Origin of the sequence: Turicibacter sp. HGF1 (assembly GCF_000191865.1) — a bacterium.
GTDB classification, from domain to species: domain Bacteria; phylum Bacillota_I; class Bacilli_A; order MOL361; family Turicibacteraceae; genus Turicibacter; species Turicibacter sanguinis.
This window is the reverse complement of the sequence record NZ_AEXQ01000086.1, coordinates 1-51,972: the sequence shown is the minus strand read 5'-3', so window position 1 is coordinate 51,972 and position 51,972 is coordinate 1. Positions and strand designations below refer to the sequence as shown.

The 51,972-nt window shown below is 34.5% G+C and carries 47 protein-coding genes and 1 pseudogene; 42 read left to right on the top strand and 6 right to left on the bottom strand.

What is annotated here, in order from left to right; all coding sequences use genetic code 11:
* Nucleotides 1-42: 42 nt before the first annotated feature.
* Complete coding sequence (locus HMPREF9402_RS08590) at nt 43-276, bottom strand: ferredoxin (protein ID WP_006784018.1); 234 nt, start codon at nt 274-276, stop codon at nt 43-45.
* Nucleotides 277-503: 227 nt separating this feature from the next.
* On the opposite strand from HMPREF9402_RS08590, the gene HMPREF9402_RS08585 reads away from it, so the two are divergent.
* The 11 genes from HMPREF9402_RS08585 to addA all read left to right on the top strand — a co-directional run bounded on the left by HMPREF9402_RS08585 (nt 504) and on the right by addA (nt 16,375).
* The gene (locus HMPREF9402_RS08585; RefSeq protein WP_006784019.1) at nt 504-1,496 is read left to right on the top strand and encodes a hypothetical protein; all 993 of its coding nucleotides are present in this window, start codon (nt 504-506) and stop codon (nt 1,494-1,496) included.
* A gap of 151 nt (nt 1,497-1,647) precedes the next feature.
* Nucleotides 1,648-2,325, top strand: a complete 678-nt coding sequence (gene cmk, locus HMPREF9402_RS08580) for a (d)CMP kinase (protein ID WP_006784020.1) — start codon at nt 1,648-1,650, stop codon at nt 2,323-2,325.
* Nucleotides 2,312-3,991: a S1 RNA-binding domain-containing protein gene (locus tag HMPREF9402_RS08575; RefSeq protein ID WP_006784021.1), complete on the top strand. Its 1,680-nt coding sequence runs from the start codon at nt 2,312-2,314 to the stop codon at nt 3,989-3,991. The genes cmk and HMPREF9402_RS08575 overlap by 14 nt, the downstream gene beginning before the upstream one ends.
* A 130-nt stretch (nt 3,992-4,121) precedes the next feature.
* The gene (der, locus tag HMPREF9402_RS08570) at nt 4,122-5,432 is read left to right on the top strand and encodes a ribosome biogenesis GTPase Der (RefSeq protein WP_006784022.1); all 1,311 of its coding nucleotides are present in this window, start codon (nt 4,122-4,124) and stop codon (nt 5,430-5,432) included.
* 26 nt (nt 5,433-5,458) lie between these two features.
* Nucleotides 5,459-6,466, top strand: coding sequence for an NAD(P)H-dependent glycerol-3-phosphate dehydrogenase (locus HMPREF9402_RS08565; protein WP_006784023.1), 1,008 nt, complete (start codon nt 5,459-5,461; stop codon nt 6,464-6,466).
* Between the two features lie 93 nt (nt 6,467-6,559).
* Nucleotides 6,560-6,808 carry a stage VI sporulation protein F gene (locus HMPREF9402_RS08560; protein WP_006784024.1) on the top strand — a complete coding sequence of 83 codons (249 nt, stop codon included), beginning with the start codon at nt 6,560-6,562 and terminating at the stop codon, nt 6,806-6,808.
* 322 nt (nt 6,809-7,130) lie between these two features.
* On the top strand, nt 7,131-8,606 hold the full coding sequence (gene spoIVA, locus HMPREF9402_RS08555) for a stage IV sporulation protein A (RefSeq protein ID WP_006784025.1): 1,476 nt from the start codon (nt 7,131-7,133) through the stop codon (nt 8,604-8,606).
* 218 nt (nt 8,607-8,824) lie between these two features.
* Complete coding sequence (locus tag HMPREF9402_RS08550; protein WP_006784026.1) at nt 8,825-9,097, top strand: HU family DNA-binding protein; 273 nt, start codon at nt 8,825-8,827, stop codon at nt 9,095-9,097.
* A gap of 135 nt (nt 9,098-9,232) precedes the next feature.
* Complete coding sequence (locus HMPREF9402_RS08545) at nt 9,233-10,762, top strand: PD-(D/E)XK nuclease family protein (RefSeq protein WP_009607129.1); 1,530 nt, start codon at nt 9,233-9,235, stop codon at nt 10,760-10,762.
* Nucleotides 10,763-10,863: 101 nt separating this feature from the next.
* Nucleotides 10,864-12,798 carry a PD-(D/E)XK nuclease family protein gene (locus tag HMPREF9402_RS08540; protein WP_009607125.1) on the top strand — a complete coding sequence of 645 codons (1,935 nt, stop codon included), beginning with the start codon at nt 10,864-10,866 and terminating at the stop codon, nt 12,796-12,798.
* Nucleotides 12,779-16,375, top strand: a complete 3,597-nt coding sequence (addA, locus tag HMPREF9402_RS08535; RefSeq protein ID WP_009607128.1) for a helicase-exonuclease AddAB subunit AddA — start codon at nt 12,779-12,781, stop codon at nt 16,373-16,375. Before HMPREF9402_RS08540 ends, addA begins: the two co-directional genes overlap by 20 nt.
* Nucleotides 16,376-16,416: 41 nt before the next feature.
* Here addA and HMPREF9402_RS08530 read toward each other — a convergent pair whose 3' ends face one another.
* Complete coding sequence (locus HMPREF9402_RS08530; protein ID WP_006784029.1) at nt 16,417-17,685, bottom strand: FtsW/RodA/SpoVE family cell cycle protein; 1,269 nt, start codon at nt 17,683-17,685, stop codon at nt 16,417-16,419.
* 188 nt (nt 17,686-17,873) lie between these two features.
* Between HMPREF9402_RS08530 and HMPREF9402_RS08525 the strand changes: the two genes are divergently transcribed.
* Nucleotides 17,874-18,101, top strand: coding sequence for a hypothetical protein (locus HMPREF9402_RS08525; protein WP_009607121.1), 228 nt, complete (start codon nt 17,874-17,876; stop codon nt 18,099-18,101).
* On the top strand, nt 18,094-18,735 hold the full coding sequence (locus HMPREF9402_RS08520) for a hypothetical protein (RefSeq protein WP_009607119.1): 642 nt from the start codon (nt 18,094-18,096) through the stop codon (nt 18,733-18,735). The genes HMPREF9402_RS08525 and HMPREF9402_RS08520 overlap by 8 nt, the downstream gene beginning before the upstream one ends.
* 130 nt (nt 18,736-18,865) lie before the next feature.
* On the opposite strand, the gene HMPREF9402_RS08515 is transcribed toward HMPREF9402_RS08520, so the two are convergent.
* Entirely contained in the window at nt 18,866-19,387 is a 522-nt protein-coding gene (locus HMPREF9402_RS08515) for a CotY/CotZ family spore coat protein (protein WP_006784031.1), read from the bottom strand.
* A gap of 606 nt (nt 19,388-19,993) precedes the next feature.
* On the opposite strand from HMPREF9402_RS08515, the gene HMPREF9402_RS08510 reads away from it, so the two are divergent.
* From HMPREF9402_RS08510 to HMPREF9402_RS08490, 5 genes and pseudogenes are all read left to right on the top strand, one after another.
* Nucleotides 19,994-21,415 (top strand): M15 family metallopeptidase, encoded by a 1,422-nt coding sequence (locus HMPREF9402_RS08510; protein WP_009607117.1) that lies wholly within the window; start codon nt 19,994-19,996, stop codon nt 21,413-21,415.
* Between the two features lie 181 nt (nt 21,416-21,596).
* Nucleotides 21,597-22,052 (top strand): annotated as a pseudogene (gene tnpA / locus HMPREF9402_RS08505) (IS200/IS605 family transposase).
* Nucleotides 22,053-22,629: 577 nt separating this feature from the next.
* The gene (locus HMPREF9402_RS08500) at nt 22,630-22,884 is read left to right on the top strand and encodes a (2Fe-2S) ferredoxin domain-containing protein (protein WP_006784033.1); all 255 of its coding nucleotides are present in this window, start codon (nt 22,630-22,632) and stop codon (nt 22,882-22,884) included.
* Nucleotides 22,885-22,888: 4 nt separating this feature from the next.
* On the top strand, nt 22,889-24,595 hold the full coding sequence (locus HMPREF9402_RS08495; protein WP_009607130.1) for a [Fe-Fe] hydrogenase large subunit C-terminal domain-containing protein: 1,707 nt from the start codon (nt 22,889-22,891) through the stop codon (nt 24,593-24,595).
* Nucleotides 24,592-25,752: a SpoIIE family protein phosphatase gene (locus tag HMPREF9402_RS08490; protein ID WP_009607131.1), complete on the top strand. Its 1,161-nt coding sequence runs from the start codon at nt 24,592-24,594 to the stop codon at nt 25,750-25,752. Before HMPREF9402_RS08495 ends, HMPREF9402_RS08490 begins: the two co-directional genes overlap by 4 nt.
* Before the next feature lie 28 nt (nt 25,753-25,780).
* On the opposite strand, the gene HMPREF9402_RS08485 is transcribed toward HMPREF9402_RS08490, so the two are convergent.
* Nucleotides 25,781-26,701: an exonuclease domain-containing protein gene (locus HMPREF9402_RS08485; RefSeq protein WP_006784036.1), complete on the bottom strand. Its 921-nt coding sequence runs from the start codon at nt 26,699-26,701 to the stop codon at nt 25,781-25,783.
* Between the two features lie 220 nt (nt 26,702-26,921).
* Between HMPREF9402_RS08485 and HMPREF9402_RS08480 the strand changes: the two genes are divergently transcribed.
* Nucleotides 26,922-29,060, top strand: a complete 2,139-nt coding sequence (locus HMPREF9402_RS08480; RefSeq protein ID WP_009607118.1) for a hypothetical protein — start codon at nt 26,922-26,924, stop codon at nt 29,058-29,060.
* 29 nt (nt 29,061-29,089) lie between these two features.
* The gene (locus tag HMPREF9402_RS08475; protein WP_006784038.1) at nt 29,090-30,367 is read left to right on the top strand and encodes a VanW family protein; all 1,278 of its coding nucleotides are present in this window, start codon (nt 29,090-29,092) and stop codon (nt 30,365-30,367) included.
* 25 nt (nt 30,368-30,392) lie between these two features.
* Here HMPREF9402_RS08475 and HMPREF9402_RS08470 read toward each other — a convergent pair whose 3' ends face one another.
* The gene (locus tag HMPREF9402_RS08470; RefSeq protein WP_006784039.1) at nt 30,393-32,096 is read right to left on the bottom strand and encodes an Rqc2 family fibronectin-binding protein; all 1,704 of its coding nucleotides are present in this window, start codon (nt 32,094-32,096) and stop codon (nt 30,393-30,395) included.
* A 243-nt stretch (nt 32,097-32,339) separates the two neighbouring features.
* Between HMPREF9402_RS08470 and gmk the strand changes: the two genes are divergently transcribed.
* The 7 genes from gmk (at nt 32,340) to HMPREF9402_RS08435 (ending at nt 40,227) form a co-directional block, all read left to right on the top strand.
* Entirely contained in the window at nt 32,340-32,963 is a 624-nt protein-coding gene (gene gmk, locus HMPREF9402_RS08465) for a guanylate kinase (RefSeq protein ID WP_006784040.1), read from the top strand.
* Nucleotides 32,964-32,965: 2 nt separating this feature from the next.
* A complete protein-coding gene (rpoZ, locus tag HMPREF9402_RS08460; protein WP_006784041.1) occupies nt 32,966-33,193 on the top strand; it encodes a DNA-directed RNA polymerase subunit omega in 228 nt (75 codons plus the stop codon).
* Between the two features lie 360 nt (nt 33,194-33,553).
* Nucleotides 33,554-35,932, top strand: a complete 2,379-nt coding sequence (gene priA, locus HMPREF9402_RS08455) for a primosomal protein N' (RefSeq protein WP_039930913.1) — start codon at nt 33,554-33,556, stop codon at nt 35,930-35,932.
* A gap of 151 nt (nt 35,933-36,083) precedes the next feature.
* The gene (gene fmt / locus HMPREF9402_RS08450; RefSeq protein WP_006784043.1) at nt 36,084-37,016 is read left to right on the top strand and encodes a methionyl-tRNA formyltransferase; all 933 of its coding nucleotides are present in this window, start codon (nt 36,084-36,086) and stop codon (nt 37,014-37,016) included.
* A gap of 18 nt (nt 37,017-37,034) precedes the next feature.
* Nucleotides 37,035-37,592, top strand: coding sequence for a peptidylprolyl isomerase (locus tag HMPREF9402_RS08445; protein WP_009607134.1), 558 nt, complete (start codon nt 37,035-37,037; stop codon nt 37,590-37,592).
* A 447-nt stretch (nt 37,593-38,039) separates the two neighbouring features.
* Nucleotides 38,040-39,278 (top strand): FprA family A-type flavoprotein, encoded by a 1,239-nt coding sequence (locus tag HMPREF9402_RS08440; RefSeq protein WP_009607120.1) that lies wholly within the window; start codon nt 38,040-38,042, stop codon nt 39,276-39,278.
* Nucleotides 39,279-39,342: 64 nt separating this feature from the next.
* Nucleotides 39,343-40,227: a TraX family protein gene (locus tag HMPREF9402_RS08435; RefSeq protein WP_009607122.1), complete on the top strand. Its 885-nt coding sequence runs from the start codon at nt 39,343-39,345 to the stop codon at nt 40,225-40,227.
* Nucleotides 40,228-40,257: 30 nt separating this feature from the next.
* On the opposite strand, the gene HMPREF9402_RS14580 is transcribed toward HMPREF9402_RS08435, so the two are convergent.
* Nucleotides 40,258-40,428: a hypothetical protein gene (locus HMPREF9402_RS14580; RefSeq protein ID WP_006784047.1), complete on the bottom strand. Its 171-nt coding sequence runs from the start codon at nt 40,426-40,428 to the stop codon at nt 40,258-40,260.
* A gap of 236 nt (nt 40,429-40,664) precedes the next feature.
* On the opposite strand from HMPREF9402_RS14580, the gene HMPREF9402_RS08430 reads away from it, so the two are divergent.
* The 15 genes from HMPREF9402_RS08430 (at nt 40,665) to HMPREF9402_RS08365 (ending at nt 51,961) form a co-directional block, all read left to right on the top strand.
* Nucleotides 40,665-41,525, top strand: coding sequence for a CvfB family protein (locus HMPREF9402_RS08430; RefSeq protein ID WP_006784048.1), 861 nt, complete (start codon nt 40,665-40,667; stop codon nt 41,523-41,525).
* Between the two features lie 23 nt (nt 41,526-41,548).
* Nucleotides 41,549-42,418, top strand: a complete 870-nt coding sequence (locus tag HMPREF9402_RS08425; RefSeq protein ID WP_009607132.1) for a YitT family protein — start codon at nt 41,549-41,551, stop codon at nt 42,416-42,418.
* A gap of 225 nt (nt 42,419-42,643) precedes the next feature.
* Nucleotides 42,644-43,525, top strand: a complete 882-nt coding sequence (locus HMPREF9402_RS08420; protein ID WP_006784050.1) for a YitT family protein — start codon at nt 42,644-42,646, stop codon at nt 43,523-43,525.
* A gap of 170 nt (nt 43,526-43,695) precedes the next feature.
* Nucleotides 43,696-45,030, top strand: coding sequence for a 16S rRNA (cytosine(967)-C(5))-methyltransferase RsmB (gene rsmB, locus HMPREF9402_RS08415; protein WP_006784051.1), 1,335 nt, complete (start codon nt 43,696-43,698; stop codon nt 45,028-45,030).
* Nucleotides 45,031-45,119: 89 nt separating this feature from the next.
* The gene (gene rlmN, locus HMPREF9402_RS08410; protein WP_006784052.1) at nt 45,120-46,163 is read left to right on the top strand and encodes a 23S rRNA (adenine(2503)-C(2))-methyltransferase RlmN; all 1,044 of its coding nucleotides are present in this window, start codon (nt 45,120-45,122) and stop codon (nt 46,161-46,163) included.
* Entirely contained in the window at nt 46,163-46,915 is a 753-nt protein-coding gene (locus tag HMPREF9402_RS08405; protein WP_006784053.1) for a Stp1/IreP family PP2C-type Ser/Thr phosphatase, read from the top strand. Before rlmN ends, HMPREF9402_RS08405 begins: the two co-directional genes overlap by 1 nt.
* Complete coding sequence (locus HMPREF9402_RS08400; protein WP_006784054.1) at nt 46,912-47,877, top strand: protein kinase domain-containing protein; 966 nt, start codon at nt 46,912-46,914, stop codon at nt 47,875-47,877. Before HMPREF9402_RS08405 ends, HMPREF9402_RS08400 begins: the two co-directional genes overlap by 4 nt.
* Before the next feature lie 26 nt (nt 47,878-47,903).
* Complete coding sequence (locus tag HMPREF9402_RS08395) at nt 47,904-48,206, top strand: PASTA domain-containing protein (protein WP_155230774.1); 303 nt, start codon at nt 47,904-47,906, stop codon at nt 48,204-48,206.
* 45 nt (nt 48,207-48,251) lie between these two features.
* Nucleotides 48,252-49,139 (top strand): ribosome small subunit-dependent GTPase A, encoded by an 888-nt coding sequence (gene rsgA, locus HMPREF9402_RS08390; RefSeq protein ID WP_006784056.1) that lies wholly within the window; start codon nt 48,252-48,254, stop codon nt 49,137-49,139.
* A gap of 18 nt (nt 49,140-49,157) precedes the next feature.
* Nucleotides 49,158-49,802 (top strand): ribulose-phosphate 3-epimerase, encoded by a 645-nt coding sequence (rpe, locus tag HMPREF9402_RS08385; RefSeq protein ID WP_009607127.1) that lies wholly within the window; start codon nt 49,158-49,160, stop codon nt 49,800-49,802.
* A gap of 5 nt (nt 49,803-49,807) precedes the next feature.
* A complete protein-coding gene (locus HMPREF9402_RS08380) occupies nt 49,808-50,440 on the top strand; it encodes a thiamine diphosphokinase (RefSeq protein WP_006784058.1) in 633 nt (210 codons plus the stop codon).
* 86 nt (nt 50,441-50,526) lie between these two features.
* Nucleotides 50,527-50,625 (top strand): stage V sporulation protein SpoVM, encoded by a 99-nt coding sequence (gene spoVM, locus HMPREF9402_RS15040; protein WP_083809710.1) that lies wholly within the window; start codon nt 50,527-50,529, stop codon nt 50,623-50,625.
* Between the two features lie 172 nt (nt 50,626-50,797).
* Nucleotides 50,798-51,175, top strand: coding sequence for a hypothetical protein (locus HMPREF9402_RS08375; protein WP_006783247.1), 378 nt, complete (start codon nt 50,798-50,800; stop codon nt 51,173-51,175).
* Nucleotides 51,176-51,189: 14 nt separating this feature from the next.
* A complete protein-coding gene (locus tag HMPREF9402_RS08370; protein ID WP_009607123.1) occupies nt 51,190-51,552 on the top strand; it encodes a DUF2089 domain-containing protein in 363 nt (120 codons plus the stop codon).
* Nucleotides 51,553-51,577: 25 nt separating this feature from the next.
* Nucleotides 51,578-51,961: a hypothetical protein gene (locus HMPREF9402_RS08365; protein ID WP_009607124.1), complete on the top strand. Its 384-nt coding sequence runs from the start codon at nt 51,578-51,580 to the stop codon at nt 51,959-51,961.
* Nucleotides 51,962-51,972 lie beyond the last annotated feature (11 nt).

Here is a 51,972-nt window from a genome sequence, read left to right as displayed (position 1 = left end):
TTTTTCATAATTTTTGTATATTACATACAATTTTTGGGAAGATTAATTGAAAGGTGAGTCTTGAACTTTAATAGCTTCTGTAGGACATCCTTCAGCTGCATCGATTAAATCAGCTTCTAAGTTGTCAGCAATTTCTTTAGTTCCAGTATTTGCATCACCTTCAAAGATGTTTTCAGCATAACCTTCATCATCATACCCAAAAATATCTGGGGCTACTGCTCCACAGGCACCACAAGCGATGCATTCATCTTTTGATACAATAGAAAATTTAGACATAGTTATGTCCCCCTTCAAAGGATTTTATTATATTATTTATAATTCTTTAGAATTACAAGATTATTATAAGCTGAAAAGATAAAAAAATTCAAATTTAATACTCAAATTAAAACAAAATTATGATATAATTAGCTAGTCTTATTGATTTTTTTACAAATAGCCAAAAAAAACGATAACTTTCTTATCGAATCCATATAAAAATAATGTCAAGAAGGAGTGTGAGTGAGGTGGAAAATAAGGCGGATTATGCTGAATTACGAAGATTATATTTTGGACATCGTGAAAACGATAGAACGCCATCTCATTCTAAAGTTTCAAATTATGAAACCGGAATAGATCAAACGATCGATGGTTTTTCATCTGATTTACATAATTTTTTAACCATCCATGAACATTCATCTGATGAAGAGCCAACGACAATGAGTGATAACGATGAGATGGGACCAAAGTCAGGATTAACTCAACGTTCGTCAGAATTAATTAATAATCTTTGTGATCGATATGGAAATCGGACTTATAATAAAATTACATCCATGATTAATAATGAGGATTTTAGTGAATGGGAGCAACTTGAAAAGGAACTTTTTGCATCTGAATTAAAGTTAAATCTTAATGATTTAGAAGAAACTACTGAGTCATTAACTTATGATGAAATCGTCAATGAACTAAATGAAATGACAACGGGGGATTTAGATGATGATTTAGATTACCTAGATGCTTTAGTTCAACATGATTATTCTCGTTTACGTAAATTTCAAACTGATCAAGAATGTCTGAGTTCTATTTTTAGTGAGATTCTTGAAAATGAGCAAAATTCTAACAAAAATTATGAAGATGATGTGTTTAATAAAAATATAGAATTAATTTTTAATTCGGATATTGATTTAGACAATCATGATTGGTCTGAAATTTCAGATCAGGCTAACTTGGGGAATGGGAATTTAGAAGAAACGATTCAACAGCTTAAGGAACAATGTCAATCACAGGATACAAAGAAAGAAATTCCAACGGGCGAATTAAAACAAGCAGATTTGAATGCTTTTTATTCAGAAAACAAATTAGCGTTAGAATCTTTGAATATGCACTTAGAATCTGAAGAGCACAATCAATCTAAAGGGGAGAAATCTACATCAGATTTATTAAGTAAAGGGTTAAAAGTTTATATTGGAATTACATTTTTTATACTCTTTGTTATTCTGATGGTCATCCTATTTAAATAATGATTTTACAATAAACTAAATGGTGTCTGTAAATTTGAGAGACTGTTTAGTTTATTTTTGTAAATAAAATGAATTAAAGGCAAAGATGCCTATTTTGATGTTGTTTAAGTTTTCAACATTGTGATAAAATAATGGTAGTCGAGGTGATATTATGGTTCGTTCTAAAGTAATTGCAATTGATGGACCAGCAGCAGCAGGTAAAAGTACAATTGCACAAAAAGTCGCAGAAATGTTAGGGTATGTTTATATCGATACCGGGGCAATGTACCGTGCGGTAACATTAAAAGCCTTAAATCAGAACATTGACGTACAAGATGAAGAAAAAATTGAAAAAATGTTAGAAGATACAACGATTCGATTAACAAATGATAAAAAAGTATATTTAGATGACGTTGATGTGACAGAGGCTATTCGTCAACCGATTGTTTCTCAAAATGTATCAGCGGTTTCAGCCCATAAAGTCGTTCGTGATGAATTAAAACGTCGTCAAATTGAGTATGCTAAAACAGCAAATGTTGTAATGGATGGGCGTGATATCGGGACTAATGTTTTACCAGATGCAGATTATAAAATTTTTATGACAGCTTCTGTAGAAGTTCGTGCTGAACGTCGTTATAAAGAAAATATTAAACGAAATATTCCATGTGATTTAGAAAGTTTAAAACAAGAAATTCAAACACGTGATGAGTTAGACTCAACTCGCAAACATTCTCCTTTATTAAAGGCCGAAGATGCGATTGAGGTTGATACTTCATATATGACAATTGAAGAAGTTATTAATACAATTATTAACATTGCAAAGGGCGGGGAAAATAATGAAGCAGTTTAATCAAGTTGATCATGAAGAAATGACAATGAATGATGTTTTAGAATTTACGAATTTTTCATTACCTTCAGTAAATGATATTGTTGAGGGTGTTGTGGTTCGTGTCTCTAATCAAGAAGTAACAGTAGATATTGGTGGAGCAACAGAAGGAACTATTTATTTAAATGAATTAACGTTAGATAAAGTAGAATCTGCTAAAGATGTTGTTAAAGTTGGAGATACTATTAAAGCAATGGCTAAAAAAGTAGATGATGAGCAAATTTTATTATCTCGTCGTGCATTACTTGAATACCAACGCTTCCAAGATTTAAAAGTAGCTTATGAAAAAGGTGAAACATTAGAAGGGAGAGTTATCCGCACGGTAAAAGGTGGTTTAATTGTTAATATCGGAATGGATGCTTTTTTACCAACTAACATGGTAGATGTCGATTTTGTAACAGATTTAGAACAATACGTTGGGCAAAAAATGCTAGTTCGTATTGTTGAATTCAATCCACGTAATAAACGCATTAAAGTCTCTCGTAAAATTGTCGTGGCAGAGCAATTAAAAGTGGCACGTGAAGATCAGTACTCTACTTTAGCTGTAGGAGATATCGTGACTGGAAAAGTCGTGCGTCTTGAAAAATTTGGAGCATTTGTTCGTTTTGGTGCCTTAGAAGGATTGGTTCATATTTCAGAAATTTCTCATCTACCAGTTGAAAAGGTAGAAGACGCCTTAACTGTTAATCAAGAGGTAAGTGCGAAAGTGATTAAAGTAGAAGGAACAAAAATTCAACTTTCAATTAAAGCTGTTTTACCGACACCATTTGAACAATTCGTACAAGTTCATCATGAAAATGAAGTGTTAGAAGGAACAGTGGTTCGTTTAACGGAATTTGGAGCATTTGTTGAGTTAGCTAAAGGGGTAGAAGGACTTGTTCATCTTTCAGAACTTTCTTGGGATCATAAAGCAAAACTTGAAGAAGTGGTGTCTGAAGGGCAAAAAGTTCAAGTGCGAATCATTTTATTAGATAAAAAACATAATCGTATTGGATTATCATTAAAAAAAGTAGAGCAAGATCCATGGCAAACATTTAGTCATAAAGTCGGAGATGTCATTTGTGGAACAGTGACGAATATGACTGATTTAGGGGCATTCATTAAGGTAGCACCATATATTGAGGGATTATGTCATTTTACTGAAGCTTCTTGGAATCCAAATAAAAAATTGGCCTCTTTAGTATCAGTTAATGAAGAAGTAGAAGTTAAAATTATTTCATTAGATGTGAAAAAACATCGTTTGGGATTATCATTACGTGCTGTGAAAGAAAATCCATGGAATACGGTAACTTTAAAAGTGGGAGACGTTATTACAGGAAAAGTGGAATCAATGAATGATCGTGGTGCATTTGTTGCGATTGAAGAAGATGTTATTGGTTTCTTACCGGCAAATCAAATTACTGAAAAACGAATTAATCGTGTAGAAGATGTGTTATCAGTTGGTGAAGTTGTTGAAGTTAAAGTGATGCGTTTTGAACCAAAACAAGCAAAACTTGAATTAAGCATTCGTCGTATTAAAGAAGATGCAGAACGTGAAGAGTTTAATAAGTACATGAAAGAACAGGAACAAGCGGAAACTGAAACACTTGGAGACTTATTCGGAGATGCCTTAAAGAACTTATTAAAATAATAAAAAAGGGGAAAATCCCCCCCTTTTTTTATTTCAAAACCAAATATGAAGTAAAATTTGACTAAGTCATTATAAAACTAATATAATATTAACGACTTAGTTATGTGTAAAGATGAAAGAAGGTGGCAACATGGTATTACCTGTAGTAGCAATCGTTGGTCGTCCTAATGTTGGAAAATCGACTATTTTTAATCGTATCGTAGGTTCACGTGTTTCAATTGTAGAAGATGAACCTGGAATCACAAGAGATCGTATTTATAGTAGCGGGGAATGGTTAACTCGCAAATTTAATGTCATTGATACAGGTGGAATTGAAATTGGTGATGAACCATTCATGCGCCAAATTAAGTATCAGGCTGAAATTGCAATGGATGAAGCAGATGTTATTGTATTTGTTACAAATGCTCGTGATGGAATTACTCAAGCCGATCAAGAAGTAGCAAATATGTTATATAAAACAAAAAAACCAGTCGTGTTGATTGTTAATAAAGTTGATGATATCAACTTTAAAGAACAAATTTATGAATTTTATTCACTAGGTCTTGGAGATCCAATTGCAACGTCAGCAATTCATGGGATTGGATTTGGTGATATGTTAGACCAAATCGTTTTAAATATGCCAGAGAAAAAAGGTATGGATTATGAAGAAGATGTCATTAAATTTAGTTTAATTGGACGTCCAAACGTGGGAAAATCTTCATTAACAAATGCTTTGTTAGGCGAAGAACGTGTGATTGTTAGTGATATCGCTGGAACGACTCGTGATGCAATTGATACTGAATTTACAAAAGATGGACAAAAATATGTTGTAATCGATACGGCCGGAATGCGTAAGCGTGGTAAGGTGTACGAAACAACTGAAAAATATAGTGTTTTACGTGCCTTAAGTGCTATTGAACGTAGTGATGTTTGTTTAATTGTTATTGATGCTTCTAAAGGATTAATTGAACAAGATAAACGTGTCGCTGGATATGCACACGAAGCTGGAAAAGCGGTTGTGATTGTTGTAAATAAATGGGATGCTATTGAAAAAGACGATAAAACAATGCGTGATTGGGAAGAATTAATCCGTACTGAAATGTCATTCTTAGATTATGCTCCAATTGTGTTCTTATCTGCTTTAACGAAAAAACGTCTACATACGTTATTTGAACCGTTAAATTTAGCGGCTGAAAATCATAAAAAACGTGTTGTGACTCATGTTTTAAATGATGTGATTATGGATGCAGTAGCCATGAATCCAACACCAACTCATAATGGTCAACGTTTACGTATCTACTATGCAACACAAGTATCAATTCAACCACCGACGTTTGTTATTTTCGTTAATGATCCAGAATTATTACACTTCTCATACAAACGTTATCTAGAAAATCGTTTACGTCAAGCTTTTGGATTTGAAGGAACACCGATTCATATTATTGCCAGAACACGCGATTAATGAATAATCGTTAGGAGGGTATAAAGATGACAAAATCAATCACAGTTGTAGGAGCTGGAAGTTGGGGAACAGCTTTAGCACAAGTCCTATGTGATAATGGACATGATGTTAAATTGTACGATTTAAATCAGGAAATTATTGATGATATCAATCGAAATCATCACAATTCTCGATTTTTTAAGGAGCTTATGTTACCTGACAATTTAAAGGGAACAACAAATTTAAGTGAAGCTTTAAAAGAGGCTGAGATGATTTTATTATCAGTCCCTACTAAAGTAATCCGTGCAGTTTTAAAAGAGATAAACGAAGTATTAGATCATCCAGTTGTTATTATTAATGCAAGTAAAGGAATTGAACCAGGAACCCATAAACGTGTTTCTGAGATTGTTCAAGAGGAAATTAATGCTAATCATTTAGTAGCATTTGTTGCTTTATCAGGGCCTTCACATGCTGAAGAAGTAATTGAACGTGCTGTAACGACTGTGACATGTGCTTCCACGGTTGTTGAATTAGCAAATGAAATCCAACTAATGTTCAATAATCATTATTTCCGTGTTTATCGTGTAGATGATTTAATTGGAGTTGAGGTTGGAGGTTCAATTAAGAATGTTATTGCATTAGCAGCTGGAATTATTGCTGGACTTGGTTATGGTGATAATGCTAAAGCGGCCTTAATTACACGTGGATTAGTTGAAATTAAACGATTAGGTGTTGCTGTTGGAGCAAATGAAGAAACATTTGGTGGTCTAAGTGGTTTAGGAGACTTAATTGTAACGTGTACTTCAGTTCATAGTCGTAACTGGCAGGCAGGTTATAAAATAGGAAGTGGATCAAATTTACAAGAAGCAATTGATAGTATGACCATGGTTGTTGAAGGAGTTCGTACTTGTCAAGCAACTTATGAATTAGCTCATGAACTTCAAATTGAAATGCCAATCGTTGAGACGGTTTATCAAGTTATTTTTAATAAACTAGAGCCAACACTTGCGATTTCACAATTAATGATGCGTGATATGAAGCCAGAATTTTATTAATAGGCAAAAATCATCACAATTTTAAATTAAATAGTGACAAATTCCCTCCTTGAGTCATATGCTATATTGAAAATGACTTGAGGAGGTTTTAATATGTTTGATAATATTTTTGGGAAATTTGGGAAAGATGTAAATGTAAAGCAAGATGATCTTTTTAATATTGCATCTGAGGCTTCACAAATGGATTTGAAAAATGAACAACAAGTTCGAGCATTGATTGGAAGTGTAGCAGCAATGGTTGGACGAAAAGTTGATCCTGCTATTGAAGATCAATTAACTAAAATGATTATTAACGGGGAAGTTCCAACAGATATGAATGAGTTATTAAAAATGATGATGTAATCATCATTGAGAAATCTAAATGTATTAAAGGGTTGATTTTAAGGTTTGAGTAAATGTCCTAGCGAAAGCTAGGATATTTTTTTATTTCAAATTAAAAGAAGTTATCATATATTGAGATAGCTCTTGCATATAATTCGAAGAAAACACAGACAAGCTACGCTTTCATTTACTGTTGTTAGTGTAGTTTTATGGCAATAATTCCATGGATTAATAAGGCCTACAGTAAAAAAATTAAAGTTTTATCAAAATTCTCTCATAAAGTAGGGGATAAGCATCATAGATTGATATTGACAAAATACAAGTGAAAATGGAGGTTTACTATATGGAAACAAATGAACTGATGAGAGACGTCTTTGCTCGTACGAATGGCGAATTCTATCTCGGCGTAGTAGGGGCGGTTCGTACAGGAAAATCAACATTCATCAAGAAATTTATGGAATCTTTAGTTATTCCACTAGTTGAAGATGAAAATGAAAAGAAACGCATGATAGATGAATTACCACAAAGTGCGAATGGTAAAACTATTATGACAACAGAACCAAAATTTGTTCCAGCACAGGCTGTTAATGTAACAGTTGAAGGAGAGGTAAGTGCGAATATTCGCTTAATTGATTGTGTTGGATATGTCATTCCAAGTGCGATTGGATATGAAACGGATGAAGGACCACGTATGGTGAATACACCATGGTATGATGAACCAATTCCATTTGTAGAGGCAGCAGCAATCGGAACACAAAAAGTTATTGAAGATCACTCGCATATTGGAATCGTTATGACAACGGATGGTTCGATTGGAAACTTTAATCGCGATGATTACTTAGAGGCTGAACAGTTAGTCATTGAACAATTAAAGGCAATTAATAAACCGTTTATTGTGATTTTAAATACGACTCATCCAAAAACTGATGATGTACAAGAATTGAGAAATCAATTACAAGATGAGTATGGTGTTCCAGTATTACCTCTAAGTGTTGAAAATATGACGAAAAAAGATATTTATAGTGTCTTAACAGAGGCTTTATATGAATTCCCAGTTTCAGAACTTGATATTAAATTACCAAGCTGGGTTGATGCATTAAGTGATGATAATTGGTTAAAAGCACGCTTCTTAAAATTAATTAATCAAAGTACAAATGAATTCTACAAGCTTCGTGATATTAATTACTTAGCTGATGAATTAAAAGCAGAAGATATTGTTGAGGATTGTTTTATCAGTGCTTTAGATGCTGGTGTAGGGTTAGCAGAGCTTGAAATTAAGGTTCCAGATCAATTATATGATCAAATTTTAACAGAATTAGTTGGACCAATTAAAGATAAAGCAGATTTAATGTTCTTATTACAAGATTATGCAAATATTAAAAAGGAATATGAACCTATTGCATCTGCACTTAAGATGGTTAAACAAGTTGGATATGGAATTGCAACTCCATCAATCGAAGATATGACACTTAGTGAGCCAACCGTTGTAAAACAAGGAGCACGCTATGGAGTTCGTTTAAAAGCTATTGCACCATCTATTCATATGATTCGTGTCGATGTTGAGTCAGTATTTGAACCAATCATCGGAACAGAACAACAAAGTAAAGATTTAATTGACTTTATTATGAAAGATTCTGCTGATAATCCATTAGCAATCTGGTCTACTGAAATCTTTGGTCGTTGTTTAAGTGATATTGTACGCGATGGTATTTCAGCAAAATTATATTCAATGCCAGAAAATGCACGCTTTAAATTACAAGATACATTAATTAAAATTGTAAACCAAGGTAATGGTGGATTAATTGCCATTATGCTTTAAAATAAGCCGAAAAAGTCTCTTATTGATTTACTTCAAAAGAGGCTTTTCTCATTTTTGAAGCGATTTTTTATAAAATATTAATTTAGATGAAAAAAAGCGAAGTAAATTGCCTAAAATAGTGTTGTCTCAACAAAATATTCAAATAAATGTTTGCAACCATAAAACGGGTGTGGTAAACTTTTACTTGCAAAGAAATGTCTTAGGAGGTATTGATTTTTATGAACCGTTCTCAATTAGTAGATAAAATCGCTGAAAAAGCTGAGTTAACTAAAAAAGATGCAGATAAATTCTTAAGTGCTTATATTGAAGCAGTAACTGAAGCGTTACAAGCAGATGACAAAGTAGCATTAGTAGGATTCGGAACGTTTGAAGTACGTGAGCGTGCTGCACGTCAAGGACGTAACTTACATACTGGAGAAACAATCGAAATCGAAGCTAGCAAATATCCTGCTTTCAAAGCTGGTAAAGCTTTAAAAGACGCTTTAAAATAAGCCTTTTAGATATAAATCAAGACAACTCGCATTTTTACGAGTTGTCTTTTTATTTTAAATAATGACTTTCATTAAATAAGATGCCATAATAAAGAGGATATCGATTGATTAGTTTAATTAAAGAAGGTGAAAGAGATGAGTATTCGTTTTATTTTAGGGCGATCAGGTGTTGGAAAAACAAGACTTGTTTTAAATGAAATTAAGGCAGCTTGTGATGAGCTTCCACAAGGAGATCCTATTTTTGTTATTGCACCTGATCAGATGACGTTTCATTTAGAATATCAACTTTTAAAACAAAGTCAGTATCCCAGTTTAATGAGGGTACAGGGATTAAGTTTTAATCGTTTTGCATATCGTATTTTACAGGAAACGGGTGGTTTGAGTCGCTATCATTTGAACCAAGTTGGATTGGCGCTGTTGTTGCAAAAAGTCATGAATGAAAAAAAAGATCAGCTATCATTATTTCCGTTTTATGCAAACAAACCTGGTTTCATTTCAAAAGTAAGTGAGATGATTGCGGAGTTTAAAAATTATTGTGTGACACCGAATCAATTATTTCAAACCATTCAAACACAACAAGAGATTTCGAATTGGTCGGTTCAATCCGTAAAAAAAATTAATGATATTGCTATTTTATATGATGAGTTTGAAAAATTATCATTAGGTCGATATTTGATGACAGAAGATTATTATACGTTGTTGAGTGAGCAAATCGCTTATTCCTCAACCATTGCTAATAGTGATTTTTATATTGATGGCTATCATTTATTTAATAAACAAGAAGAATTAATTTTATTGCAATTGATGAAGTACGCGAAATCTGTCACTATTGTGTTAACACATGATTTAAATTCAACTAGCCCTGTTTTTTCTTTGCCATCTCGTACCTATTCTAAATTAGCTTCGCAACTAGAAGAAATGGGATTAAATTATGAAATTCAAGAACTAACAGAGGGGAATCATCGTTTTAAATCAGACACTGCCTTAGCTCATCTAGAAAAACAATTTATGCAGTTTCCGACGGTTAAAAGTGAAGCAAAAGGCGTCCATTTTTTCCAAGCAGCGAATAGCCGACTCGAAGTTGAAGAAGTAGCAAAACGAATTCATCACTTGATTCATAAAGAGGGTTATGCATTTAATGATATTGCCATTTATACGGCACAATCAGAGGAGTATCAAGAACTGATTGCCTCTATTTTCCCTAAATTTGAGATTCCAGTCTTTTTAGATTATAAAGAATCTATGTTGATTCACCCTCTAATGGTGTTACTTTATCATGTCTTTGATGTCATGATGAATGGATGGCGTCATGAATCGATGTTTATGATCATTAAAACGGGACTTTTTATGGATGTAAGTCAGATAAAAAAACAACAATCCTTTTACGAAGCGTTTCAGGCTTATCAACGTCAAGTTGATGTGCTAGAAAACTATTGTTTAGCTCGTCAGATTAAAAAACAAGACTGGCAACAAAAAGATGATTGGGTGTATGAGAAGTATCAAGGACTTGGCAGAGGGTATGTGAAAACGGATGATGACTTAGCAGTTGAAGACTTATTAAATACTTTAAAAAAGCAGATTTCTAGTTTGTTAACATCATTTGAGAAAAAATTAAAAAAGCTAAAACCTATAAGGAGTTTGCCGTTGCGACCTTTACCTTCTTAGAAGAAGCCCAAATTCCACAAAAGCTAGCACTACTTGAGTCAAGTGCTGAAGAGACGCAGCATTTAAAGTTACTTAAACAGCATCAACAAGTTTGGAATAAAGTGCTTGAGCTATTTGAGCAACTCGTTGAAATTGGACAAGAAGAAGCGGTTAGTCTAGAAAATTTTGCAACGGTCTTTAAAGCAGGACTTGAAGAAATGTCTTATGCGACTGTTCCACCACGACTTGATCAAGTTTCAGTTGGCGAATTAAGACGTGCCCGTTATCAATTAGTTACGGATTTAGGTGAAGCAGGACAGTATGGAATTAAGCATGCGTTTGTTCTTGGCGTGAATGAGGGGCAAATTCCGAGTGTTATGGGAGAGAGTAGTCTCTTAAGTGAAGTAGAACGTGAACAATTAAAAGAGTTAGGCATTGAACTAGCACCTAGTCTTGAGCAAAGTCAACAAGATGAACAGTTTATCCTATATACCGTGTTTACCTCACCTAAACAAACGTTAACACTTTCTTATGTGAGCAGTAATGATGAAGGGAAAGAGTTTTTACCTTCATACGTTTATAATCAATTAAAAGAAATGTTCCCGCTTTCACAAGAGGCGCACATTGGTCGTGAATTTGATGACGATTTATATGAACAACTAACGACATTGAATCAATCAGTTGCTCATTTATTAGCGCATCTCAAACAAAATCCAGCGTATCGTTCTTACTATGAACCATTATTAGCGTATTACAAGGAACATAATCCATTGATTTATCAAATGGTTATGAGAATTTTAGGATATGAAAATGAGGTAACTAATTTAGATGAAGTGTTGACGAAAAAACTTTATAGTGAAGAAATTGTGGCGAGTGTTTCAAGACTGGAGTTGTTTAACCAGTGTGAATTCGCTCATTATTTACGCTATGGATTACAATTAAAAGATCGAGAACGTTATCAACTTGATTTACCGCATATTGGTGAGCTTTATCATGAGGCATTAAAACGCATTGCCACAATGATTCAAAAGGAGAATCGAACATTTGCTGATTTAACGCAAGATGAGTGTCAGACACTTGCTAAAATGGTGTCAGATGAGTTGAGTGAACAGTTGTTATATAAGATTTTAAAACAAAATAAACGTATGATGAAGTTAACGGAGCGATTGACTCATGTTGTTTATAAGACGTTAATTGGACTCAAGTATCAAAGTAGCCAAAGTGAGTTTAAGCCGATGTTTTTTGAGTTGCCATTCCAAACTGGAAAATCAAATGGAATTCACATCGATTCACGCCCGATTGGAAAAGGATTTAAATTATCATTAAAAGGAATTATTGACCGTGTTGATGTTGCTAAATCAAAAGATGAATCGCAAGCTTATTTAAGAATTGTCGATTATAAATCGAGTCAACAAGATTTAGAGCTTGATAAGGTCTATTATGGTTTGAGTTTACAGCTATTAACGTATTTAGATGTCGTGGTCACGAATGCCCTGCAATTAATTGACATGCCAGCAGAAGTCGGAGGACTCTTGTACTTCCATGTTCATCGCCCCATTATTTCAAAAGACGATCAAGATTTATTAAGAGATGTGGCGTTAGAAGAGCAAATATTAAGGCTACATCAAGAGGATTTTAAAATGAAAGGTTATTTACCGGATGATTATGACGTGGTGACACTCAGTGATCATCGAATAACGGATCGCTTAAAAAGTGATGTCGTCCCTATTACGCTAAAAAAAGATGGAAGTTTTTCAAGTCGTGGGACATCGACGTTATCTCCGGCTGAACTTTCGATGTTACGAAATTATACGAATCAAACGATTGAACGTGCCGCGACGAAAATTACGCAAGGTTCTCTTCAGATTAATCCAAGTCATCATGGCGATCGTAAAGCATGTGATTTTTGTTCTTATCGAGGGGTGTGCCAATTTGATATTGATTTTCTCGGAAATCAACCACGTATCTTAGCTAAAATGAAAAAAGAAAATGCATTAGAGGTGATTAAATGTCAACTAGAGGAAGGAGGAGATCAAGATGAATCAAGTACCCATTAAACCGCTGGAGGCGACTTGGAATGATGAACAATGGGAAGCTATTTATCGAAAAGGCGAAGATTTATTAATTTCAGCTGGGGCAGGTTCAGGAAAAACGGCTGTACTCGTGGAACGAATGATTCAAAAAATTATTCAAGAGAAACTAAATATTGATGAATTACTTGTCATGACCTTTACAGAGGCAGCAGCTGCTGAAATGAAACAACGTATGCGTTCACGCATTCAAGATGAGTTAGAAAAGCAACCATATAATGAACATTTAAAGGTCCAATTAAATAAAATTTCTCAGTCTCATATTTCAACGTTTCATGCCTTTTGTAATAAGTTAATTAAACGTTACTATTATTTATTAGAACTCGATCCTGTGTTTAAGATTGCCGATGATATTGAAGTCGGGATTATTCAAGATGAGGTGGTTGAATCGTTATTTGATGACTTATCAGATGATGAGGATGAGTCTTATTTGCTGTTGAGTCGTCAGTTTAATAATGATCGCAATGATGAGAATTTAAAAGTCATGTTACTTAAAATTTACGAATTGGCACGTTCTAATCCTGAAATGATTCAGTGGTTAGAGAATTTACCTCACCTATATCAGTGGGATGAGCAAGATCTAATGTCATGGATTCATTATGATAAAATTTTAAAAGTCATAACTCCAAGTCTTAATGAAGCAGTATTAGATTTAGAAAAAGCAAAAGAATATGCGACTTACTCACAAATGACGGAGAAATTACATAAATACGCAACAGATGTATATTTTCAAGATTTAGAGTATGTCAATCGTTTAAAGGATGCCATGAACTCATCATATGAAGCGCTACGCGAGGCTTTTATGAATACAACGCTTTCGAGATTTCCTTCAGCACCTAAGAAAGATTTTGATGAAGAGATGAACACGATTTGTAAAGAGGCGCGTGATTCTTTTAAAAAACGAATTGAGAAAATAAAGGAAAAATATTTAACGTACTCGAATAAAACGCATTTGATTCATTTTAAAAAGAGTCAAGAAGTGGTAGAAGCATTAGCGAAAATGGTTCTTCTATTTCATGAGCGTTTTAGCGAAGCGAAATTAAAACGACAATTACTTGATTTTTCTGATTTAGAGTGGTATACGCTTCGGTTGTTAATCCAAGATGGACAAGCAACTGCGGTAGCATTTGATATTCATGCTCAATTTAAGGAGATTATGATTGATGAGTATCAAGATACTAATTTCATGCAAGAATCGATTGTTCAGGCGATTGCCAAGATTAAGTCACCTGAAATTCCAATTTTCATGGTAGGGGATGTCAAGCAGTCGATTTATCGATTCCGACTCGCAGAACCAAGTATTTTTCAAGGAAAATATACGATGTTCTCTGATGGAAATGGAAAAGGTCATAAAATTGATTTAATGAAAAACTATCGTTCTCATCAGCAAGTGATTGATTCAACGAATTATATTTTTAAGCAGTTAATGGATGAGCCGGTGGGTGAAATTAATTATGATGAAGCGGCAATGCTTCGACTTGGCGTGTTAGGTGAAGTGAATGATCCATTTAACCAAAATGAAGTACATTTGATTGATAAATTGCAAGTCACAGATGATGAAACGGATTTAAGTACCGTTGAACTTGAAGCGCATCACATTGCGAGAACAATTAAGCGTTGGATGGATTCTAAACAAGAAGTATATGATCGAAAATTAGGTCGCATGCGTCTTTTAACTTATCAAGATATTGTGATTTTAATGCGATCGTTAAGCAGTGTGACAACGTTTCAAGATGTTTTTCGTCAATATCATATTCCGCTGTTTACCGAACAAAATACCGATTTGTTTGATTCAATTGAAATTATTAATATGGTTTCTTGTTTAAAAGTCATTGATAACCCTTATCAAGATATTCCTTTGGTTGGCCTGATGCGATCACCGTTATTTTTCTTTAATGAGCGTGAATTGTCACTCATCAAAGTTTCAAGTAAAGCTTCATCCTTTTATGAACTCGTCCAATTTTATCAAAATCACGGAGAGGATGAGTTTTTAAAACAAAAAACAAAGCGTTTTGTTGAGATATTAGAACGTTGGCGTTTCGAAGCGAAAATACAATCGCTAGCAAGTTTGATCACCCTTATTTATGAACAAACGCTTTATTATGAGTTTGTGATGGGACTTCCACATGGTTATTTAAGAAAGGCAAATTTAGATGTTTTTGTCGATAAGGCACGCCATTATGAGTCGAGCACTAAAAAAGGTTTATATGGATTTGTTAATTATATCGATCGAATGCAAGCTCTTGGAAAACATTTTGGAAAAGCTAAAACGGTCACAGCGAATGAAGATGTTGTTCGAATTATGTCTATTCATAAATCAAAAGGGCTTGAATTTCCTGTTGTGTTTATTTCTCAAATTCAAAAGAAATTTAATGTTCAGGACGAAAAAGGAAATTATATTTTACATAAAAAGTATGGAGTAGCAGTCAAGTACATTGATTCGCAGTTAAGCTTTACTCAAAAAACAATTGCTCAAAATGTGGTAGCAAGCCTCATTCATCGAGAAATGTTAGCAGAAGAAATGCGTCTTTTATATGTGGCCATGACACGTGCTAAATCTAAGCTTTTATTTACAGGAGTTTTTGAGGTTGAGAAAAAGCTCGCTTCTTTAAAAGAAGTCATCACTGAATCGGGTGTGAGGTTACCAGATTCGTATCGATTAAAAGCAGTTAATTATGCTGATTGGATTTTACCAGCTATTTTAAAGCATCCAGATAACCAAGAGATCGTGGCGACCTATTTAGGGGTAACACCGACTTGTTTAGAAGATGCTAGTTCATGGAAAATAGAAATATTCTCCCAACAACAGGAGCTTGAACAATCGATGAAGGTAGAAGAGTCATTAGCTAAACAACCCCCTGTTATTGATTTTGAAAAAATTTTTTCAACGCGTTATGAGCATCAGGAACTAGTTGAGATTAACGCAAAGCAATCTGTTTCACAGCGCAAACTGGCTGAGGAAACACCTATGTTTAAAGGGATTCCTGAGCTTAGACCACAAGTGGCTTATGATCGGCCATCATTTATGAGAGAAAAGAAAATTAGTGGAGCTGAAGCGGGAACCGCATTGCATCAATTTATGCAGCATTTACCGGTGATGAAAAATCATACGTTAGAAAGTTTACAGCAAGTCAAAGAACGAGTGATTGAAAAGGAAATGATGACCGAGGAGATGAGTAGTCGAATTGATCTAGGGCAAGTGCTAGAGTTTACTAAAAGTCCTCTTTATGAAAAAATTATAACAGCGTTATCGGTTAAAAAAGAGGTTCCATTTATGACGTTAGTAAAGGTGGATGAGCATGAACAGTCTCAAATCTTACTTCAAGGGGTCATTGACTTATTAGCAGAATTTGAAGATGAAGTCTATATCGTGGATTATAAAACCGACTATATTCGTGACTTTGAGGTACAACAACAAGAACTAAAACAAAGATACGAAACACAAATGAAATACTATTCTAAAGCGATTAAAGAAATATTCCCAACTAAAAAAGTAAGTTGTCATGTTTATTTCTTAAAAGTATCGCAGTGTCTCGTTTATTAAAGATAAGAAAAGGACATCTCCCAATTGGGAAATGTCCTTTTCTAATCGACTTTTGCATTATCTTTAATATAAGCTTTTGTTTTTAAGTAAAGTGTCCGTTCGTGGTAATCTACTTCAGAGTGCTTTAATTTCATTCCTTCAATATGACTACTTAAAATGAGACCAAATAAAATCATATAAGAGAGTAATGAACTTCCCCCATAACTGATAAACGGAAGCGTTACCCCTGTAATGGGAAGCATCCCAATCGTCATCCCAATATTTTGAATTTGTTGGAAGAATAACATTCCAAAAATTCCAACGCATAAGTAACTATTGTAATGACCACGATTCAGTGTTGCCGTATTGAGAATTTCAAAATCAAATAAACCACATAAAATCACCGTAATTAAAGTTCCAATTAATCCAAAGTCCATTCCGATAACGGCAAAAATGAAATCAGTGTGGGCTTCAGGGAAGTAAGTGGTTAAGCTTTGGAATCCGTTTCCAATTAGATGACCCGATCCAATGGCAAGTAATCCTTTTGCTAATTGGTTTCCTGCTCCTTGAATCGTTCCAAATGGATCAAACCATCCAAAGAAACGACTTAATTTATAAGCTTGAATTCCAAGAACATTTGTTAAAAAGTCTGGGAAAACTCCGACTGCTAGAATAAAGATTGTAATACCGACCATAGCGATTGAACCAACGATAAAGATATATCGCCACTTAATTCCTGAAGAAAAAATCATGAGTGCGACGAAGAATAAAATAATCATCGTAACACCAGAATCCGGCTGTTCAAAAATTAAAAAAGCTGGTGGCACAATAGCTGCTCCAATTTTTAGAAGAAGTAAAAAATCTGTTTTGACGGTACGCTTTAAATGGGGATAAAACTCGTTGTGTTTTTGAATGATATCGGCTACAACGAGTGCGAGCGCAATTTTCATAAATTCTGATGGCTGTAAAGTTCCGATACCAGGTAAGATGTACCAGCAGGTTGCCCCATTAATATTTTTAGCAAACGGAACATTCATAATGCCTTTTTCGTGAATAAAAAGTCCGAATAGTAAAATCATTACAAATCCATATAACCACCATCTTAAAGCTCGAATTCGATCCGTTCCAATGATGATGATGATAAAGGTTAGGATAAATCCAATGCCATAAAACAATCCTTGCCTCATGGCATAATCTGATGCTCCGTACTGGATTTCAGTCAACGGTGCAGAGGAAGTAATGGCAACCAGACTAATTCCGATAATAAGAAGTAAATAGACAATAATTGGATTATAAAATAAAATCTTAAATTTATTTAAAATATCTTTCATTTAATCACCTGACTTTAAAAGCTATATGTTCATTCTATCAGATAATAACAAGATTGATAAGTAAATGTAGTAAAATGTTTGGATTATTTAAAACTTATCATTTCTCATGAAGTCGAATAGGAGAGCGATTCACCTAAACCTAAAATGTGCATAAGTTATATTATGACGAACGAAAGAGGAGGATTAAAATGCCTAAAAAAGTCGAAAAAGAACCGTTATTATTTGTGGATACTGGTTATCTAGGATGTTTTGTCAGTGAGCAAAGTTATTTTAAAACCCCTACAGAAAAACCAAATAATGTATCAAATCCTGATTATGTTCATAATTATGCAAGTACAGATTTTTTTGATTTTGATCAGTTTACAGTTTCTCACGATGAAAGTGCTAAAAAAGGTCGAAAAATTACAAGTGAGTGATGAAGTAGAAGATGATGAGTATGAACGCGTCGATATTTTAGTCGATGAAACGGATGATCATCTTCAAGAGCAAGAGGAAACAGTTGGTTTAATGAATAATGTTAAAGTTGAAGAAACAGAGGGATTTGATGATGAAAACAATATTACGATTGAAGAGATAGAAGTGGATTCCTCTGAGACTAACACACATACTGAAGCGGTAGAGGTTAAAGTGCCAGTAACTAATATGGTAAGTGAAGAAATAGAAGTTGATGCAAAAGCGACTAATACGTTAGGTGAAGAAGTAGAAGTTGATGCAAAAGCGACTGAGACGTTAAGTAAAGAAGTAATAAATGGAGAAGGGTTAGAGGAGAAACAGGAGGTAGATGTCGACAACTCTGATGATGAGGTAGAAAAAACAGTCGAACCAATGGATGAAAAGCAACGGGAATTATTATTGTTCATCCGTGATTTAACCAATCGTCCCACTTCGATGAAAGCCCCAATTGTACAAATCGTCAAAAAAGATGGAACACTTAAGTCTGGAATTTTGAATTTAGCAAATGAAACAACGGTTAGCATCGATAATTTGATGAATAAAGTGGAGGAAATTCCAATTTCATCTATTGAAGGAATTAGAATCTTACATATGTAACGAGTTAGGACCTCTTTTATAAGCGGGTAAGATGAGAACATCCCATCTAATCTGTTTGTAAGAGAGGTTTTCCCTTTTTAGCATAAAAGAAAAGGTGCTGTGATTAAACAACACCATCCATACGCCATCATTAAAGATTGTTATCATCTAGTGGTACATAGACATCTTCTAAGCATTGAATTGCTATGAAAGAGTTTAAGTCAACGGTACACAATGTTTTGGTAGGAATCAAACTTATCGAAGTTAGCCCTTGTCTTTCAAAAACATTGAGGTCGTCGTTTATTGTGTTAATGTGTCTAAAACCATCTGAATCACTCATATCTCGAGCATCATTACTATGATTTGAGTTAGCATTTGAATTATAAGCCAACGCTCTAATCGTTGCACTATTTTCATTGACATCTTCGACTCTAAACAGTGAAGCGGATTGAAGACCAGAGTCGGGAAGAGTGGCTAATTTAAATGGTTCTCCATTTGGTAGATATAAAATAAAGGGTCTTGTATTAGCTTTAGACGCTTCACCTAAAATAAGATTGTTATATCGTAAGATGCTACTATCTGTTGGAGTAGCAGCCTGTTGTAGACGATTGATGAATCTAAGCGTATCAGCAACAGGACTATATTTAATTGTTCGAGTAGTTTCAGAACTCATAAGCTCACCTTAATTTAAGAATATATTAACATAGAGGCGCTACTTCTATGTGACCTAAGGATAGGTCTCTCATACTTTCATATGAGTGTAGACTATATCATCATCCTAGTTTGAGGATGTCCTCCGCTTCCACTACCCATCGCTTGTAGTGTACTCCCTTATAGGGATAGTCGTTGAACGTTCTCCTATTCGGAGCTTCGCTGCTGATTTTCCATTGTATGAGCACGTAGGATTTAACCTTATGCCATCTCATTTATTTTTTCTGCTTTCGCAACCTTCACACTTAGTCTATTTCAAACTTATGTTGTGGTTAAATGAGCTTTAGGAGGTCCCAGCAATTCAAAGGATGTTGGAGATTTCTTAAAATCTCACTCCATGCTCGTTTCTGAACATGGGAGGCAGTTGAATGGATGAAACTATTCTTTTACCTCCTAGGTACATTATTAATTTATGCTTAAACTAGGCTTTGTTTCTAGACAAATCCCCAATTATAACCATAAGACAAAGAACTAATTTGAATTAAATTTGGAAATTGTTAAATATTAGGTTTATTTTGGTTATCTCTGGACATAATAGGATGGAATATAAAAAGGGGTGCGTTAAAATATGCAAAAATTATGTGTCGTGATTGCATTAATTTCATTATTAGGTATAGGCTTTACATTTTATTCTCATATGATGAGTGATGAGATGCAATTAGAACGATTGGGGTACTCAAAAGAAGTGATTACTCAATTGCGTAATGAAAATTCAGAGATGATTGATAAGATTATAAGAGATAAAAGAAGCAGTGAAGAACTACTCGATTATCTTTTTGTGAAAAACTTTAATTATGACTGCTACGATGAATATGTTGATTTAAAAGAAAAATATCCCGAGTTAGAAGCAACTGAAGTTGTGTACGTGGCTTCTTTTTTTGAACATGTTTTTGTTCCAACTTTACTTCAGAATGGTTATGATGAAACAACGATTGACATGTGGTTTCAGTCACCAAACTTTAGTCAATATATTAAAACAGGTGATATCACAACCTTAAATAGTATTTTAAGCTTTGCCAAAGAAACAGGAAATGATTTATATACGTTATTAGAGTATGTAAGCTATGAAAAAAGGTATCCTCAAATTGGAATAAATGAAACAATAGTTCAGGTGGATGAATATCAAAATACCATATTCCCAGCCCTAAAACAAAAAGGATATCAAGCAGAGGAGATTGAGGTCTTATATACGAGCTGTGAATTAACTGATTTAAAAGCGTTAATTGATACCGATTTAAATCCATCTCAAACACTAGAACTCATGACTGCTAGTAGTTTTAGTTCGGCTAATTTTGAAATTTATGATGAAGTCTTAAATAGTGGACATTCGATTACGTATGCCCTTCAATATGCTAAATATCCAAATGTTAAATCAAATTTTTATGAAGCGATTGTTTCAACTCCAAATCCAAATCAACTGCTAGCACTTGTTAATAAAAACTATCAATTAGAGGCAACGTATGTGCCGACTGATTTTGTTCCATTAGATGTTACACTTTCGACCTTTGCATTGACTGGTACGAACTATTTACGCCGTGATGCAGCAGATGCCACTGAAAAACTCTTTGAAGCGGCAAAAGAGGAAGGGATTGAGCTTTTATTACGGTCAGGTTACATTTCCTATGAAACACAGAAAAAAAATTATGAACAAGATCTGTATGAAATGGGAATGGAATATGCAGAAAAAATTAGTATGAGACCTGGACATAGTGAACATCAATTAGGATTAGCAATTGATGTTACGAGTGATAGTGTCAATCAAAGTTTATCGGTTGATTTTGCTAAAACTGAAGAAGGAAAATGGGTGTTAGAACATGCTCATGAATTTGGATTTATTATTAGATATCCAGAGAATCGTGAAGCAGAAGTGGGATATACTTATCAACCTTGGCATCTGCGTTATGTTGGCGTAGAAGTGGCTTCTGAAATTTATGAAAATGATTGGGTATTAGAAGATTATATTTTAACCTATGGCTTACTCGATCAATGAGCATGAGTTTATCTCATGCTTTTTTTATTAAAGGCTTTAGCCTGTTGAGCTCGCGAAGCGTGCGAAACATAAAACCACCTGCTATGCGGGTGGGAAATAGTGGTTATACCAATAAAAAATCACCTTTCTTCCTATAATAGAGTTGTTCAGGCTACTATTTTAGAAGAGAAAGGTGATTTTTATGGCCAATAAGGCAAATAGTTTATCTCACACAAAGTGGATGTGTAAATATCACATTGTGTTTACTCCTAAGTATAGACGAAAAATAATTTATAATCAATATAAAACCAGTATAAGAGATATATTAAAACAATTATGTGCGTATAAGGGAGTAGAAATCATAGAAGGACATCTGATGCCAGATCATGTCCATATGTTAGTAAGTATCCCACCCAAAATGAGCGTCTCAAGTTTCATGGGATATTTGAAGGGGAAAAGTGCATGAATGATTTTTGATAAACATGCAAATTTAAAATATAAATTTGGAAATAGACACTTTTGGGCAGAAGGCTACTATGTAAGTACAGTTGGATTAAATGAAGCAACAATCAAGAAATATATACAGGAACAAGAAAGTCATGATATAGCAATGGATAAATTAAGTGTAAAAGAATATGAAGACCCTTTTAAAGGGTAGCTAGTCATACGAAAGCTCCTTCAGGAGTAAGCAAAAGTGGCAAAGGCAAGTAGCTTGAACAAAGTGAAAGCTAGCGCCTTGAGATGCTAGCCGGTAACAAGGGCTTATAGCCCTAGTGAAAACCACCCGTTTGACGGGTGGTTTTTATTTCAAAATCGGGAAATAGTTTGCACTGAAAATTATGTCGGGAAATAGAGGTCGTTTGTTGGCGAATGAAAATAATGTCGGGAAATAGTTTGTCGATTGAAAGGGGTTGCAGAAGTTGTCGGGAAATATGCTTTTCTAAGAGAAAAGCGCAAAAAAAAGAGATAGGATCGTTTCAAGATTCTATCTTTTTTTCGTTGTATTTGAGGGTTAATATATAAGTCTAGATAAGTTTTTCACAATTGAAAAACGTTTAACTGGTTTTTTAAACGGTATAGGATGACTCTTGGTGAGAGGGTTGGTTCCCCTATAGTTTGTCTTAGTATCCAAAGAGCTTAAATGTTAAGTCTGATTATTAAAATATTGATAGACTATGAAAGAGTCGTTAGGAATAAAGTTAAACAGGAATTTATTTTGGAGAGGAGTATTGAGGGTGAAAACGATTAAAATTTGTGTGGGAAGTTCATGCCATTTGAAAGGATCGTATGAAGTGATTCAGATTTTTCAATCGCTGATTGAAAAGCATCAGCTACAAGAAGTGTTGGAATTAAGAGCTGCTTTTTGTTTAGGTCATTGCACGGAGGCGGTCTCTGTTATGGGACCGAATGAAGAAGTATTGGCGGTTTCTCCTGATGATGCAGAGAAACTATTTGAAGCAGTGATTAAACCACAATTAGGAAAGGAGTGAGAGGATGGGGGTTATTAGTTTTTCAGAAGCAAATTGTAAAAATTGTTACGCCTGTGTTCGAGCCTGTCCGGTCCAATCGATTAAGATTAAAAATGAGCAAGCGATTATTATGGAAGAACGATGTATTGCATGTGGATTATGTTTAAAGGCTTGTCCTAAAAATGTGAAGAAGATTGAAACTGAATTAGAAAAAGTTAAGCAATTTATAAAATCGGGCCAATCAGTTGTTGTCTCATTAGCTCCAACCGCTTTTGGTGTTTTTAAAAATCAGGGACATAAATTAGTTGCAGCGCTAAAGAAATTAGGTGTCTCGCATGTAGAGGAAACGGTAGTTGGAGCAGAAGTCGTAACTCAAGTCTATGAAACGTATCAGCATTTTCATTTAGATAAGTGTTATATTACGAGTTGCTGTGCCTCTGTTAATTTATTAATTGAAAAACATTATCCTAAAGTAATCCCGCATTTGATTCCAGTCATTACCCCGTTAATGGCACATGCTAGAATGTTAAAATTGAAGTATGGGCAAGATGTCAAGGTGGTTTTTGTGGGGCCGTGTTTAGCCAAGAAAATCGAAGGTGAGGAGGAAGAAAGTATTTCTGCAGTACTAACGATACAAGAATTAAAGCAATGGTTTAATGAAGCGGGAATTAAATTAAATGAACTTGAAGAAGTCCCATTAGATGATGGGTTGGTGAGTCAACGAACGTATCCTATGGTGGGTGGCATGAGTAAGTGCTTCAATGAAAAAGATAAAAAAATTGAAATTGTATCCGTTGATGGAATTCGTGATTGTATTGAAGTGATTGAAGGAATTGAACGAGGAGAGTTTAAAAATATTTTCTTTGAAATGAGTGCTTGTCACCATAGTTGTCTTGGGGGACCTGCTATTGGAGAAGAATGTGAAAATATCTTTAATCGTAAAATGCGAATTAAAGATTATGCGAGGCAAACTCAGCCTCTACATGAGATGAGTGAAGGCGGACGTTTGCCTCTTATTAATCTCAATCGAGTGTTTAAAAATCAATATTCTCCGATTATTCAACCAAGTGAAAAAGAAATTGAGTTAATTTTAAATAATATAGGCAAGTATTCTGCAATGGATGAGTTGAATTGTGGAAGTTGCGGGTATCCAACGTGCCGACAAAAAGCAATTGCGGTTTATAATCATATGGCGGAACCGACGATGTGCTTGCCATATATGAAGCATAAGGCTGAAACTTATTCGCATGTTATTTTTGATGTGACACCGAGTATTATTTTAGTAGTGGATAAGAGCTTAACGATTATTGATTTTAATCCAGCAGCAGAACGTTTTTTTGAAGTGAAGAAAGATCAGGCGATTGATTTGCCAGTTTCAATCTTTTTAGATGAAGCCCCTTTTTCAAGTGTTATTGAGTCAAAAAGCGATCTATTAGGGCATCGTTTAAGCTTAAATGAAAACAAAACGATCGTGATTCAAAGTATTATTTGGATTGAGCAGCAAGAAGTGATGTTATGTATCTTACATGATATGACGAGTGAGATGGCACACGAGTTAAAAATGCAGCATTTAAAAATTAACGCCATTGATATGGCCCAACAAGTTATTAATAAGCAGATGATTGTTGCACAAGAAATTGCCAGTTTATTAGGGGAGACGACAGCAGAAACGAAAGTGACGTTAACTCGTTTAAAACGATTGATTCAAGAAGATGAGGGAGGATTATTATGAGTTTTTTTATTGATTTCTCCTGGGGAAGTTTAAATAAAGTGGGCGAGGAATTGTGCGGTGATAAAGTTGAATTTTTTCGAACTCATGATAGTGTGATTGCGGTATTATCAGATGGGCTTGGTAGCGGGGTTAAGGCGAATATTTTAGCCACTTTAAGTTCAAAAATTGCTATTACGATGTTAAAAGCTGGCTTATCAATTGATGAAGTGGTGGATACAATGGTTCATACGTTGCCGGTTTGTCAGGTTCGGAAGCTAGCGTATTCAACCTTAACCATTGTTAAGATTAATCAAGATGATCAAGTCTATGTGGTAGAAATTGATAATCCGAGTTTGTTTTTTTGGCGAGATGGTGAAATTTTAAAAGTTAAGGCTGAGGAGCGTGTCATTAACCAGCGGAAAATTAAAGAAAGTACTTTTAAACTTCAAGAAAACGATACATTAGTTTTAATTAGTGATGGAGTGGTTCATGCTGGAGTTGGAACGATTTTAAATTTAGGCTGGGGCTGGCATGAGGTTTCTTATTTTTTGGAATCAGTTGTCAATGAGAAGCTGTCAGCTCGTGAAATTACTAATCTATTAATTGAAGCGTGTGATGATTTATATGGTGGCAATCCCGGGGATGATACAACGGTTGTCAGTTTAAAGGTGATTAAACCGAAATGGGCGACATTATTCGCAGGACCTCCACAAAACAAAGAACAAGACCAAGAAGTCGTCAAAGCCTTAATGGAGAGTGTGGGTAAAAAAATTGTGTGTGGAGGAACAGCCGCTCATATTGTCGCTCGTGCGATTGGCGAAGAGGTAGAGACAAGTTTTCATTATATTGACTCCCACATCCCACCGATTGCTCACATTAAAGGAATTGATTTAGTCACAGAAGGAGTTTTAACGATTAAAGGAGCTGTTGAAATTTTAAAAGAAATTAAACTCTCTTCCAATTTTGAGTTATTATCCGAAAAACATGGCGCAGCACTACTCGCAAAAATGCTATTTGAAGACTGTACGCATATCCGATTATTAATTGGGCGAGCGATTAATGCCGCACATCAAAATCCTGATTTTCCAAAAGAGTTAAGCATTAAGTTACGCGTCTTAGAAGAGTTAGAAGATATTTTAACGCAACTTGGAAAAGTAGTCGAAATGGTTTATTACTAAAAAGAGGAATCCAGCAAGGATTCCTCTTTTATTTAGTCAGTTGTTCTAAAAATTCAGATTCATTTAAAATTTGAATGGCTTGACCTTTGTAAATAAGTTCAATCGCCTTTTTTAATTTGGTGCTCATTTCATGAGGTTGAAGCTCATACACGGCAGGATGAGACACAATTAAGAAATCTGTTTTACGTGTTACCGATGATCCAACTGTTCCACCGAGTTGAGAAATCAGTTGAATGGCACTAAGGCGTGACATTGATTTTAAGGTTCCCGTAAATACAACGGTTTTATGTTTGAATACATCAGATTTTGATGAGATAAAAGGGAGAGGGGAAGGAGTAAAATTGCGTTTTGAAGTCACCGTCTTTTTTAATTTTTTAGCAGGGATATAGCCAGCATCGTGAAGTGTACCCAGTTTTAGCCCTGCCATTTGACAAAGTTCTTCTAAATCAGCACATTGTAACTCTTCTTGCATTTTCAATACGATATTGGCACAGGCATGAGCATCAGCACTCGCATGGTGATGATTAAATTCGAGTCCTAAATGATGATTAACCGTGTTTAATTTGGCATTTTCTAAATGAGGAAAGAAATTTCTTGATAAAATCATCGTACAACCATAACGACAATTTGGGTAAGGGATGTGGTAAGCATCTAATGTATGACGTAATACACTTAAATCAAAGGCTGCATTATGTGCCATGATGATGTTATTAGTGAAATAGGGAAGTAGCTCTGGCCAAAGTTGGTCGAAAGTTTTAGCATTTTTGACATCAGAGGCGCGAATGCCATGAATCGAAATATTAATCGGAGCAAAGCGAAGTTCGTTTGGTTTGATTAGGTAGTATTTTTGTTCAATAATTTGATTATTTTTAACAACGGTTAATCCAATCGAACACGCGCTGTCACGTTTTTCATTTGCTGTCTCAAAATCTATTGCAATAAAATTCATTCTCAATCTCCTTAAGCAGTATTTCTTTTATTATAACGTGAAGAGATAAATGCGGATAGAGGCTATTTTAAACAAAATAAGTGAACATTTTTTAAAAAGACATTAAAAATGGTTTTGTTTACCAAAAAATGACATCTTTCATTTCGTCGGATTTGCTAGAATAAACTTACTATCTTCTTCATATAAATGTATCAATCAAGTACATGATGGAGGCGTTTTAATGAAGGAGTTTAAACAAGTGGGAGAGATTCAATCACTTGGAAATCAAGAGCTAATTTTAGCAAAATCAAACCTTAAGCAAGGCTATTTTTATAAAATTAAGAAGCGAGCTCAATCTCAACAATCTCAGACACATTATGTGTTGATTATTGATGGTTCAAAGTCATCTAAACAGCACTTTCATGACATCAAAAAAGCTTTAAAATGGGGATTAAAGTTTATCACTACCCATCCCAAACATCGCCTTTCACTCATTGTTTTCGAAGGGAAAAAGGAGATGAAATGGTTATTAAAAGAGGTTCAGGCCGAAGAATTGAGGCAACAGTCTGCGGATATTGAGGACGCTATTCATCATGTCTTGAGTCATTATCGGTATGCTAGTTTAATCAATGTGTTAGAGAGTGTGATGGGACAACTTGATTTTTCAATCGCGACTCAATTTATTGTTTTTTCAAGTCAAACATTTCAGTTAATGGAATATGAGATGGATTTAAAGTCATCACGTTTTCTAAAAGTGGCGACTTTGTTAAATCAGCATTCTGTTAGACTCGATATTTTAAGCTTCAATGAATGGATTCCATTGAATTTTAAGAAATGGTTAGAAGAGTTGAATCAAATGGGACAGATTCATTACTGCTTAAAAAAAAGTGATTCTATGTTTTATTTGAAAAGAATAATGAAAAATCAACGGCTGACCATTTTGCTTGAATCAGGGGAAATTTTTTTATGTCGAAAAGGAGAGCGGATTTACACAACTGAACCATTAGCCCTTGAGGTCATGGATGATGAAGTGATTGTGGCATTTAAACAGCCCTTGCAGATAAGTGATTCAATTTTAGGACGAGAGGCATCTTCATTACAAGACGTGGTGAAGGAATTTTATAATCAATTTGCGATTTATTTATTACGTTCTAAATCCATTTCACAAGCTAGTGAATTATTAGCGATTCATCAAGGTGAGATCCTCTCAAAAAGTATAAAAGAAGGATGTACTGATTCTGAAGTGTTAGAGAGTATGAGATGCCTTGCCAATTATCAATCCTTAAAAAAGGAAAGTTCACTTTCAGTTTTGAACCTATTGGAGTGTGTGATGACAGATGAAGCGTCCTCTTTGCTTTGGAATCGACATCAACCCTATGAGAATGTAACCCCAAAGATTCAAGCAGAGGAGGAAGACTTGGCCTTTTTACCAAGTTCTGTTGATTTTTTTGAAGTGGTTGATTGGATTTTTTCAAATACGAAATTAAATGTTAGCTTGAAAGTAAAAGTAGAGGGATTTGTTGAAGAGTTAACGACTGGTTTGAAAGTGGAGGCGTATCAATTTAAAACCTATACGATTTTACTAGATGGAATTTTAAGAGTTGAAGAGATTTATTGTGTCTTATCGCCAGCATTAAAGAAGCGTTGTAAAGAGCTAAAGTTGATCAAAAAAGTGCTGTATACGTTTAATCAAGAAATTTGTGTGATTAATTTAAAAAAACTTCCCATTACACACCATCTGATTTATGAAAGATACACACCCTTAGAAGTGAGTCAGATGATTTATGAGGTGGAGCGTTTAAAATGTTGGCAAGGCTTATTAAAAGAAATGTTATTAAGAAGAAAACGTCAACTCTTCACAACGCAACGACTCCAAGAAGATGCTAGGTGCTTAATTAAAAGGCGATATCATATAACGGATTCAGGTCTTTATGTTCCGAGGGGAAAGAAGGAGAGTCCTCGGCTTGAGACAGAGTATTATTTAGCTCGCGTCGTGGAATGGAAAGCGATGGAGTTTAAAAAAGAAGCAGAGAAACGTCTGGCTTATGAGTATCTGATGAATCGAGCTTCGACTGAAGAGACTTCTTTAGAGGTTATTTTAATGGATGAGTTGAAACGTGTGAGTGAGAGACGAAAAAATTTACAAGAACAAGTGAATTTAATTCGATTAAGCGTTTCACTTCAAAAGGTTGATTTTTTTAAATGGGATGAACAGAAGGTGTTACCAAAAACTCAGATGGATTCCGTTTTTAAAATAAATACTATCTTAAGGGGGAACATGATGGTTTCAACTAAGCAATTATTGAGTTTGAAGGTGTGTGAAAATGCGTATACTGTATTAGTAAGATGTCCTGTTTCATCGTCAGGGCAAGAATGTTAGGGTAGTAAGGAATTAGGAGGATGGATGAAATGAATTCAAAAAAGAAATGGCTTATTGGGGTATTGGTTGCAGTCATTAATACGGCTTTGATTTTAGCGTATGTTGGGTATCGCTACTATGAGTATTCTAAAGCTGAGGAACTCGTAATGGCGTATGAATCCGTAGCTTTTCCAAATATTTTTATTAACGATATTGATGTTTCAGAATTGACACAAGAAAAAATTGTGGAGGTTATTGAAAAAGAACTTGGAAATTTTGGACAAAGAAAAATGACTGTCGTGGTGGGGGATCAAACATTTGAACGTTCTTTGGAAGATTTTAATGTGACTTTTAATCAAGATATTGAATCATTTTCGAAAAAAATCATCGAAATTGGGAAAGATTTAGAGATTATGGAACAGGCAAGTCAAATTCAAGAACCGATGCTATATGAGTTTGAAATTGGATATAACTATGATCAAGACGCGCTAGAAAATTGGGTAAAGTCTATCGAAGAAGCTTGTTATGTTGAAAAGGTAGAACCCATTTTTGAAATGGTGTACTATGGTTCTTTTCAAATTGAAGAAGGAAGTGATGGACAGCTGATTTCAGGAGAACAGCTATTAGAGCAATTAACAGAACAACTGAAGACGATTTCAAAAGAACCCATTTATATTGAAGTCACGCCATTGATTAATCCAAGGGAAACGGATATAGAGTTATTAAAAACGATTGATACGAAAATTTCAACGTACTCATCAACTTACCCGGCAGGAATTCCAAGAGCAAAGAATGTTGAATTAGCAGCTAGTAAAGTGAATAAAACGTTATTGATGCCAAATGATGAGTTTTCATATGCAGAGAAAGTGTCACCGGTTGATGCAGCTCATGGATATGTTGACGCAACCATCTTTTTAAATGGAAAGGCTGTCCCTGGAATTGGGGGAGGGATTTGCCAAGTGTCTTCAACGCTATACAATACACAATTAGAGGCAGGGATTATTGCGACTGAACGCCGAAATCATAGCTTATCAGTTAATTATGTGCCACTTGGGCAGGATGCAACAATGGCAGATAATGCGATTGATTTAAAATTTATTAATACGTTAGATTATCCAATTTATATTAATGTCATGGCTGAATATGGGACGTTAACTGTTGAGTTTTGGTCTAATTCAGAAGCGTTAAAGGGGATCACATATAAACCAAAAACGATTGTATCGGAAGGGGGACTTCGTGCCGATACAACGCTTTATGGGTACAATGCAGATGGAGAAGTTGTTTTTGAACAATTTCTACATACAAGTAAATATAAACCACATCAATAAGAAAAGGAGCCAACGGCTCCTTTTCTTATTTTAATTTTTTTAAATTCATAATGAAGGCTTCATCTGGATCGATGTAGATTGTTTTTTGATTTTCATAGGTGACTAATCCTAAATGTGCAGCTGGAATTTTTTTAACATGACGAACGCGTGTGTAGTCAATTGGAACGCTTGATGAGAGACGTCCTTTTGAGAAGTAAGCGGCGAGTTGCGCCGCTGTTCGAATGGTTGTTTCAGAAAGTTCATCTGCATCACTACGAACTAAAACGTGAGATCCAGGCATATCTTTCGCATGGAACCACCACTCATGGCGACGAGCCAGTTTATGTGTCAGATAATCATTTTGTAAATTGTTTTTTCCAACGTAAATTTCAACGTCATCTGATGATAAGTATTTTTCGATACTTGGCTTTCCATTTGATTTTCGTTTTTTTGTTTGGCGTTTGCGTAAATAACCGGCATTTTCAAGCTCTTCTTTAATTTCGTAAGCATCTTTTAATGAGGCGGTTTCGATTTGGATTAACAGTGTTTCAAAGTATGAAATTTCAACTTCGGTTAATTCGATTTGCTCTAAAATATAGTTTACAGCATTTTTAGCTTTGTTATATTTTTGGAAATATTTTTGGGCATTATCGGAAGCCGATAGCATCGGTTCTAATTGAATATCCATCGGTTCTAGATGTTCTGAATAGAAATTTTGAACACGTATTGTGCTTGAACCACGATCAATTTGATAAAGATTAGCTAAAATTAATTCACCTTGAATTTTATACTGATCTGCTTTTTCAGACTGAATTAATTCCTCGTTTAATTTATTTAATTTCTTTATATTTTTATCGTATTCCTGTTTAATAAATCGTTCAATGTCAAAGAATTGTTGTTTAATTCGATCCCGTTCATCTTTTCCAAAATAGAAGCGATCAAACATATCAAAAAGTGTTTCACAAGGTATGAGTTGTGCTTCAAGATGGTAAAGGGGAATTAAATAGAAAGATTCTTTTTCACCAATCATGACGTGAGGACTTGGCTTTAATTTAATTTCTTGCATCACATTTTGGAAGGCGTTGAATAAATCAGTCACTTTCTCAGAGTTAGATCGATAAATGATTTCGCGCGCAATAAGAGGAGAAAGGCCAGCAAAGTGGGCGACTAACTGTTTATCATAACGTTCATCGGGATTCATAAGCTCTTCAAATTGTTTCGCATTGACTTCAAATGGATCCCGTTTATTTTGTGTGGGTGGTAAAATATAGGTCGCCCCAGGTTGTAAAGAACGATAGCGGTTCACCAATGGAGAGATATGCTTAATCGTATCTAAAATACGATGATTTGCATCCGTTAAGATTAAATTGCTGTGTTTTCCCATAATTTCGATATAGAGGAACTTAATCATTTGATCCCCAAGTTCGTTCATATGACGAATCGTAAATTTAATAATACGATCGTCATTAACTTGTTCGATGTGATAAATAATCCCACCCTCTAAATGTTTACGTAAGAACATACAAAACATTGGTGGTTCATCCGGATATTGATAATCTGATTTGGTTAGTTGAAGTCGTGCATAAGTTGAGTGCGTTGAAAATAGTAATTTTTGATTTTTTCCACCGGCACGAATTTGCATTAAAATTTCATGATTGGATAATTGATAAATTTTATTGATACGTCCAGCTACTAATTGCTCTTTTAGCGTATTAGCGACCGTCTTTGTCATGAGTCCGTCAAAAGCCATTAAAACATCACCTCGTTAAACATATTGATTTATGAAAAGTATATCATTTTTTTAAAAGCATAGACATAAAAACAAGTGAAATTTCTAATAATAAACTTATTGTGGTTTTAATTTTATAAAAGATGTCTAAAATGATTTATAAAGATTTGCGTGGAATTTATGACAAAAAAATTATTGAGCTATTTTATTTTATTTCAATTCATGCTATGATAGTGAAATGAAAGTTTAAGGAGAAGTGAATGCATGAGATTAGTAGAAAAAGGCGTACTAATAGTCATATCAGGTCCTAGTGGCGTTGGAAAAGGAACTGTGCGCGCATCAATATTCGAACAAGAAAACCATAACTTGGAATACTCGATTTCAATGACAACAAGAAAGCCACGTGTTGGAGAACAGAATGGTGTGGATTATTTCTTCGTAGAAAAAGAAGAGTTTTTAGATAGAATTGATCAAGGTCAATTACTTGAGTGGGCAGAGTTCGTAGGGAACTACTATGGGACACCACTTGATTATGTAAACCAAAAATTAGATGAAGGAAAAGATGTTGTACTTGAAATTGAAGTACAAGGTGCCCTTCAAGTTAAAAATGTAAAACCAGATGCATGCTTTATTTTTATTGCTCCTCCAAGTATGGATGAACTTCGTAATCGTATCATGACGCGTGGTACGGAAGCGATGGATGTAATCAATAAACGTATGCAAAAAGCAGAAGCTGAAATTGGATTAGCTCACGAGTATGATTATATTGTGATTAATGACACGGTTGAAAATGCTCGCGATCGAATTATGGCGATTATTGAAGCTGAACACTCACGTAGTAATCGTGTTTTAGAATATTATAATAAAAATATTGTGGAGGTTGAATAATTATGTCAGGAATGCGTTATCCATCAATTGATAAATTATTAGATAAAGTCGATTCAAAGTATAAAATTGCTTATATTGCAGCAAAACGTGCTCGCCAAATCGTTGATGAAAACCAATCACAATTAGATTATGTTGATGGGTTACCAACAGCAAAATGTGCAAAACCAGTTGGGGTTGCTTTAGAAGAAATTCTTTATGATGTTGTTGATTTCGAGTTAAAAGAAGAATAGACCTTAGCTTTCGCTAAGGTTTTTTTGTTTGTGGGGCCCCCACACGTTTTAATTCCACCATTGGTGGGGCGGGCCCCCACACGTTTTAATTCCACCATTGGTGGGGCGGGCCCCCACACGTTTTAATTCCACCATTGGTGGGGCAGGCCCCAGTAGTGCAAAGCACAGTCCTCAATCACTGGGCGCACATGTTAAATAGTTCTCTCTTTCGAGAGATTAGGGTCTCCTTATTGGTAATGTTAGTATCAATTGAATTTAAATACCAAGTGTGATTACAAAACAATGAATTACATGTTGGTTTATATATTGAAGTTAAGGTGATGTGGTATAATATAATATTAAAAATGCCTAAGGGAGGTTATGAATTTGATTGCAGAAGTCGTGGTCGATATTAAAAACAAAGCGGTTAATAAAATATTTGATTATGAAGTTCCCTTAGAGTTAGAAACAATCATTCAACCAGGTGTGCGTGTGTTAGTCCCTTTTGGACCCAGAACGATTATGGGATTTGTCATTTCATTAAAAGAGAGCACACAATTAGAAAAAGTGAGACCGATTAAAGAGTTGATTGATGTGGTCCCGGTTTTAAATGAAGAGTTAAGAACGCTTGGACTTTCATTAAGTAAGGAGACTGGCAGTACGATGATTCAATGTTTTGAAGCCATGATTCCCAATGCAATGCGGGCGAAATATAAAAAGAAGTTGGTTCGCTTAACGGAGCATTTATCACCAAGTCTTGATGCATTATTTCAAACATCAAAAATATTAGATTATGAGGCAATCCCTAAAACGTACTGGCGTGATATCAAACAAGCTATTGAGCATCGTGAAGTCGAATTAGTCTACGAAGTGAAGGATAAGCTTGGGAAAAAAGTGACGAAGTATTTGATGCTCACTGCATCCGATATCGATTCTAATGCGTTTAATCGAGCGGTTAAGCAAAAGATGGTGATTGAGTATTTATTGCAATCTAAAATGCCAGTGCAAAAGCAATCACTGATCGAATCGCTTCATGTTTCAAGTGCAATTGTGAAGTCGTTAGTAGATAAAGGAGTGGTAAAAGAGATTGAGGTGGAGGATTATCGAGATCCTTTTGCTTCGCAAACTCATGAAGTGACGACGGCATTGACCTTAAATGATGAGCAACAATTGGCAGTAGATACTGTTGTAAAAGCTTGTGCCTCGCATTCCTCTGAGGTCTTTTTATTACATGGAATTACGGGAAGTGGGAAAACAGAAGTGTATCTTCAAATGATTGAAAATGTGATTAAAAAGGGGCAGCAGGCGATTATGTTAGTGCCTGAAATTGCGCTAACACCGCAAATTGCATCACGCTTTAAAAGTCGTTTTCAAAATCGAGTGGCTGTTTTGCATAGTGCACTTTCAATGGGCGAAAAGTATGATGAATGGCGTAAAATTTTAAAACAAGAAGTTCAAATTGTGGTTGGCGCCCGTTCTGCTATTTTTGCGCCGTTTCAAGAGATTGGGATTATTATTGTTGATGAAGAACATGAAGCCACATATAAACAGGAAGAATCACCACGTTATCATGCGATTGAAGTAGCCAAGCAAAGAGCAAAAATACATCAGTGTCCTGTCGTTTTAGGGAGTGCGACGCCTTCTTTAGAGTCATTTGCCAGAGCTCAAAAGGGTGTTTATCAGTTATTGACTTTGTCAAAACGAGCGGTTAAAACTGCAACTTTACCGCGGGTTGAACTCATTGATATGAGGGAACAAAAAACAGAAGCTGAGACCTTTATTTTAAGTGATCGTTTACAAGAAGCCATTCGTGATCGTCTTGAAAAAAATCAACAAGTTGTCTTGCTTTTAAATCGACGAGGGTATTCAAACTTTATGCAATGTCGTGAATGCGGTGAAGTGGTTAATTGCCCAAATTGTGATGTATCAATGACTTATCATAAACCCAACCATCGTTTAAAATGTCATTATTGTGGCTATGAAACACCTGTCTTAAACCGTTGCCCAGCTTGTCAAAGTGAAGAATTACGATTTTTTGGGCTTGGAACACAAAAAGTAGAGGAATATTTAAGTGCCCAATTTGAAGGAGCGCGAATTATGCGAATGGATGTGGATACGACGTCGAAAAAAGGATCACATCAAGAACTTATTGCGGCCTTTGAAAAGAAAGAAGCGGATATTTTAATTGGAACACAAATGGTTGGTAAGGGGTTGGATTTTCCTGATGTGACACTCGTTGGTGTATTAGCGGCGGATTTAATGTTGCATTTATCAGATTTTAAAGCAGCGGAGCGAACGTTTCAATTACTAACTCAGGTCGCAGGACGAGCGGGTCGTCATGAATTAGAAGGAGAAGTTTTAATTCAAACGTACAGTCCTGATCATTATGTTATGCAATGTGTCGTTAATCAAAATTATCATGCTTTTTACGAACAAGAGATGATGATGCGCCGTCGATTCGGGTATCCGCCGTATTTTTATTTAGCAAGTGTCATGTTAAGCAGTGAAGATTACAATGCCTTAATTTTAGCGTGTGATAAAGTTAATCAATATTTGCGAACTCACTTAGGAGGGAGTTGTGCTATTATTGGTCCAACCATGCCCTATGTGGGAAGATTAAATCAACGTTTTAGAATGTACTTTATGATTAAATATAAAAGAGAACCGATGCTTCATCAAATTTTAGGTCAATTATTAGTCTATTTTAGTGAAGATGTCGTGAGTTTGAGCTTAGATTATTATCCAAATCAGTTTAATTAATCAAAAAATGATGAAAGAAGGTAGTAAAATACCTTTAGATATGGTAATAATATTTAGAGTCTATGTTTATCGTTTATACAACATGAGAAGTAGTTACTTTAAAATCGAGTTAGGGAGCATCTCGTTTTAAAGTCATAAGAGGAGGAACACCATGACACGTGTCGTATTTATGGGAACACCTGATTTTTCAGTCCCGGTATTAGAAACTATCATCCGTGAAGGATATGAAGTAGTTGGAGTGGTTACTCAACCCGACCGACCAGTTGGACGTAAGCGAATCCTAACGCCAACGCCTGTTAAACAAAAAGCAATGGAACACGGTATCCCTGTTTTTCAACCAGAGAAAATTAAAGAAGATTATGATCAAGTCTTAGCGTGGAATCCAGATTTAATTGTGACAGCTGCTTTTGGACAGATTATTCCAAAAATTTTACTAGATGCACCAAAACATGGATGCATTAATGTTCATGCCTCATTATTACCGAAATATCGTGGTGGAGCCCCTATTCATAAGGCCATTATTGATGGTGAAACTGAAACGGGTGTCACAATCATGTATATGGATGTTAAAATGGATACAGGGGACATGATTAGTAAAGTAGTTGTTCCAATTGGTGAAAAAGACCATACAGGAAGTATGTTCGAAAAATTAAGTGTAGCGGGAGCAGAGCTTTTAAAAGAAACTTTACCTAAACTTTTAGCAGGTGAAATTGAAGCAACGCCTCAAAATCATGAAGAAGCAACGTTTGCTTGGAACATTAAACGTGAAGATGAACGTATCGACTGGTATAAACCAGCGACGACATTATATAATCAAGTTCGTGGACTTCATCCATGGCCAGTTGCCTTTACTCAATTGGACGATTTAGCCGTTAAAATTTGGTGGGCAGAACCGAATAATCATTTATATGATGCAGAACCTGGAACGATTGTTAAAGTCGAAAAAGATGGAATTGTTGTTGCATGTGGTGATCATGCAGGGTTAAAAATTACAGATATCCAAATTTCAGGTAAAAAACGCATGGATGTAGCGAGCCTTTTAAACGGCTCTCATCCAATTGAAGTTGGAAAGAAATTTAATTAATTATTGGAGGTATGACTCATGTCTAAAACTTACGTAGGACAAACAGACTACTCAAAAGAAACAAATCCGATTGCAACAATTGAAATGGAAAATGGTTCAATCATGAAAATTGAATTATATCCAGAGGTAGCACCTCAATCAGTTTATAACTTTATTTCATTAGCAAATAGCGGGTTTTATAATGGAGTGATTTTCCACCGTGTTATTCGTAGCTTTATGATTCAAGGGGGAGACCCTCAAGGTCTTGGAATTGGTGGACCTGGATATTGCATCAAAGGTGAATTCAAATCTAATGGATTTGATAATCCGGTAAAACATGAACGTGGTGTTATTTCTATGGCTCGTACAAACGTTCCAAACTCTGCAGGATCACAATTCTTTATTATGCATAAAGATTCTCCACACTTAGATGGAAGCTATGCAGCATTTGGTAAAGTCATTGAAGGAATCGATGTGGTGGATCAAATTGCGAGTGTCGAATGTAACCACTTAGATCAACCTGTTATTGGACAAATGATGAAATCAGTATCTGTAGATACTAAAGGGATAGAATACCCAGAACCAACAAAATTATAAAAAAATGGGGGCTAACTCAGACATTTGTTTGAGTTAGTTTTTTAATTTAGAGAGGAGTTTAGCATTCTAAACGTTTCGATGATGGTCTCAAAGTAGGAAGAGTTAAAATAGGTTGATGTCAATCAATTAGATTTAAAGATTGTCGGTTAGACTAATCGTAGTGAGTGAGACTTATCCCCATTGGATTTAAAAAGAGGAGATGAATGCAGTCCTGTTGATTTAAATAAAGAAAGAATTTGACGGAATCCATTTGAATAGATGATTATCTCTATAAAAGGGACATACTTTAAAAAAATCTGATGAGCGAACACCTAGGTGATAGGAGAACTAGCGAGAAGTCATAATTTTAAGAGCATATAAGTTGGGGATAAAAGGTTAGTATGTTAAAATAGAATAGATAGATAATCTACCTAAAAACTTCTTATTTAATGGAGGAGAGATCGATTTATGGAAAGCTTAAAGCTTGCTGAAAATGTTTATTGGCTTGGTGTTCAAGACCATGATCTTGAAGTATTCGATGTTGTCATGGAAACAAAATACGGGACATCTTATAACTCTTATTTTGTAAAAGGAGAAGAAAAGGTCGCTTTATTTGACACAGTGAAAGCGCCTTATTTCGACGACTATTTAAAAAAGATTGAAGGATTAGTATCAATTGATAAAATTGATTATTTAATTGTTCATCATACAGAGCCTGATCATGCTGGATCAATTGAAAAGTTAATTAAATTAAATCCTAATTTGACTATTATTGCATCAGCTGTAGCGATTCGTTATTTACGCAATATCGTAAACATTGATTTTAAATCACAAGCGGTTAAAATGAATGATGAATTAGATTTAGGCGGACGTACCTTAAAATTCATTTCAGCACCAAACTTACATTGGCCAGATACGATTTATAGCTACTTAGTAGAAGAAGAAATCTTATTTACTTGTGATTCATTTGGTAGTCACTATGCCTTTGATGAAGTGTTAATGTCAAAATTACCAGCCTCAAAAAATGAGGACTACATGGATGCCTTATTAAATTACTATAATCCAATTTTCGCTCCATTTAAAACCTATGTTTTAAAAGCGATTGCCTCACTTTCAAACTATAAAATAAGAATGATTTGTCCAGGACATGGTCCAGTACTTGATGCTCGAATTGAAGAAATTATGAACATTTATAAAGAATGGTCAACTGAAAACTTCTCAATGGATAAATTAGTTGTCATTCCATTCACATCTGCTTATGGATATACAAAAATCATGGCCGAAACGATTAAAGAAGGAATTTTAATGGTAAATCCTTCGGTAGAAGTTCGTTTATATGATTTAGATATTAAAAGCTATCCTGAATTAAAAGAACAATTATTACAAGATTTATATCAAGCAGATGCGATTGCAATTGGAGCAACGACTATTAATAAAGATGCGGTTCCAATTATTTGGGATGTGTTAACAGCGATGAATCCAGTGACTCATGGTGGAAAATTCGGAGCGGCATTCGGTTCTTACGGATGGAGTGGAGAAGCCGTGGATAACGTTCATGCTCGTTTAACACAATTAAAATTAAAAATGATTGATCCAGTTAAGTTATGCTTTAAACCAGATGAAGAAAAATTAGTCGATGTTTTAAAGTTAGGAAAAGCAATCGGACGTAGTTTATCAGAAGGAAAATTAGTTTGTGATTTAGATTAAGGGAAAAAACAGCCGTTGGCTGTTTTTTTATCGTTAGTGGTTATTAAAGGATTCATATGTTATAATGGAAAAAAATGAAAGTGGTGATGAAGTGAGTGAAATGGTGAATCAAGCAGAAGGGATTGGTTTTGTTAATCGGCGATTGACTGTTACGTCATTAAAATTAATTGCGATTTTGGCAATGTTTATCGATCATTTTGCAGCGATTGTTTTAACTAGTTTACAATCTGTTTATGGACAAAGTTTGGAGTCGTTTTTTTGGTTTCAACTCGTGATTATTTTAATGCGTCTCATCGGTCGAATTGCTTTTCCAATTTTTGCGTATTTAATTGTGAATGGATTTTATCATACCTCAAATAAGAAGAAATATTTTTTGCGATTAGCTCTTTTTGCAGTTATTTCAGAGCCGTTTTTTGATTTTGGAATTTCGGGTTCTTTTGTTGATATGAGTCATCAAAATGTTTTCTTTACACTAGGGCTTGGGTTATTAGCCATTTGGGGATACGATCATATTTCAAGAGATGAAAGTAAAAATTTTATCCCTGGATTGTTTATTGTAGCGCTTGGATTTTTAGCACAAATGATGCAAACAGATTATGGTTTTTATGGGATTATGACGATTTTTGTGATGTATTTATGCTTTGATAATTTTAAGCGATTAAGTCTTATGCTCATCATTTTAAATGTGTTACTCTATGGTGGCCAACTGAGTGTGATAACTTCTTTGATGAGTGATCATCTAGGCAATGGTTATGAAGTAGGTCTTCAAGTCATCTATTTTCTCATGTGTAACGCTCAGTTATTTAGCCTGTTTTCTTTGATCTTTTTAAAAGACTATAATGGGCAAAAAGGAAGACCATTTAATAAATACATGTTTTACGTGTTCTATCCTGTTCATTTATTTTTACTCGGATTACTCGTTTTAGGGTTACAAACATTCATTTATTAAAAAGGTTAGCTCAAAAGAGAGCTAACCTTTTTAATCTTCGTCACTACAAACACAAAAAGAATGTTGTAATTGGATATATTCTTCATTGCTAAGGTTTTTTAGATACTGATTCAGATGTTCCTCACAACAGAAAATACCAAATTTTGTCGTCATTGAGTGATTGTTAAGCGGTTGATGACAGTATTTACAAGTTTTATTCATAAAAAACTTCCTTTTCTTATTAGATTGGTTTTAGTATTAGTATATATCTATTTATTATAAAAATAATTAGAGAATATGGTGTTTTTATTGAGTTTTTTCATAAAAAAAGATGATACTAAGGACAGTTAGTGTCAACTTATTTTATAAAACTCGTCGAGAAAACGAATTATTTTGCTTTTCTCTAAAATTGGCTCATGTTATAATATATTGACTTTAAAAGGAAAGTAAGTGATGAAATGTTAGCAGGAAAAATTCATGAAATGAAAGTGGAGCGTCAAACACCACTTGGTTATACATTAACACTTGATGGAGAAGAATACTTTTTACATCAGGCAGAGGTAACGCGTCCATTAGAAGAAGGCCAAATGGTCGAGGTATTTGTTTATTACGATTCAAAGAAACGTTTAACAGCCACCATGCATGAACCAAAAGTGACGACTGAACAGTTTGGATGGTGTGAAGTTGTAAGTGTTCGTGATGAATTAGGAATTTTCGTCGACATCGGAATTAATAAACAAATTTTAATTGCTCCATCAGATTTACCAATTTATAAACATTTATGGCCTCAAGTTGGAGATTATGTTTATTGTTATTTAAAAGAATCGTTGTCAAATTATTTATTTGCGATTATTGCTCGTCCATCTGAATTTGGTGGGGTAAAACATGAAGCGCCTCAATCATTACACGGTAAAAAAATTAAAGCTCGTGTTATCCGTACTGGAAAAGTTGGGACAAATGTCATCACAGAAGAAGGATACATGGGATTCATTCATGAAAGTGAACGTCGTGAAGAACCACGTTTAGGTGAAATGATTGAAGGGCGCGTTGTTCGTGTCAAAGAAAATGGAGAGTTAAATATCTCTTTAATTCCACAAAAAGAGTTTGCTATTGTTGAGGATGCAGATGTGATCATGGAGTATTTAATGTCACGTCGTGGAGCGATGCCATTTTATGATAAATCAGAACCAGATGATATTCGTCGCGTTTTTAAAATGAGCAAGGCATCATTTAAGCGAGCTTTAGGAACGTTAATGAAACAAGGAAAAGTGTACCAAGAAGAAGGATGGACCTATTTAAAGGAAGATAATGAACAATAAAATAGCAACGGAGTGTACAGTCAATGAATTTTATTAAAAACGAAGTTTTGTCGGTGAAGATTAAAAACTTATCTATTATGTTAATTGGAAATTTATTAATGGTTCTAGCTATTAATATGTTTATAACACCAGCCAATTTATATACTGGGGGTCTGACAGGGATTGCTCAGTTAATTATTGAGTTTTTAAGCGCTGGATTAGGCATAGAATTGAGTCTAGGGACCCTTGTATTTGTCTTTAATATTCCAATTTTATATCTAGCTTGGCGATCAATTGGAAAACGATTTGCCGTTTTAAGTATGGTAGCAGTTGTGATTCAATCTGTCATGCTTGAAATGGTCCCTATTGGACAATTTTCTGAAGATATCCTATTAAACGCAGTATTTGGTGGAGTTTTAGTAGGTGCTGGAATTGGAATGATTTTAAAGATTGGTGGTTCAACTGGTGGGATGGATATTATTTTTCAATATATTTCAATGAAATATGATGGATCTTTTGGAAAATATTCATTTAGTATTAATGCTATTATTATCCTGATTGCGGGCTTAACACAAAGTTGGGAAACGGCTCTTTATACAATTATTTGTATTTACATTACTTCTGTTGTTGTTGATCGAATTCATACGATTCATCAGAATTTAACACTTTATATCGTGACGACGAAAGAGGAAGAAATGATTGAAACCATTTTAAAACATCTTTATCGAGGAATTACGGTACTTGAGGGTCGAGGTGCCTATACGAAAAATAATAAGAGTGTGTTGATGCTTGTTTTATCAAGTTATGAGTTATATGAAGTTTTAGCTATCATTAAGTCTGTTGACGAACATTCATTTACGAATGTGGTCAGAAGTGAGATGATCCAAGGAAACTTTGTTAAAAAGAAAATTTAATAAGAGCTTTTTTAAAAAAACATATCTGTGAGGCGTTGCAGCGCAGATATGTTTTTTTCTTTCTGTTACCGGGATTTTTTTAGTCTATTTTAAATGGATAAAAATAGCAAAAAAAACGATGAATTAAACATTTAAAGTTACTAATAAAAATGTTATAATTTCTCAAGGTTAAATGAATTATCCGTTTTGAGGTGAGAGACAAAATGGAGTTGGAGGATATGAGGTATGGATATTTTGACATCAGAGCGATTTAAAAAAGAACTTAAAAGCTTGGCGATTATTTCTGTAGGAACCATTTTATTTGCTATTGGAATTAACTGGTTTATCAATCCATCTGGGTTATACGTGGGTGGGGTAACTGGTATTTCGCAGCTGGTTAGTCGAATTTTATATAGTACTTTAGGGATTAAAATTAATTTAGGGCTTTTAATTTGGTCAATTAACGTTCCTTTATTATTATTAGCGTATAAATTTATTGGCAAAAGATTTACTTATCATACGCTATATACCGTTACGTTCTTAACCATTTGTTTGAATGTTATTCCTGAAAAAACATTTTCTGAAGATGTTTTATTAAATATTGTAGTTGGAGGGATGATTTATGCCCTTGGTAGTGGAACCATTTTAAAATATGGTGGTTCGACTGGAGGACTAGATATTTTATCCCAATATTTATCAATGAAAAAACAAGGTTCATTTGGACAATATTCATTTTATGTTAACTGTATTATTATTACCATTGCAGGATTTTTACAAGGGTGGGAAATTGCACTATATACCATTTTACTTATGTTTGTTCAAATGCAAATGGTTGATCGCATTCATACTCCACACAAAAGTTATACTGTCTTTATTGTTACGACGAAGCAAGATGAAGTTATTCAAACATTGCAAGCAAGACTTGGACGTGGAATTACGATTATTAATGCAGAGGGAGCTTATACCCACACGAATCGTAGTTTGTTAATGATGGTTGTTTCAAGTTATGAATTATATATTGCCCTTCAGTTATTAAATGAAGTGGATCCGCATTCTTTTACAAATGTCTTACAAAGTTCACAAGTCCAAGGAAACTTTGGCCGTAAAATTGTTGATAAGGCACAATAAACAAAAAAGCTGTTTCTAAATTGAAACAGCTTTTTTATTTTAATATTAGGGAAATTCCTAAAGGAAGAGTGAAAAGTAGAGGAAATAACAGATGAATTTTAATAGATTATGTTATAATATAAAGTGACAAATTATAATTACATCACGGTGGTTGAGAACGGAGTGGTATTATGGCAAATGCCCGTGAATTGGCTTTGCAGACATTAACAGATATTTTAATTAATGGTGCTTATAGCAATCATGCTCTAAATGAGCAGATTGAAAAAAGTGACTTAACCATTCAGGATAAAAATTTTATGACGGAATTGGTTTACGGAACTTTACAGCATCAGCAACTATTGAATTTTTATGCAACTCCTTTTTTTAATGGAAAAGTTAAAGGGTGGATTCGCATTTTGATACAAATGACACTCTATCAAATTCTTTATTTAGATAGTGTTCCTGAGCATGCTGCCATTTCTGAAGCTGTTAATATTGCTAAAAAGCGTGGTGGTCAATTTAACGGTAAATTGGTGAATGCTATTTTACGTGAAATGATGCGTAACCCTTTGTCTAATTTACAAGAAATTGAAGATGATGCCGAGCGTTTAGCAACGAAGACGTCACATCCTCTTTGGTTAATTAAGCTTTGGATAAAGCAATTTGGAATGGAAAAAACAGAACAAATGGCCAATGCAAACAATGAGCGAGTAAATGTAACAATTCGTGTTAATGGTGTTAAAGGAACGAAAGAAGAACTAAAACAAAAACTTGAAGAAGAAGGAATTCAGTGTCGAGATGGATTTTTAAGTCCAGATGCACTGGTCATTACAAAAGGGAATGTCATTAAGACAAAAGCTTTTGAACAAGGATGGTTTTATGTTCAAGATGAATCTTCGATGCTAGTGGCGAGAGCTTTAAAGCCAAAACATCACACGAAAGTGTTAGATACCTGTTCAGCTCCAGGTGGGAAAACGACTCATGTCGCTGAAATGATGCGCCAGACGGGAATGGTTTATGCTCATGATATTTATCCTCATAAAATTAAATTGATTGAGGATAATGTGAAAAGATTGGGGCTTAAAAATGTTGTAGTGAATTTACAAGATGCAACAAAGTTGACAGAATGTTATCCATCGGAAAGCTTTGATTCTGTTTTAGTTGATGCTCCTTGTTCAGGACTTGGAATTTTAAGAAGACATCCTGAAGTTAAAATAACAAAGAAACCTGAAGATTTAGATGGTGTGATGGCAATCCAAAAAGAAATTTTGAAGACAGTGGCTTCATTGGTGAAATATGGTGGAACTTTATTGTATAGTACTTGCACAGTCAATCGTAAAGAAAATGATAAAATGGTCGAATGGTTTTTACGCGAGCATCCTGAGTTTAAATTAGATCAAACATTAGTGGAGCGTTTACCTGAAGTTTTAAACGAACAAGCAAGTACTGGAATGGTTCAATTATTTCCCGGGGATTATCAAACGGATGGCTTCTTTATTGCTTGTTTAAAACGAGAAATTTTGTGATTATAAATGAGACTTTTAAACGATAATAAGACTAGGTCATTCATCGTTCAATTAAAAGAGTTCTAAAAGATAGAAATGGTGGTGCTATTATGGAGAAGAAATCCATTTATAGTTTAGATATACAAGATTGGCAGAATTGGTTACAAGAGCAAAAACAACCTAAATTTCGTGCTAATCAAATTTTTGACTGGTTATTTAAAAAAAGAGTGACTTCAATTGATGAAATGAGTAACTTACCAAAGGATTTAAAGGGGTTAATGCAAGAGTCTTTTGATGTCACAACATTAAAAGAGCGAAAAAAACAAGTGGCAAGTGATGGGACCACAAAGTTTTTATTTGAATTGTCTGATGGAGACTTAATTGAAACAGTTTTAATGAGACATAAATACGGGTGTTCGGTATGTGTTACAACACAGGTTGGATGTCGTATTGGGTGTAAGTTTTGTGCTTCAACCTTGAGTGGATTAAAGCGAAATTTACAAGCAGGTGAAATTGTGGCACAGGTTTTACGTGTGCAACAATATTTAGATGAATCACAGGAGCGTGTGAGCCATATTGTGGTGATGGGAATTGGAGAACCGTTTGAAAATTATGAGAATCTAACAAAGTTTATTGAAATTATTAATAGTGAAAAAGGTTTGAATATTGGATCACGTCATATCACCGTTTCGACGAGTGGAATTGTTCCTAAAATTTATAATTTTGCCGATCAACATCCGCAAGTATCGTTTGCTGTCTCTTTACATGCCCCGACAGATGAGCTACGCACCCAATTAATGCCGATTAATCGTGCTTATCCATTAGAAAAACTAATGGAAGCCGTCAAGTATTATATTAAACAAACTAATCGACGTATTACATTTGAGTACGGATTAATTAAAAATGTGAATGATACGGTAGAATGTGCTAATCAGTTAGCAGATTTAGTCGGAAGATTAAATTGTCACATTAATTTGATTCCAGTTAATTATGTTCCAGAACGAGGATTTGATCGTACACCAATTGAGCATATTGAAAAATTTGAACAAACGTTGAAAAAACGTGGGGTTAATGTAACAGTCAGAAGAGAGCTAGGTAGTGATATTGATGCAGCATGTGGACAGTTAAGAGCTAAGGAGGGGGCTTTAGAATAATGTTGGACCGAATGTGTTATAAGACTGATGTTGGAAAAGTAAGACCACACAATGAAGATGCCGTGACTATTTATCAAAATCCATTTTGTACCGTTATGGTGGTTGCAGATGGAATGGGGGGGCATGAAGCAGGAGAAGTTGCAAGTGAGATGGTCATTAAAGTTGTGGAACATTCCTTTAATGAAACACTTTCATTTGATGATTCAGAAGATTTACGTAAGTGGATTAAATTAGTTTTGCATCAAATTAATCAAGATATTTTGCAGTACATTGAGCAGCAACATATTTCTCATGGTATGGGAACGACAGTAATTGTAACGGTTATAACGAAGTCTTTTATTGCATTTGCTCATGCCGGGGATAGTAGAGCGTATGTATTAGCACACCAAGGTTTAAGACAGATCACAAAAGATCATACCTTTGTTCGAAAGCTTGTTGAAGAAGGAAAATTATCTGAACAAGAAGCAAAAACACACCCGCATCGTAATATTATTATGAATGCATTAGGAGTTAACAAAGATTTGAAGTTTGATTATTTAGTATTAGAAAATTATGATCTGAAGGCTATTTTATTATGTACAGATGGTCTGACTTCACTTGTTGAGGATAGGGATATTGAAAAAGTTCTTAAAAATCCTCTATCAACGAATGAGAAAGTTAATACATTAATTCAAATGGCAAATGAAAATGGAGGTACTGATAATATATCAGTTGCTTTATATGAGTGCTTTGAAGGGAGTTGCTCTAGATGATAATCGGTACAACGATTAATTCAAGATATGATATTAAAATGTTAATTGGAGACGGCGGAATGGCTAATGTTTATTTAGCCTATGATCGAACGTTAAAACGTCATGTTGCGATTAAAATGTTACGTTATGAGTTATCAAAAGACGAACGATTTATTAAGCGATTTAAACGTGAATCATCTCAGGTGATTAACTTAGATCATCCTAACATTGTTCATGTTTATAATGTTGGCGATTATAAACAGCAACCTTTTATTGTGATGGAATATGTAAAAGGGAAAACATTAAAAGATTATTTGCGTGAAAATGGAGCATTAAGTCCAGAAGTTGCTGTTCATTTAATGAAACAACTTGCAGAAGGGGTTCTTTACGCTCATGAAAATAATATTATTCATCGTGATTTGAAAACTCAAAATATTATGATTACAGATGATCAAATTATAAAAATTACGGATTTTGGTATTGCTTTATCAAGTAACGAAGCGGATATTACCCAAACCAATACGATCATGGGATCTGTTCATTATTTAGCGCCAGAACTTGCAAGAGGAAATTTAGCAACTGAACGTTCTGATATTTATGCATTAGGAATTATTTTGTTTGAATTGTTGACAGGAGATGTTCCATTTAAAGGTGAAGGAGCCGTTAATATCGCACTTCAGCATTTAGAAACTGAGATGCCGTCTCTTAAAGATGTGATACCGGAATTACCGAATAGTTTAGATAATATTATCCATCGTGCCACTGCTAAGCTACCAAGTGAACGATATCAAAGTGTTGAAGAATTGTTACGTGAATTAAATTCTGCACTTGCATCAGATCGTGTGGATGAACCGTTACAATCTGAAGTGATTAAAGAGATGGAGTTAGAAAAAACGATGGTGATGCCTGATTTAAATAAGGAGGTATCAGAAGAAATGGCGAAAAAGAAAAAACCAAAAAACAAAAGAAATTTGGCGTTTTAAATACAGCGTTATTGAGTGCTTATACGGTGTTTTTATTAATGGCAATGTTCTTCTATTACATTATCATTTATGAGCCATCTCATTATAAAGCGGAAGAAGTTAGAATACCAGATGTTGCCTCGATGACTATTGATGAAGCTGAAAGTGAATTAAAATCAATTGGATTAAAAAGCGCAAAAGTTATTTATATTGAAGATTCTAGTTATACAGAAGGTGATGTGTTTAAAACATCTCCTGCCATTGGAACGCGTGTTAAAGTAAAATCAGATGTAACGTTATACGTGGCGAAAAAGCCGAGTCGTTCAACAACAAGTAGTTCAACTCAATAAAAATGAAAATGGTCAGTGAAAACTGGCCATTTAGTAGGTGATAGTTTGAAAAAAGGTATAATTTTAAAGGCGTTAAGTGGATTTTATTATGTTGAAGAAGTTGAGACAAAAAAAATCATTCAATGTCGTAGTCGAGGATTATTTAGAAAACAAAAAATAACGCCTCTTGTTGGGGATCGAGTTCGTTTTTTAGTTGAAGAAGATGGAAATGGCTATGTCATGGAAATTGAAGATCGTCAAAATGAACTGGTTCGCCCCCCTATAGCAAACGTTGATTTGGCTTTGGTTGTTTTTTCAGTCAAAGAACCTGATTTTAACGTTAAATTACTCGATCGTTTTTTAGCGGTTATCGAGATGAATCGTATTGAACCGATTATCGTATTAACTAAATTTGATTTGTTATCAAAAGAAGAACACGAGGTTTTAGATCCTATTTTTGATTATTATCGTCAGATTGGTTATCAAGTCATTGAGACTTCATCAAGAAATCAAGTTGGAATTGAAGCGATTACGGAGTTAATTAAAGATCGCATTATTGTCGTTTGTGGACAATCAGGCGTTGGGAAGTCATCGCTATTAAATTCAATTGATGAAACTCTAGATATTCAAGTAAATGAAATTTCAAAAGCATTAGGACGTGGGAAACATACGACTCGTCACGTTGAGTTGCATAAGTTAAGTGGTGGATTAATTGCTGATACCCCAGGATTTAGTTCATTAGATTTAGATCAACTTGAGGCAACAGATTTATCAGAATGTTTTATAGATTTTTATGAACTATCAGACCAATGCAAGTTTAGAGGATGTGTTCATGAATTTGAACCAAATTGTGCAGTGAAACGGGCAGTAGAAAATCATGAAGTATTGTCTAGTCGATATGACAATTATTTACAGTTTTTAACTGAGATAAAATCTAGAAAGCCAAAGTATTAATTGTTGGAGGGATAAGGAATGTTAAAGATTGCACCATCTATTTTAGCAGCTGACTTTTCCATGTTAGCAGAAGAGGTAAAATGCGTTGATGCATTAGGAGCAGATTATATCCATATTGATGTGATGGATGGGCATTTTGTTCCAAATATTACATTAGGGCCAGGAATTGTGAAATGTCTTCGTCCCCATACAACGTTGCCTTTTGATGTTCATTTAATGATTGAAGAACCGGATCAATACATTAAAGAATTTGTAGAGGCAGGAGCGGATATTATTACAGTTCACGTTGAAGCATGCCGACACTTACATCGTACGTTACAATTGATTAAGCAATATAATATTGCTTGTGGGGTTGTTTTGAATCCTCATACACCGCTTGAAATGATTAAACATGTTTTAAATGATGTGGATTGGATTTTAGTTATGTCGGTTAATCCAGGATTTGGAGGACAATCATTTATTTCTGATTCATTAAATAAGATTACAACTTTAAACCAATGGCGAGAAGAGTTTGGATATGAATATTTAATTGAAGTTGATGGTGGTGTAAACGAAGAAACAGCACGTTTGTGTGAACAAGCAGGAGCAGATGTTGTTGTAGCGGGGTCAGCGGTATTCAATGCACCTGATCGCAAATTAGCTATTCAAAAAATTAAAGGATAATCATGATGATTGCTAAAATTATGTGTGGGGCCCCAAATGGTTGGTTTGATGAAGCTTCTTTAAAGGACGCATCTATTAGTATTGGTGTGGATAGAGGAGCCTTAGTTTTAGTTAATCAAGGAATTATACCTGACATTGCGATTGGTGATTTCGATTCAATTGGAGAGTGCGATTATCAAAAGATCCAACAATTATGTTCAAAGGTAATTAAGTTACCGTGTGAAAAAAATGAAACAGATACAGAGGTGGCTATTGAGTATGCGATTTCGCTTGGTGTCACCGAAATCTATATCTATGGAGCAATGGGTGGGCGAATTGATCATACACTAGCTAATATTCGCCTTCTGTTACAGTTTAGCGAAGCGAAAGTACGTATTTTTATAGTTGATCAAACAAACTCACTATGTTTACTTTCAAGAGGCGATCATAAATTTTTAAGACCAGCTCATCAATATATTTCATTTTTTGCTTTTGAGACAACGGTTAAGGGATTAACACTTAGAGGTCTTAAATATCCATTGACTAATTATGAGTTAACTCAAGGTGATATTCGCTGTATAAGCAATGAAGTATTAGCAGATAAGTTTAGTCTTTCATTTGATGAAGGATATTTATTGATGGTAAACAGTAGAGATTGAATGAAGGGTTTTTTAAATCCTGTTAAAATTAAGTTATATCTCCCTAACTTTTAACATATAGTGTAAAGAATTAAATTATCCTTTGCATGGGGGGAGAGATCTACATGAGATTTTATACAATTAAATTACCGAAATGGTTAAGTGCCATTGTAGTCGGTGTCATGAATATCTTCAAAAAACACTAAAAAAACTGTCGATTTAATCGACAGTTTTTTTCTTTCAGTATGAGATTATGAATTTTTAAGAATAAAATCAATATTTTTAATTATATCTTTAAAACTGTTAATTTATAGATTGAAATTTTTTAACATCGGACATATGATAATGGTATAAAATGGTAAAAAGGGGGGGAGATAGATGTCCTATCTATACTTATTAGATAGAATTGAAGAGGGGCGGATAACTGTTAAACAAGCGATAAAAGAAATTGAAAAAGACACTCAGCACAAGCTGGAATACCGTGCTAAGAAAATAAAAGTACGGATAATCGATGAAGGTAAAGTGATTCGACTTCCTGCTCTTCGATTTGGAATGATTAAAGCAATGTTAAAAATCTGTCCACCTTTTGTGAGATTTATTACAAAACACATGGCAACGACGGAAGAATCGAATGAAATGGTAGAAATCGTGATTGATGGATTTAGTGAGTTTTTAGATTTAATGAGGGGATATCCACCGATTAATCTTATTCATATTAAATCAGAAGAGAATGAAGTGATGATTTGTACCAAATAAAGGTGGTGAAGGATTTGAAGCAATATGAAACACTCGGATTTTGTCCGGTTTGCGAACAATCATTACTTGTCACACAGTTAAGTTGTCAATGTTGTAAAACCCAAATGAATGGACAGTATCGTTTGAATAAATTTAGTTATTTACCTAAAGAATTGCTCGTTTTTACTGAGGTTTTCTTGAAGAATAGAGGAAATATTAAGGAAGTTGAACGAGAGTTAGGAATTTCTTATCCAACAGTTCGAAGAATGTTAGACCAAACCATTCAATCACTCGGATACCAAACGACGGAAACTACTTTACAGACACATGAAATTTTGGATCGGATTGAAAAAGGGGAAATGACAGTAAGGGAAGCGACGGAACTGTTAAAAAGATAAAGTAAAAAATGAGAGGGAGATTTAAATGAATGAAGAATTAGTTAAAATTTTAAAGATGATTGAAAATAAAATAATTACAGCCGAAGAAGGGCAAAAATTAATTCAGGCAATGGAGACAGCGAAAAAAAAGGTAGCAACAGTTAATCAATCAATGATTGGGCGCTTTTTACATATAGATGTAGAGTCACTTGAAAAAGGGGATGAAGAGGTTGTAGAAATCAATATCCCATTAAATGTGGCAAAATCATTTTTAAAACTTGGATTTGTTCAAAATCAAATTAATGAAAAAGTGGGTACGGATGTAGCTGTTGATATTGATGAAATCACACGATTAATTGATTTAGATTTTGTGGGTGATTTAGTGATGGTGGACACAAAAGATGCAAAAGTAAGAATTTGGATTGATTAATAACAATAAAA

What these genes read in the sequence shown, in the direction of transcription:
- HMPREF9402_RS08375 (WP_006783247.1), top strand. Translation starts at nt 50,798, where the DNA reads ATGTCCTATCTATACTTATTAGATAGAATTGAAGAGGGGCGGATAACT.
- HMPREF9402_RS08440 (WP_009607120.1), top strand. Translation starts at nt 38,040, where the DNA reads ATGGAAAGCTTAAAGCTTGCTGAAAATGTTTATTGGCTTGGTGTTCAA.
- HMPREF9402_RS08510 (WP_009607117.1), top strand. Translation starts at nt 19,994, where the DNA reads ATGCAAAAATTATGTGTCGTGATTGCATTAATTTCATTATTAGGTATA.
- rlmN (WP_006784052.1), top strand. Translation starts at nt 45,120, where the DNA reads ATGGAGAAGAAATCCATTTATAGTTTAGATATACAAGATTGGCAGAAT.
- rpe (WP_009607127.1), top strand. Translation starts at nt 49,158, where the DNA reads ATGTTAAAGATTGCACCATCTATTTTAGCAGCTGACTTTTCCATGTTA.
- HMPREF9402_RS08590 (WP_006784018.1), bottom strand. Translation starts at nt 276, where the DNA reads ATGTCTAAATTTTCTATTGTATCAAAAGATGAATGCATCGCTTGTGGT.
- HMPREF9402_RS08475 (WP_006784038.1), top strand. Translation starts at nt 29,090, where the DNA reads ATGAATTCAAAAAAGAAATGGCTTATTGGGGTATTGGTTGCAGTCATT.
- gmk (WP_006784040.1), top strand. Translation starts at nt 32,340, where the DNA reads ATGAGATTAGTAGAAAAAGGCGTACTAATAGTCATATCAGGTCCTAGT.
- HMPREF9402_RS08485 (WP_006784036.1), bottom strand. Translation starts at nt 26,701, where the DNA reads ATGAATTTTATTGCAATAGATTTTGAGACAGCAAATGAAAAACGTGAC.
- HMPREF9402_RS08470 (WP_006784039.1), bottom strand. Translation starts at nt 32,096, where the DNA reads ATGGCTTTTGACGGACTCATGACAAAGACGGTCGCTAATACGCTAAAA.
- HMPREF9402_RS08420 (WP_006784050.1), top strand. Translation starts at nt 42,644, where the DNA reads ATGGATATTTTGACATCAGAGCGATTTAAAAAAGAACTTAAAAGCTTG.
- rpoZ (WP_006784041.1), top strand. Translation starts at nt 32,966, where the DNA reads ATGTCAGGAATGCGTTATCCATCAATTGATAAATTATTAGATAAAGTC.
- HMPREF9402_RS08550 (WP_006784026.1), top strand. Translation starts at nt 8,825, where the DNA reads ATGAACCGTTCTCAATTAGTAGATAAAATCGCTGAAAAAGCTGAGTTA.
- HMPREF9402_RS08435 (WP_009607122.1), top strand. Translation starts at nt 39,343, where the DNA reads ATGGAAAAAAATGAAAGTGGTGATGAAGTGAGTGAAATGGTGAATCAA.
- HMPREF9402_RS08565 (WP_006784023.1), top strand. Translation starts at nt 5,459, where the DNA reads ATGACAAAATCAATCACAGTTGTAGGAGCTGGAAGTTGGGGAACAGCT.
- HMPREF9402_RS08545 (WP_009607129.1), top strand. Translation starts at nt 9,233, where the DNA reads ATGAGTATTCGTTTTATTTTAGGGCGATCAGGTGTTGGAAAAACAAGA.
- cmk (WP_006784020.1), top strand. Translation starts at nt 1,648, where the DNA reads ATGGTTCGTTCTAAAGTAATTGCAATTGATGGACCAGCAGCAGCAGGT.
- HMPREF9402_RS08405 (WP_006784053.1), top strand. Translation starts at nt 46,163, where the DNA reads ATGTTGGACCGAATGTGTTATAAGACTGATGTTGGAAAAGTAAGACCA.
- HMPREF9402_RS14580 (WP_006784047.1), bottom strand. Translation starts at nt 40,428, where the DNA reads ATGAATAAAACTTGTAAATACTGTCATCAACCGCTTAACAATCACTCA.
- spoIVA (WP_006784025.1), top strand. Translation starts at nt 7,131, where the DNA reads ATGGAAACAAATGAACTGATGAGAGACGTCTTTGCTCGTACGAATGGC.
- HMPREF9402_RS08575 (WP_006784021.1), top strand. Translation starts at nt 2,312, where the DNA reads ATGAAGCAGTTTAATCAAGTTGATCATGAAGAAATGACAATGAATGAT.
- HMPREF9402_RS08515 (WP_006784031.1), bottom strand. Translation starts at nt 19,387, where the DNA reads ATGAGTTCTGAAACTACTCGAACAATTAAATATAGTCCTGTTGCTGAT.
- HMPREF9402_RS08425 (WP_009607132.1), top strand. Translation starts at nt 41,549, where the DNA reads ATGAATTTTATTAAAAACGAAGTTTTGTCGGTGAAGATTAAAAACTTA.
- HMPREF9402_RS08480 (WP_009607118.1), top strand. Translation starts at nt 26,922, where the DNA reads ATGAAGGAGTTTAAACAAGTGGGAGAGATTCAATCACTTGGAAATCAA.
- HMPREF9402_RS08495 (WP_009607130.1), top strand. Translation starts at nt 22,889, where the DNA reads ATGGGGGTTATTAGTTTTTCAGAAGCAAATTGTAAAAATTGTTACGCC.
- HMPREF9402_RS08365 (WP_009607124.1), top strand. Translation starts at nt 51,578, where the DNA reads ATGAATGAAGAATTAGTTAAAATTTTAAAGATGATTGAAAATAAAATA.
- fmt (WP_006784043.1), top strand. Translation starts at nt 36,084, where the DNA reads ATGACACGTGTCGTATTTATGGGAACACCTGATTTTTCAGTCCCGGTA.
- HMPREF9402_RS08400 (WP_006784054.1), top strand. Translation starts at nt 46,912, where the DNA reads ATGATAATCGGTACAACGATTAATTCAAGATATGATATTAAAATGTTA.
- HMPREF9402_RS08430 (WP_006784048.1), top strand. Translation starts at nt 40,665, where the DNA reads ATGTTAGCAGGAAAAATTCATGAAATGAAAGTGGAGCGTCAAACACCA.
- HMPREF9402_RS08490 (WP_009607131.1), top strand. Translation starts at nt 24,592, where the DNA reads ATGAGTTTTTTTATTGATTTCTCCTGGGGAAGTTTAAATAAAGTGGGC.
- HMPREF9402_RS08560 (WP_006784024.1), top strand. Translation starts at nt 6,560, where the DNA reads ATGTTTGATAATATTTTTGGGAAATTTGGGAAAGATGTAAATGTAAAG.
- addA (WP_009607128.1), top strand. Translation starts at nt 12,779, where the DNA reads ATGAATCAAGTACCCATTAAACCGCTGGAGGCGACTTGGAATGATGAA.
- HMPREF9402_RS08525 (WP_009607121.1), top strand. Translation starts at nt 17,874, where the DNA reads ATGCCTAAAAAAGTCGAAAAAGAACCGTTATTATTTGTGGATACTGGT.
- priA (WP_039930913.1), top strand. Translation starts at nt 33,554, where the DNA reads ATGAATTTGATTGCAGAAGTCGTGGTCGATATTAAAAACAAAGCGGTT.
- HMPREF9402_RS08380 (WP_006784058.1), top strand. Translation starts at nt 49,808, where the DNA reads ATGATTGCTAAAATTATGTGTGGGGCCCCAAATGGTTGGTTTGATGAA.
- HMPREF9402_RS08445 (WP_009607134.1), top strand. Translation starts at nt 37,035, where the DNA reads ATGTCTAAAACTTACGTAGGACAAACAGACTACTCAAAAGAAACAAAT.
- HMPREF9402_RS08530 (WP_006784029.1), bottom strand. Translation starts at nt 17,685, where the DNA reads ATGAAAGATATTTTAAATAAATTTAAGATTTTATTTTATAATCCAATT.
- der (WP_006784022.1), top strand. Translation starts at nt 4,122, where the DNA reads ATGGTATTACCTGTAGTAGCAATCGTTGGTCGTCCTAATGTTGGAAAA.
- spoVM (WP_083809710.1), top strand. Translation starts at nt 50,527, where the DNA reads ATGGGGGGAGAGATCTACATGAGATTTTATACAATTAAATTACCGAAA.
- rsmB (WP_006784051.1), top strand. Translation starts at nt 43,696, where the DNA reads ATGGCAAATGCCCGTGAATTGGCTTTGCAGACATTAACAGATATTTTA.